Origin of the sequence: Pandoraea eparura (assembly GCF_902459725.1) — a bacterium.
GTDB classification, from domain to species: Bacteria; Pseudomonadota; Gammaproteobacteria; order Burkholderiales; family Burkholderiaceae; genus Pandoraea; species Pandoraea eparura.
The window spans coordinates 1-57406 of record NZ_CABPSH010000007.1 but is presented as its reverse complement, the minus strand read 5'-3'; the positions used below and the strand labels follow the sequence as shown (position 1 = coordinate 57406).

General features: G+C 64.1%; 55 protein-coding genes (1 of these 55 cut by a window edge). 7 read left to right on the top strand and 48 right to left on the bottom strand.

The annotated features are described in order from the left end of the window. The 3 genes in view from fliP to fliR are tightly spaced (at most 14 nt apart) and all read left to right on the top strand, a layout consistent with a single transcriptional unit that may run on beyond the window. A protein-coding gene (fliP, locus tag PEP31012_RS15055; protein ID WP_150590152.1) for a flagellar type III secretion system pore protein FliP crosses the window boundary here: on the top strand, nt 1-94 show its end. 701 nt of this gene lie to the left of the window's left edge; the window shows 94 of its 795 coding nt (coding positions 702-795); its start codon lies beyond the left edge, outside the window; the stop codon is at nt 92-94. Nucleotides 95-108: 14 nt separating this feature from the next. Then, nucleotides 109-378, top strand: coding sequence for a flagellar biosynthesis protein FliQ (fliQ, locus tag PEP31012_RS15050; RefSeq protein ID WP_150590151.1), 270 nt, complete (start codon nt 109-111; stop codon nt 376-378). A gap of 12 nt (nt 379-390) precedes the next feature. Next, nucleotides 391-1182, top strand: a complete 792-nt coding sequence (gene fliR, locus PEP31012_RS15045; protein ID WP_150590150.1) for a flagellar biosynthetic protein FliR — start codon at nt 391-393, stop codon at nt 1180-1182. A 172-nt stretch (nt 1183-1354) separates the two neighbouring features. On the opposite strand, the gene flgL is transcribed toward fliR, so the two are convergent. From flgL to flgB, 11 genes are all read right to left on the bottom strand, one after another. Beyond that, nucleotides 1355-2590, bottom strand: a complete 1236-nt coding sequence (gene flgL / locus PEP31012_RS15040) for a flagellar hook-associated protein FlgL (RefSeq protein WP_150590149.1) — start codon at nt 2588-2590, stop codon at nt 1355-1357. A gap of 16 nt (nt 2591-2606) precedes the next feature. Then, nucleotides 2607-4595 carry a flagellar hook-associated protein FlgK gene (gene flgK, locus PEP31012_RS15035; RefSeq protein WP_150590148.1) on the bottom strand — a complete coding sequence of 663 codons (1989 nt, stop codon included), beginning with the start codon at nt 4593-4595 and terminating at the stop codon, nt 2607-2609. 145 nt (nt 4596-4740) lie between these two features. Then, on the bottom strand, nt 4741-5607 hold the full coding sequence (gene flgJ / locus PEP31012_RS15030) for a flagellar assembly peptidoglycan hydrolase FlgJ (RefSeq protein WP_174978259.1): 867 nt from the start codon (nt 5605-5607) through the stop codon (nt 4741-4743). A gap of 19 nt (nt 5608-5626) precedes the next feature. Further along, nucleotides 5627-6805, bottom strand: a complete 1179-nt coding sequence (locus PEP31012_RS15025) for a flagellar basal body P-ring protein FlgI (protein WP_150590146.1) — start codon at nt 6803-6805, stop codon at nt 5627-5629. After that, the gene (locus PEP31012_RS15020) at nt 6805-7536 is read right to left on the bottom strand and encodes a flagellar basal body L-ring protein FlgH (RefSeq protein WP_246171312.1); all 732 of its coding nucleotides are present in this window, start codon (nt 7534-7536) and stop codon (nt 6805-6807) included. Before PEP31012_RS15020 ends, PEP31012_RS15025 begins: the two co-directional genes overlap by 1 nt. A gap of 42 nt (nt 7537-7578) precedes the next feature. Next, the gene (flgG, locus tag PEP31012_RS15015) at nt 7579-8361 is read right to left on the bottom strand and encodes a flagellar basal-body rod protein FlgG (RefSeq protein ID WP_150590145.1); all 783 of its coding nucleotides are present in this window, start codon (nt 8359-8361) and stop codon (nt 7579-7581) included. Nucleotides 8362-8428: 67 nt separating this feature from the next. Further along, nucleotides 8429-9172 carry a flagellar basal-body rod protein FlgF gene (gene flgF, locus PEP31012_RS15010; protein ID WP_150590144.1) on the bottom strand — a complete coding sequence of 248 codons (744 nt, stop codon included), beginning with the start codon at nt 9170-9172 and terminating at the stop codon, nt 8429-8431. Between the two features lie 41 nt (nt 9173-9213). Beyond that, entirely contained in the window at nt 9214-10470 is a 1257-nt protein-coding gene (gene flgE, locus PEP31012_RS15005) for a flagellar hook protein FlgE (protein WP_150590143.1), read from the bottom strand. 88 nt (nt 10471-10558) lie between these two features. Further along, the gene (gene flgD / locus PEP31012_RS15000; RefSeq protein WP_150590142.1) at nt 10559-11287 is read right to left on the bottom strand and encodes a flagellar hook assembly protein FlgD; all 729 of its coding nucleotides are present in this window, start codon (nt 11285-11287) and stop codon (nt 10559-10561) included. A gap of 22 nt (nt 11288-11309) precedes the next feature. After that, nucleotides 11310-11714, bottom strand: coding sequence for a flagellar basal body rod protein FlgC (gene flgC, locus PEP31012_RS14995; protein ID WP_150590141.1), 405 nt, complete (start codon nt 11712-11714; stop codon nt 11310-11312). Between the two features lie 5 nt (nt 11715-11719). Then, a complete protein-coding gene (flgB, locus tag PEP31012_RS14990; RefSeq protein WP_281355482.1) occupies nt 11720-12160 on the bottom strand; it encodes a flagellar basal body rod protein FlgB in 441 nt (146 codons plus the stop codon). 396 nt (nt 12161-12556) lie between these two features. Between flgB and flgA the strand changes: the two genes are divergently transcribed. The 4 genes from flgA to PEP31012_RS14970 all read left to right on the top strand — a co-directional run bounded on the left by flgA (nt 12557) and on the right by PEP31012_RS14970 (nt 15109). Next, the gene (flgA, locus tag PEP31012_RS14985; RefSeq protein ID WP_174978254.1) at nt 12557-13591 is read left to right on the top strand and encodes a flagellar basal body P-ring formation chaperone FlgA; all 1035 of its coding nucleotides are present in this window, start codon (nt 12557-12559) and stop codon (nt 13589-13591) included. 126 nt (nt 13592-13717) lie between these two features. Then, nucleotides 13718-14056 carry a flagellar biosynthesis anti-sigma factor FlgM gene (gene flgM / locus PEP31012_RS14980; protein WP_150590138.1) on the top strand — a complete coding sequence of 113 codons (339 nt, stop codon included), beginning with the start codon at nt 13718-13720 and terminating at the stop codon, nt 14054-14056. Further along, nucleotides 14053-14511 (top strand): flagella synthesis protein FlgN, encoded by a 459-nt coding sequence (locus tag PEP31012_RS14975; RefSeq protein WP_150590137.1) that lies wholly within the window; start codon nt 14053-14055, stop codon nt 14509-14511. Before flgM ends, PEP31012_RS14975 begins: the two co-directional genes overlap by 4 nt. A 319-nt stretch (nt 14512-14830) precedes the next feature. Continuing rightward, nucleotides 14831-15109 carry a CBU_0592 family membrane protein gene (locus PEP31012_RS14970; RefSeq protein ID WP_150590136.1) on the top strand — a complete coding sequence of 93 codons (279 nt, stop codon included), beginning with the start codon at nt 14831-14833 and terminating at the stop codon, nt 15107-15109. Nucleotides 15110-15175: 66 nt separating this feature from the next. Here PEP31012_RS14970 and PEP31012_RS14965 read toward each other — a convergent pair whose 3' ends face one another. From PEP31012_RS14965 to mnmG, 37 genes are all read right to left on the bottom strand, one after another. Beyond that, on the bottom strand, nt 15176-15904 hold the full coding sequence (locus tag PEP31012_RS14965; RefSeq protein WP_150590135.1) for an RNA polymerase sigma factor FliA: 729 nt from the start codon (nt 15902-15904) through the stop codon (nt 15176-15178). 37 nt (nt 15905-15941) lie between these two features. Further along, nucleotides 15942-16817, bottom strand: coding sequence for a MinD/ParA family ATP-binding protein (locus tag PEP31012_RS14960; protein ID WP_150590134.1), 876 nt, complete (start codon nt 16815-16817; stop codon nt 15942-15944). After that, nucleotides 16810-18060 (bottom strand): flagellar biosynthesis GTPase FlhF, encoded by a 1251-nt coding sequence (flhF, locus tag PEP31012_RS14955; protein ID WP_150590133.1) that lies wholly within the window; start codon nt 18058-18060, stop codon nt 16810-16812. Before flhF ends, PEP31012_RS14960 begins: the two co-directional genes overlap by 8 nt. Next, nucleotides 18057-20162, bottom strand: a complete 2106-nt coding sequence (gene flhA, locus PEP31012_RS14950) for a flagellar biosynthesis protein FlhA (protein ID WP_150590132.1) — start codon at nt 20160-20162, stop codon at nt 18057-18059. Before flhA ends, flhF begins: the two co-directional genes overlap by 4 nt. Nucleotides 20163-20165: 3 nt before the next feature. After that, nucleotides 20166-21317, bottom strand: a complete 1152-nt coding sequence (gene flhB / locus PEP31012_RS14945) for a flagellar biosynthesis protein FlhB (protein ID WP_150590131.1) — start codon at nt 21315-21317, stop codon at nt 20166-20168. 188 nt (nt 21318-21505) lie between these two features. Continuing rightward, nucleotides 21506-22186, bottom strand: a complete 681-nt coding sequence (gene cheZ / locus PEP31012_RS14940; protein ID WP_150590130.1) for a protein phosphatase CheZ — start codon at nt 22184-22186, stop codon at nt 21506-21508. Then, nucleotides 22183-22581, bottom strand: coding sequence for a chemotaxis response regulator CheY (gene cheY, locus PEP31012_RS14935; protein ID WP_150590129.1), 399 nt, complete (start codon nt 22579-22581; stop codon nt 22183-22185). The genes cheZ and cheY overlap by 4 nt, the downstream gene beginning before the upstream one ends. Nucleotides 22582-22717: 136 nt before the next feature. Continuing rightward, nucleotides 22718-23797, bottom strand: a complete 1080-nt coding sequence (locus PEP31012_RS14930; protein WP_150590128.1) for a protein-glutamate methylesterase/protein-glutamine glutaminase — start codon at nt 23795-23797, stop codon at nt 22718-22720. After that, nucleotides 23794-24468 (bottom strand): chemoreceptor glutamine deamidase CheD, encoded by a 675-nt coding sequence (gene cheD / locus PEP31012_RS14925; protein WP_150590127.1) that lies wholly within the window; start codon nt 24466-24468, stop codon nt 23794-23796. The genes PEP31012_RS14930 and cheD overlap by 4 nt, the downstream gene beginning before the upstream one ends. 1 nt (nt 24469) lies before the next feature. Beyond that, complete coding sequence (locus tag PEP31012_RS14920) at nt 24470-25396, bottom strand: CheR family methyltransferase (RefSeq protein ID WP_246171311.1); 927 nt, start codon at nt 25394-25396, stop codon at nt 24470-24472. Nucleotides 25397-25446: 50 nt separating this feature from the next. After that, nucleotides 25447-27069 (bottom strand): methyl-accepting chemotaxis protein, encoded by a 1623-nt coding sequence (locus PEP31012_RS14915; RefSeq protein WP_150590125.1) that lies wholly within the window; start codon nt 27067-27069, stop codon nt 25447-25449. Between the two features lie 182 nt (nt 27070-27251). Next, the gene (locus PEP31012_RS24165; protein ID WP_150590124.1) at nt 27252-29009 is read right to left on the bottom strand and encodes a methyl-accepting chemotaxis protein; all 1758 of its coding nucleotides are present in this window, start codon (nt 29007-29009) and stop codon (nt 27252-27254) included. Nucleotides 29010-29089: 80 nt separating this feature from the next. Beyond that, nucleotides 29090-31432 (bottom strand): methyl-accepting chemotaxis protein, encoded by a 2343-nt coding sequence (locus tag PEP31012_RS24160; RefSeq protein ID WP_150590123.1) that lies wholly within the window; start codon nt 31430-31432, stop codon nt 29090-29092. Between the two features lie 76 nt (nt 31433-31508). Further along, nucleotides 31509-32024, bottom strand: a complete 516-nt coding sequence (locus PEP31012_RS14900; RefSeq protein ID WP_150590122.1) for a chemotaxis protein CheW — start codon at nt 32022-32024, stop codon at nt 31509-31511. A gap of 17 nt (nt 32025-32041) precedes the next feature. Continuing rightward, on the bottom strand, nt 32042-34282 hold the full coding sequence (gene cheA, locus PEP31012_RS14895; protein ID WP_150590121.1) for a chemotaxis protein CheA: 2241 nt from the start codon (nt 34280-34282) through the stop codon (nt 32042-32044). A gap of 42 nt (nt 34283-34324) precedes the next feature. Further along, entirely contained in the window at nt 34325-34708 is a 384-nt protein-coding gene (locus tag PEP31012_RS14890) for a response regulator (protein ID WP_150590120.1), read from the bottom strand. A 13-nt stretch (nt 34709-34721) separates the two neighbouring features. After that, nucleotides 34722-35693, bottom strand: coding sequence for a flagellar motor protein MotB (gene motB / locus PEP31012_RS14885; protein WP_150590119.1), 972 nt, complete (start codon nt 35691-35693; stop codon nt 34722-34724). A 12-nt stretch (nt 35694-35705) separates the two neighbouring features. Then, nucleotides 35706-36566: a flagellar motor stator protein MotA gene (motA, locus tag PEP31012_RS14880; protein WP_150590118.1), complete on the bottom strand. Its 861-nt coding sequence runs from the start codon at nt 36564-36566 to the stop codon at nt 35706-35708. Between the two features lie 116 nt (nt 36567-36682). Then, complete coding sequence (flhC, locus tag PEP31012_RS14875; protein ID WP_150590117.1) at nt 36683-37258, bottom strand: flagellar transcriptional regulator FlhC; 576 nt, start codon at nt 37256-37258, stop codon at nt 36683-36685. 65 nt (nt 37259-37323) lie between these two features. After that, nucleotides 37324-37641, bottom strand: coding sequence for a flagellar transcriptional regulator FlhD (flhD, locus tag PEP31012_RS14870; protein ID WP_150590116.1), 318 nt, complete (start codon nt 37639-37641; stop codon nt 37324-37326). 556 nt (nt 37642-38197) lie between these two features. Further along, the gene (locus tag PEP31012_RS14865) at nt 38198-39409 is read right to left on the bottom strand and encodes a Bcr/CflA family multidrug efflux MFS transporter (RefSeq protein WP_150590115.1); all 1212 of its coding nucleotides are present in this window, start codon (nt 39407-39409) and stop codon (nt 38198-38200) included. 104 nt (nt 39410-39513) lie between these two features. Further along, complete coding sequence (locus PEP31012_RS14860) at nt 39514-41232, bottom strand: AMP-binding protein (RefSeq protein WP_150590114.1); 1719 nt, start codon at nt 41230-41232, stop codon at nt 39514-39516. A gap of 404 nt (nt 41233-41636) precedes the next feature. After that, on the bottom strand, nt 41637-42053 hold the full coding sequence (locus PEP31012_RS14855; protein ID WP_017233814.1) for a F0F1 ATP synthase subunit epsilon: 417 nt from the start codon (nt 42051-42053) through the stop codon (nt 41637-41639). Between the two features lie 147 nt (nt 42054-42200). Then, nucleotides 42201-43592: a F0F1 ATP synthase subunit beta gene (gene atpD / locus PEP31012_RS14850; protein WP_150590113.1), complete on the bottom strand. Its 1392-nt coding sequence runs from the start codon at nt 43590-43592 to the stop codon at nt 42201-42203. 61 nt (nt 43593-43653) lie between these two features. Beyond that, nucleotides 43654-44541 (bottom strand): F0F1 ATP synthase subunit gamma, encoded by an 888-nt coding sequence (gene atpG, locus PEP31012_RS14845; protein ID WP_150590112.1) that lies wholly within the window; start codon nt 44539-44541, stop codon nt 43654-43656. Between the two features lie 88 nt (nt 44542-44629). Further along, nucleotides 44630-46171 carry a F0F1 ATP synthase subunit alpha gene (gene atpA, locus PEP31012_RS14840; protein WP_150590111.1) on the bottom strand — a complete coding sequence of 514 codons (1542 nt, stop codon included), beginning with the start codon at nt 46169-46171 and terminating at the stop codon, nt 44630-44632. A 50-nt stretch (nt 46172-46221) separates the two neighbouring features. After that, nucleotides 46222-46752 (bottom strand): F0F1 ATP synthase subunit delta, encoded by a 531-nt coding sequence (locus PEP31012_RS14835; protein ID WP_150590110.1) that lies wholly within the window; start codon nt 46750-46752, stop codon nt 46222-46224. Nucleotides 46753-46754: 2 nt separating this feature from the next. Further along, the gene (locus PEP31012_RS14830) at nt 46755-47225 is read right to left on the bottom strand and encodes a F0F1 ATP synthase subunit B (RefSeq protein WP_150590109.1); all 471 of its coding nucleotides are present in this window, start codon (nt 47223-47225) and stop codon (nt 46755-46757) included. Nucleotides 47226-47350: 125 nt separating this feature from the next. Beyond that, on the bottom strand, nt 47351-47617 hold the full coding sequence (atpE, locus tag PEP31012_RS14825; protein ID WP_017233820.1) for a F0F1 ATP synthase subunit C: 267 nt from the start codon (nt 47615-47617) through the stop codon (nt 47351-47353). Nucleotides 47618-47701: 84 nt separating this feature from the next. After that, nucleotides 47702-48550 (bottom strand): F0F1 ATP synthase subunit A, encoded by an 849-nt coding sequence (gene atpB, locus PEP31012_RS14820; protein ID WP_150590108.1) that lies wholly within the window; start codon nt 48548-48550, stop codon nt 47702-47704. Between the two features lie 69 nt (nt 48551-48619). Next, on the bottom strand, nt 48620-49123 hold the full coding sequence (locus tag PEP31012_RS14815) for an ATP synthase subunit I (RefSeq protein ID WP_150590107.1): 504 nt from the start codon (nt 49121-49123) through the stop codon (nt 48620-48622). Between the two features lie 244 nt (nt 49124-49367). Further along, nucleotides 49368-50453, bottom strand: a complete 1086-nt coding sequence (locus PEP31012_RS14810) for an SLC13 family permease (RefSeq protein ID WP_246171310.1) — start codon at nt 50451-50453, stop codon at nt 49368-49370. A gap of 363 nt (nt 50454-50816) precedes the next feature. Further along, nucleotides 50817-51716, bottom strand: coding sequence for a ParB/RepB/Spo0J family partition protein (locus tag PEP31012_RS14800; RefSeq protein ID WP_150590106.1), 900 nt, complete (start codon nt 51714-51716; stop codon nt 50817-50819). Between the two features lie 27 nt (nt 51717-51743). Further along, nucleotides 51744-52514: a ParA family protein gene (locus PEP31012_RS14795; RefSeq protein WP_150590105.1), complete on the bottom strand. Its 771-nt coding sequence runs from the start codon at nt 52512-52514 to the stop codon at nt 51744-51746. Nucleotides 52515-52739: 225 nt separating this feature from the next. After that, nucleotides 52740-53324, bottom strand: a complete 585-nt coding sequence (locus PEP31012_RS14790; protein ID WP_150590104.1) for a lipocalin family protein — start codon at nt 53322-53324, stop codon at nt 52740-52742. After that, nucleotides 53321-54004, bottom strand: a complete 684-nt coding sequence (gene rsmG / locus PEP31012_RS14785) for a 16S rRNA (guanine(527)-N(7))-methyltransferase RsmG (RefSeq protein ID WP_150590103.1) — start codon at nt 54002-54004, stop codon at nt 53321-53323. The genes PEP31012_RS14790 and rsmG overlap by 4 nt, the downstream gene beginning before the upstream one ends. Nucleotides 54005-54016: 12 nt before the next feature. Next, a complete protein-coding gene (mnmG, locus tag PEP31012_RS14780; protein ID WP_150590102.1) occupies nt 54017-55981 on the bottom strand; it encodes a tRNA uridine-5-carboxymethylaminomethyl(34) synthesis enzyme MnmG in 1965 nt (654 codons plus the stop codon). Between the last annotated feature and the right edge of the window lie 1425 nt (nt 55982-57406).

The window sequence follows — 57406 nt, the reverse complement described above, 5'->3', positions numbered from 1 at the left end:
GACGGTGTCGCTGCCCTTCAAGCTGATGCTGTTCGTAGTGGTCGACGGCTGGCAACTGCTGCTGGGCTCGCTCGCCCAGAGCTTCACCATGTAGCGCAGGAACGCGAGATGACCCCGGAAACCGTCATGACGCTGGCCCATCAGGCAATGCAGGTCACGCTGCTGCTCGCCGCGCCGCTGCTGCTCGTCGCACTCGTCTCGGGTCTGCTCGTGAGCCTGTTCCAGGCCGCCACGCAGATCAACGAAATGACGCTGTCGTTCATCCCCAAGCTGCTGGCCGTGTTCGCCACTCTGGTGATCGCCGGGCCCTGGATGCTCAACCTGATGGTCGACTACATGCGCCAGTTGCTCACCGGCATTCCCGGCCTTGTCGGGTAAGCCGCGCCCGCATTGATCAGCTTCACTTACGAACAACTCTCTGGCGTCATTGCGGCGTTCCTGTTTCCGTTCGTGCGCCTGCTGGCGCTCTCGATGAGCGCTCCCCTGTTCGGCGACGCCGCCGTGCCCGGCACGGTCAAGATCGGCCTCGCGGGCATCGTCGCGCTGGCGCTGGCGCCGGTGCTCGGCCCCATGCCCGCCGCCTCGCCGTTCTCGTGGGAGGGTCTCTGGATTCTCGTGCAACAGGTGATGATCGGTGCGGCGCTCGGATGGTGCATGCAGATCGTGTTCTCGGCCATCAGCATGGCGGGCGACTTCGTCGGCTTGCAGATGGGGTTGTCGTTCGCCACGCTGCTCACCCCGAACAGCGACGGCAGCACTGCCGTGCTCGGCATGTTGCTCAACGTCGTGGCCATGCTCGTGTTCCTCGCCACCAACGGCCATCTGGTGATGTTCGCCACGCTGGTGCAAAGCTTCACGGTGTTGCCGGTCTCGGCCGCCCCGCTCTCCAGCGTGGGCTGGCACTACCTCGCCATGCTGGGCGGCCAGCTCTTCATGCTCGCGCTGATGCTCTCGCTGCCGCTCGTGGCCGCGCTGCTCATCTGCAACCTGGCGCTCGGCATTCTGAATCGCGCGGCGCCGCAGCTCAACATCTTCGCCGTGGGCTTTCCGCTCACGCTGGCCGTCGGGCTGGTGGTGATCGAGCTGATGATGCCGCGCATCGCGCCGGTGATGGACCACTTCATCGCGATCGGCATCGATATGATGATTCGCACGACCGCCGCCTTCGTCCCGAAACCCTGAACCCCCACGGCGCTCGCCACGATCGCACCAAGCCGTGCTTGAATGCCTCGTCGTACTTCGTCATGAAAAACCCCCAAGGGTTGGATTTATGTCCAACGCTTGGGGGTCAGTTCAAATCCCGGGCGGCCCATTGTCTTTTGTGCGGTCCTGCCTTGTCCCGCGCATCCGGTCGTCAGAGCAGACTGAACAGCGACAGCTTCTGCGTCTGCAGGAAGCTCTGCTGCGACGCCTGCAACGCGGCCTGCAACTGCGAGAACTTGGTCACCGACGAGTTCCAGTCCACGTCGAGCAGATCGCCCAACTGTGACTGGTAGTTCAGCGAATTGGTGTCGCCGACGTTGTTGAGCGCCGAGAGTTCGTTCATGCGAGAGCCCGTGGTCGTGCGGATCGTCGTGACGTTGTCGTAGGTGTTGCTGAACATCTGGCCGAACGTCGTCAGCGCGTTGTCCAGGTTCGCCTGGCCCGTGCCGTTCGTGCTGCTGATCGGCGTCTTGAGCGTGTTGATCAGCGACTGCAGATTGTCGAACATGTTCGTGCTGCCAGTGGCGGCCGGCTGCACGGTATAGGTGTCGCCCGTGGCCGGTGCACCCGAGAATGTGACCGCCTTGCCGCCGAACGAGATCGGCTGGCCGGCGGTGTAGACGCCCGTCACGTCCGGCACGGTCGTGTCCGTCTGATCCTTGACCGTGTAGTTGGTCGTGGGCGGCGTGGTCGTGTTGTCGATCGCGAAGCTGATCTGGTACTGATGGTCCGCGCCCGCCGCCGCCACGTTGGTCGTGGAGACGGTGGAGTACGTCGCGGTGCCCTGATTGGCGGCGTTGCCGCTGATGAGCGTGCCCGACGTACCGGTCTGCACGCCTTCGAAGACGCTCGAGCCGACATCGTTGATCGCAACTTGCCGATTCGGGCTCACCTGCACGTAACGCACGCCCGAGTCGCCGGTGTACGACGCTCCCGTGGCCGACGCCATGTACGCCGCCGTATTGCCCTTGTAGCCCGAGAACAGGTACTGGCCGTTGGCATCGGTCGTATTCGCCAGCGAGAGCAATTGCTGGAAGCTCGATTGCAGATCGGTCGCGATGGTCGCGCGGTCGTTGTCGTTGAGCGAGGCATCGCCCGCCGACACGACCTGCGACATCACGTGCTGCAATGCGTTGATGACGTTGCCGAAGGTCGAGTCCTCGAGCTGCAACTGGGTCGTCGCGGCCTGCCGGTTCGACGCGTACTGCGTGTTCATATCGTTGTCCTGCGACACGGCCACCGCCTGCGCCGAGGCAATCGGGTCGTCGCTCGGCGTGGTCACACGCTTGCCCGACGAGAGTTGCGCCTGAACGTTGAGCAGATCGGAGGTGTTCTGGCTCATCGAGCGCATCCCCTGATCGTAAATCATGCTGGTACTGATCCGCATCGCGATGCCCCTGCGCTTAATTGACGATCTGGAGAATGGTGCTGAACAACGTCGATGCGGTCTGAATGACCTTCGAATTGGCCTGATAGAGCTGCTGGTACTTGATCAGGTTCGCCGCTTCTTCGTCGAGGTTCACGCCAGAATTGGACTGCTGTGCCGTCTGCGTCTGTTGCAGCAGCGTTTGCTGCGCCGCGCTGGTCGACTTGTACGTATTCGTGGTCGAGCCGACAAACGAGACCAGGTTCGCGTAGGCGGTTGCATAGCTCTGCGTGCCGCCGACCTTGGTCGTGTCGTTCTGCAAGGCCGACAGCGCCAGACCGTTGCGGTTGTCGGTCACCGCGCCGGACGTGTTCGGCGAGATCGTGAACGTGTCGCCATTGGCCGGCGTGCCGCTCAGGTTGACGGTCATGCCGCTCATGGTGATCTTCGCCCCCGTGGCGGCGTTGTACGGCACGGTAGCCCCCGCGGCGTACGAGGTCGTCACACCGTTGACCGTGACAGTCATCGGCGACGGGGCCACGAGCGTCAGTGCGCCGGTCACGGCGTCCTTGCTGAAGGTGAAGTTGACCGGTGCGCTCAGCACGTTCGACAGATAGCTGGCGTCCACACTGCCCTGATCCACCTTGAGCGAGCCGCTATTGGTGGTGCCGGTCGAGGCGATGATCGGTGCCGCCAGCGCGATCTTGCCCGGATCGGTGATCGCCACGCCGATGTTCTGGGCGGCGTTGCGCGTGGGCTGGATCGCGAAGCTGTCGCCGGCGACCATGCCGCCGGGGGTGACCGAAAACCCGTCGCCGAATGCCGTGCCACCGGCATCCTGTAAGTTCAGCGGGGTGCCCGGCACAGCCGGCGCCCCCGCCGTCCACTTGGCGCCATCGGTCTGGCGCGTGAGCGTATAGGTGGTGCCGTCGAAACTCAACGCGTAGTCGCTTGCGGTCACCTTCGAGGCGTCGGTGATGCTGGCGTTGAGCGTGGCCGCGTTCGAATTGCCGGTGCTCGCGATGATCGTCGGATTGGGCACCGTGAAGAAGTTGCCGCCCATCTGACCGTAGAGATCCATCCCCAGCTGGTTCTGCGCGTTGAACGTGCCGGCCAGCGACAGGGCGATCTGGCCGAGCGAGTTCTGCGCCTGCGTGAGCGCGCCGCTGCGGAACGACAACAGGCCGGCGAGCGAGCCGCCAGTGATTGACGACTCCGGAATGGCAACCTTGGTGCCATTGCCAGCGACGTAGGCCACGGTCAATTGCGACGGGTCGCTCGTCGAGGGCACGGTCGTCATCTGATAGGCGGAATTGCCCATCACCAGCGACTGGCCGTTGCCGACGAAGACGTTGTACGACCCGTTGCTGTCCTTGACGACGTTCGTCTGCACGATGGCGTTCAGGCTTGCGACGGCCTGATCGCGCTGGTCGAGCAGGTCGTTCGGCATCGTGTTGGTGCCGTTGCCCTGCGCCTGCAGGATCGCGTCGTTGAGGCTGGCGATCTGCTTGGCGTACGTGTTGATCTGCGTGGTCGCCTGGGTGATGTTGCCGTTCACGCTGGTGCGCAGCGAGGACAGCGTGCCCGAGAGCGACTGGAACATGCTCGTGAGCGTCTGCGCCGACGAAATCACCGTCGCCCGGGTCGCCGAGTTGTTCGGCGCGGTCACGATCGTCTGCAGGTTCGTGAAGAACGTGGACATCGAGGCCGACAGGCCGGTCGTGGAGCTGCCCAGCGCGTTGTTGATCTGCGAGATCTGCTGGTAGTAGGTATTGAGCTGGCTGTACTGCGTCTGCGCCTGATTGACCTGATTCGACAGGAATTGGTCGTACACACGCGACACGTCGCTCACCAACACGCCCTGGCCAATGTAGCCCACGCCGGCGAACTGGCTGTCCGCCTGGGTGTAGTCGACAACCTGGCGGTTGTAACCGGCCGTCCCCGAATTGGAGATGTTGTTGCCAGTGGTGTTCAGGGCGAACTGGGAGGCGTTCAGCCCGCTCATGCCAATATTGATTAGGCTCATGATCTCGCGGCTTGAATATTGGGTGCGCCCCACGGCGGAAAGCCCGCTCGCGCACCGTTACCGATGTGTTTACGGCAGCCTGCCGGCAAAATTGAGGCCGAAGCGCCCGAAACGCCCGAAGCGGTCGTGTCGGCGCTCGCGCCGGTCAGGCAAAGTGCTTCATGATCTTCATCAGCTTGCTGGCGTACTGCGGATCGGTCGCATAGCCGGCGCGCTGGAGATTGGTGGCAAAGCTCGCGGCGTCGTTGGCGCTCGCCACGACCGACGCGTAACGCGGATTGTTCGAAATCAGGTTCGCGTAGTCGGCGAACGCCTCGTCGTAGGAGCGGTAGGCACGGAACTTGGCCATCACCTTGCGCGGCTGGCCGTGTACATACTCGGTCGTGGCGACCTCCACCGTCGGCCCGGTCCATTGCTTGCCCGCCTTGATGCCGAAGACGTTATAGCTCGTGCTGCCGTCGGCGCGACGGATTTCGCGCTTGCCCCAGCCGGATTCGAGCGCCGCCTGACTGAGCATGAAGCGCGCCGGAATGCCGCTGCTGGCACTGGCGTTCTGGGCGGCCGTGGCCATGCGCTCGACGAAATCGCCGGCGGCAGCCGGAGCCCCTTCGGCAACGCCGATGGCATCTGCGGCGTTGTACGCGCGGCCCTGCAACGGTTGCTGGCGCCCCATCGCCGCTGGCGGCAGCGTGGTGCCGGTCCGGGCGAGCTGCTTGAGCATCATGTCGGCCAGACCGATGCCCTTGTTCGACGTGAGCTGCTGCGCGAGCTGGTCGTCGAGCATGCCGTTGAACATCTTTTCCTGATCGCTGCCGAGCAGGCCGCCGGACATCGTGGCGTCGCGCATGCTCTTCATCATCATCTGCGTGAAGACAGCCTCGAACTGCTTGGCCGCCTGCTGCGTGGCCTGCGGTGTCTGCTGGTGAGCCGCCGCGCGCAAGGCCGAGAGGCCCTGCATGTCGTAGGTCGCGCGTTGCGTCAGGTCGGGCAGGGGCTTGCCCGCGCCGGTGATTCGTGAGCCGTCGGCCATATCAGATGATCTCCAGATCGGCGCGCAGCGCGCCCGCAGCCTTCATGGCCTGCAGAATCGACATCAGGTCGGCCGGGGTTGCGCCGAGCGAGTTGAGCGCCTTGACGACGTCGGCCAGGTTCGCGCCAGCCTTGAGCATCCTCAGCGCGTTGTTCTCCTGTTGGACGGAGATTTGCGAATTCGGCGCCACCACCGTCTGACCGCCCGAGAACGGTGCGGGCTGGCTCACATTGTTCTGCGTGTCGATGACGACCGACAGATTGCCATGGGCCACCGCGCATTGCTGGATCGTGACGTTCTGGTTCATCACGACCGACCCCGTGCGCGCGTTGATGATGACGCGTGCGGCCGAGTTGTCGGGGCGCACTTCCACACTTTCGAGCTGGGCGAGGAACTGCACACGGCCCGAGGGATCGCTCGGCGTACGCAGCACGATCACGCGGCCGTCCAGCGCCTGCGCGGTGCCGTAACCGAAACGGCGGTTCACGGCATCGACCACCCGCTGCGCGGTCGAGAAATCGGTCACGTTCAGCTCCATCTGCACCGTGCCCTGTTGACCGCCCATCGCGGTCGGCACGGCGCGCTCGACAATGGCGCCGCTCGGAATCCGCCCCGAGGCCAATTGATTGACCGTCACGCTCGAGCCGTTGGCCGACGCGCCCGCGCCGCCCACGAGCAGGTTGCCCTGCGCCAGCGCATAGACCTGGCCATCTGGCCCCTTGAGCGGGGTCATGAGCAAGGTGCCGCCACGCAGGCTCTTGGCATTGCCCATCGAGGAGACCACCACATCGATGGCCTGACCGGGTCGCGTAAAGGCCGGCAGCGTGGCCGTCACCATCACGGCGGCCACGTTCTTCAACTGCATGTTGGTGCCGGGCGCGACAGTAATGCCCAACTGCGAGAGCATGTTGGTCATGCTCTGCACGGTAAACGGCGTCTGCGTGGTCTGGTCGCCTGAATTGTCGAGGCCCGCGACCAGGCCGTAGCCGATCAACTGGTTGTCGCGCACGCCCTGAATCGACGCCAGTTCCTTGAGACGTTCGGCGCGAGCCACGCCCGGCGTCAGCAGCATCGCTGCGGCCGCGCCTGCCACGGCCAGCGTGGTGACGAAGCGGTGAAGGCCCTGGCGAAGGTGACGCAAGGACGGCGCGCGGCGCGACGGGGACGGCATGATCGACATCAGAATGGCGAAATATTAAGGAAGAAGCGCTGCAGCCAGCCCATGGTTTCGGCTTCGTTGATGTAGCCCTTGCCACGGTATTCGATGCGCGCATCGGCCACCTGCGTCGAAGGCACGGTATTCGCGCCCGAGATCGTCTGCGGGCTGACCACGCCCGAGAACTTGATGTATTCCGTGCCCTGGTTGATGGCGATCTGCTTCTCGCCGGCCACCGCGAGGTTGCCGTTCGAGAGCACTTCCATCACGGTCACGGTGATCTGGCCCGAGAACACGTTGTTCGCATTGGCCGCGCCCTTGGCGTCAAACTTGTTGCCGCCACTCATATCCAGACCCTGGTTGTTGAGCACACCGCCGATCACGCCCGGCGTCTGGTTCAGCGTCAGCGTGCCGCTGCCCGCCCGGGTGGTGTTGGCCGCCGAGTTCTTGCTGGCCGCGGTGTTTTCGTTGATGACGATCGTGAGGATGTCGCCAACGTTGCGTGGCCGTCGGTCTTCGAACAACGGACGGTTCGAGTAGAGCGGGCGGTAGATCGAGCCTTCCGGGTCGGCCGCCACCGGCGGGGGCGGCGGCCGCGTAGTCGTCGGCCCGTTCACGACCGGCTCCTGCGGGATGTAGGCGCAGCCCGCCAGACCGCTCAGCGCGGCCGCGGCCGCCAGCGTCAGGCACCGCGCGAGCCCTGCAGTACGAGGCCTCGCGGACTTCACGGTCGCGGCGGTCGTTTGAGCGGACATTTCAACGTTCATTTTCTGGAGCGAATCGCGGCGCAACGCCGCTTACATCTGCGTCAGGCGCTGCAGCATCTGGTCGGATGCCGTGACCGCCTTCGAATTGATTTCGTAGGCGCGCTGCGCCTGAATCATGTTCACCAGCTCTTCGACCACGTTCACGTTCGACGTTTCGACGTAGTTCTGATTGAGCACGCCCGCCCCGTTGGTGCCCGGCTGCGCCACGTTCGGCGCGCCCGAGGCAGCCGTCTCCGCGTACAGGTTCTCACCCAGGCTTTGCAGGCCGGCGTTGTTGATGAACGTGGCGAGCTGGAACGTGCCGATCTGCACGTTGGCCGTATTGCCCGGCTGCGTGACCGAGACCGTGCCGTCGCGGGCAATGGTCAGCGAGAGCGCGTTCGCCGGAATCGTGATCGCCGGCTGCACCGGATAGCCCGACGCCGTCACGAGCTGGCCATTGTTGTCGACCTGGAACGAGCCGTCGCGCGTGTAGGCGGTCGAGCCGTCCGGCATGAGCACCTGGAAGAAGCCGTCGCCGTTGATGGCCACGTCCTTGGCGTTGCTCGTCTGCGTCAGGTTGCCTTGCGTGAAGATGCGCTCGGTCGCCGCCGGGCGCACACCGGTGCCCAGTTGCAGGCCCGAGGGCAGCAACGTTTGCTGCGACGATTGCGCGCCGGGCTGGCGCAGTGTCTGGTACAGCAGATCCTCGAACACCGCGCGGCCCTTCTTGAAGCCGTTCGTGCTGGTGTTGGCGAGGTTGTTCGAAATCACGTCCATGTTCGTCTGCTGGGCGTTCATGCCGGTAGCAGCGATGTAGAGCGAACGGATCATGTGGTGGTTCTCCCCGTGTACGGTCGCGGCGCGCGGATCCCCTCGGGTCCGGCGGGCCACACGGCCGTTAGCTGAAGTTCAGCAACTGGTTGGCGGATTGTTCGTTGGTATCGGCCGTCTGCAGCATCTTCATCTGCATCTCGAAGGCCCGCGACTGCGAGATCATGTTCACCAGCCCGGTGACCGGATTGACGTTGCTGTTCTCGATGGCCCCAGCCACGACGACGACGTTCGGATCGACCTGCGCCGGCGCGTTGTTCGCCGTGCGGAACAGACCGTCGTCGCCGCGCACCAGGTTGTTCTCCGGCGGATTGACCAGCTTCAGTTGGCCCATCACGGCAATGGAGTTGGGCGGATCGCCCTGCCCCAGCGCCGAGATCGTGCCGTCGGTGCCGATGCTCACCGCAGCCCCCGGCGGCACGGCGGCCGGCCCGGCGTCGGTCATCACCGGCAGCCCATGCAGCGTGAGCTGGCCGTCGGCCGTCATCTCGAGATTGCCGCCGCGCGTGTAGGCTTCGCGGCCCTGCGCATCGCGCACGGCGAGCCAGCCCTGCCCCTGGATGGCCACGTCGAGGGGGCGGCCCGTCTGCTGCATCGCGCCGGGCGTGAAATCGGTGCCGGGCGTGGACGTGGCGACGAACGTGCGCGTGCCGGTCGTGCCGTCTGCCGCACGCACCGGCGCCTGGCGAAACGCCGCGAGCTGGGCGCGAAAGCCCGGCGTCGAGACGTTCGCGAGATTGTTCGCGGTGGTCGACTGCTGTTCCATCGCCTGCTTCGCGCCAGTCATGGCGATATAGATCATGCGATCCATCGACGGCCTCCGAGCAAGTTATGCATCTCAGCGGACCCGCCTTACAGGTTGACCATCGTCTGCATCAACTGGTCTTCCGTCTTGATCGTCTGCGCGTTGGCCTGGTAGTTGCGCTGCGCGGTGATCATGTGGACCAGTTCTGCCGTCAGATCGACGTTCGAGGCTTCGACAGCGCCCGCCTGCAGCTTGCCGAGGTTCGTTCCGCCCGGCACGCCAACGATCGGAATGCCCGAGGCGGCCGATTCTTGCCACAGGTTGTTGCCCTGCGGAATCAGGCCCTGCACGTTGTTGAAGTTCGCCAACGCCACCTGGCCCAGCGACATCGACTGAGTGTTCGAGTACGTGCCGACGATCGTGCCGTCGGCGCTGAACGTGAAGCCGGTCAGGCGGCCCGACGTGTAGCCGTTCTGCGTCAGGTTGTTCGGCGTGTAGGTGTTGCCGTACTGCGTGGTGCCCGTCATGTCGAGCGTCATGCTGGCCGTCGATGCGCCGTTGCCGTAATTGATCGTGGGCAGCGTGATCGGCCCCGTCACGGCGGCGCCGGTCGAGTCGGTCTGCGACACGAGGCTGCCGGCCGAGTTGAACGTCAGTGTGCCGATCGGGCCCGCGCCGACCTGGGTCGTGCCGTCGGTCGACGCGTACACCGTCCATGTGGCGTTGTTGGTCACGGCGTTCACGCTCGACTTCACGAAATACAGGTTCACGTCGTGCGAATTGCCCAGCGAGTCGTAGACCTTGAGCGACGTGGCATTCGTGTATGAGTTCGGGTCGGTGATCGAGAACGGCGTCGTGTTGACCGCGCTGCGCGAGTCGAGGTTGAACTGCCCCGTGATCTTGGACGTCGCCGTCGGCGCCAGGTCACCCGTCGGGATCTGCAGATCGACCGGCGAGACGCTGTTGATGATGCCGGTCGGGCCGGCCAGGTAGCCGGTCAGGCGATCGCCGTTGTTGTCGACGATATAGCCGTTCTTGTCGAGCGAGAACTGACCGTTGCGCGTGTAGGAAATGGCGCCGTTGTTCGACACGCGGAAGAAGCCGTTGCCCGACACCGCCAGATCGAGCTGACGATTCGTCACCGTAATGTCACCCTGGGTGAACTGCTGGGCGATGCCCGCCACGCGCGTGCCGATCCCCACCGTGTTGTTGCCGGCGCCATACAGCGAGTTGGCGTAGATGTCGGCGAATTGCGCCTCACCCTGTTTGAAGCCGACGGTGGCGGCGTTGGCAACGTTGTTGCCGATGACGTCCAGGTCCTTGGAGGCGGCGTTCAGGCCGCTCAGTCCGGTCGAAAAGGCCATGTGGATACTCCTGAAATTCGGTGGTCGACGACGTCTGTCGCGATGAAAACGGTTAAAGGCTTACGCCGTATGGGGGCGATACGATCGGTTACAGGATTTCCCGGACGTCCGAGAGCGCGATGTTCGAGCCCGTGCCGACATTGAGCAGCGGCGCGCCGGTCGTGCTGGCCACCACGCTTTGCACCTGCGCGTACGACAGCAGCGTCGGCGTCACGGCCTTGCCGTTGGCCGAAGCGCTCACCGCGACCGTGTACTTGCCATCGGCCACGGCGGTGCCCGCGTCGTCCTTGGCGTCCCACGTGAGCGCCTGCACCCCGGCGTCGAGCGCGCCCGCATTGACGGTGCGTATGACCTTGCCCGTGCTGTCCTTGATCTGGATCGTCACCGTGTCGGCGTCGCTCGGCAGTTCGAAGCCGAACGGGGTGGCGGTCTTCGTGACCGTGCCATCGGTGGCCGTGGTGCTGCCCACCCCGACGCTGCTGCCCGGAATCAGCACGCCCTTGCCCACGAGCGCCGAGGCTTGCAGGCTTTGCGTCGAATTGAGCTGCGAGGTCACCGACGAGAGCGTCGTGTTCAACTGAGTGATGCCCGAGACCGTGCTGATCTGCGCGAGCTGCGAGGTCACCTGCGAGTTGTCCATCGGATTGAGCGGATCCTGATTGTTCATCTGCGCGACGAGCAACTTCAGAAAGCTGTTCTGCAAATCGTTCGCGCCGCCCGCGGACGAACTGCTGGAGCTGCTGCTGGCCGTGCCGTTGATCGAATCGAGGAACGTCTGAGACAAGGTCCCGGCGTTCGACGTATTGATACTTGCCATCTTGTGGTCTCCGCGCGGCCCCTTACTGGCCGACCGTGAGGGTTTTGAGCATCAGCGTCTTGGCGGTGTTGAGCGCCTCGACGTTGGCCTGATAGGAGCGGGAAGCGGAGATCATGTTGACCATCTCCTCCACCGGATTCACGTTGGGCATCGTGACGTAGCCCTGGGCGTTGGCCGCCGGGTTCTTCGGGTCGTACACGGTCTTGAGCGGCGACGGATCCTCGACCACGCCGGCCACCTTCACCCCGCCGACGTCGGTGCCCGCGACCGGATTGACCTGGAACACGACCTGCTTGGCGCGGTACGGCTGGCCGTCCGGGCCGGTCACCGACTCGGCGTTGGCGAGATTGCTGGCCGTGACGTTCATGCGCTGCGACTGCGCAGTCATGGCCGAACCGGCGACATCGAAGATGCTCATCAGCGGCATGGCGCTTACCCTTGACTTGTGATGGCGGCCAGCATCGTCTTGATCTGGCTGGACAGGACCGTGAGGCCCGTTTGGTAATGCACGGCGTTGTCGGCGAAGTTCACTCGCTCGGCATCGAGTTCGACGGTGTTGCCGTCGATACTTTGTTGGTACGGCACCCGATACAGCAGCTCAGGCCCCCCCAACGGCGGGGCCATGCTCACCCCGCGCCCCGCGATGTGGCGCGACGACGTGCGCGCGAGCGACACGCTCGACTCGGAGGCGAGCTGTTGCTGCGCGCCGCGCTCGACCGCCTGGCTCAGCGCACTGTTGAAATCGACGTCGCGCGCCTTGTATCCCGGCGTGTCCGCGTTGGCGATGTTCGACGAGATCACCTCCTGGCGGTAGGCGCGCATGGCCAGCGCCTGCTGAGAAAATCGCAATGCCGCGTCCAGTTTGTCCATGATCTCGTCTCGCCCGATGCCTGCCGTGATGCCGGTGGTGCACAAGAAGCCTCGCCGTCCCGGCACCGGGCGTCCGCTCAGCGTGAGTGGCGGGTTTCGCAGCGGTGCGCAGACGACATGTCCTGCCGGGTCCGGAAACAGGACGGACCTTTTGGCATGCTTTGCATCGTATGCGTACCCCCCGGGATTCAATCGGGCGAATAGGCACGAGATTGGCCGCCATTTCGGGCCATGCCCGGCAGGGCGACATCTCTAGAATGGCTTCCTGACGGCATCGGGCGGGGTTCGCCCCCCAGGCATCGGAACGCTGCCCGGTGCCGTCGGCTTCACGGCGCGGCGACGGATGTGCGCCAGACATCCCACACACCGCTCGGGTGCCGGGTACGAAGGAGAGTGAGCATGGCAGGCAATTTCGGCGGCGGTCTCGCCAGTGCCCCCCGCGTGCGCAGCGCGCCGCGGCGTGGCGTTCGCACGTGTGTGCGCTCCAGCCTGCTTGCCGTCGTCCTGAGTCTGACGGGTCTCGCTGTGCCGGGTCTTGCGCAGGCTGCCTCGACGAGCGGCTATGCCGCAGGCATCGCCACCGATCCGGCCGCCGAGCATCTGGGCAACACGTTCGGCCCGGGCGCCGTCGTCATTCCCGGCAATCATGCCGTGGCTGGCGGCGTCGCCTCCAACACCGCAAACGCCTACAACGTCTCGAACACGGCCCGCAGGGTCGCAACGGCGAACGCCAATCCGAATGCCGGGATGGCGCCTGCGGTGCAGACACCTCAGGCCACTGGCGCCGCCGTCCAATCCCAGTTCCAGAACACCGACGTCATCCGTCAGACGGCCGAGCGCTTCCTGCGCGAGCAAACGATGGGGCTGCCGGGACGTGTGACGTTTACCGTGGGCGACGCCGTCTCCGACCGGATGCCGGCATGCGCGGCGCTCGAACCGTTTTTGCCGCCGGGGGCGCGCCTGTGGGGGTCGACGACCGTCGGCGTGCGCTGCGCGGGCGAGCGTCCCTGGACGCTCTACCTGCAGGCGCGCGTCAGCATCAACGCGACGTATTTCGTGGCCGCCCGCCAGATCAACCCGGGCGAGACCGTCGGTCCGAACGATCTGTCACCGCGTCAGGGCGATCTCACCTTGCTGCCGCGCACGGTAGCCACCGATGCCGGCCAGATCATCGGCACGGTGGCCGTGAACCGCATCACGTCCGGCCTGCCGATCCGTTCCGACCTGCTGCGCAGCGCGATCGCCGTTCAGCAGGGGCAAACCGTGCGCGTCGTCTCGCGCGGCTCGGGCTTCGAGGTGAGCACCGAAGGCCAGGTCCTGTCGCGTGCGAGTGCCGGCGATCCCGTCCAGGTGCGCACGCGCGCCGGACAGCTCGTCAGCGGAACCGTCAAGACCGGCAAGAACGGGAGCGTCGAAGTGGAAGTTGCCCTGTAAGCAAACACTCACTACGGGTTAAAATTCGCTGAAATCGGCCGAGTGCGGGATCGGGTAACAGGATGTAACTTACCTAAAGTTATGCCCGACAATGCCGTTACACAGGCAGGTTTCAGGGGAAAGCATATGAAAATCGAACCACCCGCCAATCCGTTGACTGGCGTCGGTGCGGGCAAGGCGCCGACCGACCGGACGACTGCCGCCACGACGAGCGCCGATGGCACGAGCGCGCCCGTTGCCAGCCCGGGCAGCGATGCGAACGTGAGCACGAGCGCGCTCTCGTCGGAGATGCGCGCCTTGCAGGCTGCGTTGGCGAAGACCGGGTCGGCGGATATCGACGTGGCCAAGGTGGCCGCGATCAAGCAGGCAATTTCCGAAGGGAAGCTCGCCATCGATCCCAACAAGATTGCGGACGGTCTCATTGCGACCGCGCGCGATCTGCTCTCCTCGCAATCGAAGTCATGACCACCGATGCCCTGCTGACGACCCTCGCCGCTGAAACGAACGCCATTCGCGCGTTTTCGGCGCTGCTTCTCGAGGAACAGCAGGCATTGGTCAACGGCACACTCGACGCGCTGCCGGAACTGACCGAGCGCAAGACGCAAGCCGTGACCGACCTCGCGGCCCTTGGGCGCGAACGCGACGCCCGGCTGGAAGCGCTGGGCTATCGCCCGGACGAGTCGGGTGCCACGGCGGCCGCCGCTGCCGACACCGGCATCGACGCCGCATGGAAGGCGCTGCTCGATGCAGCGATCGAAGCCAAGCGCGCCAACGAGACCAACGGCGTATTGATTCGCACGCGCCTGACTTACACGCAGCAGGCGCTGAACGTGCTGTACGGCCCGCAGCAGAATGCCCCGCTCTACGGCCCCGATGGCCGCACCGCCCCGCGATCGAGCGGCGGCAGCATTACGGCTTGAGGTAACACGCCTTCGCGCGATTCGGGTTCAACAACCGTTTCGCGTAGCCTATCTTCGCTCGACTTTCCGGCGCTCTGCAAGATTTCCTGGGCCGCATCCGAAAGCCGGCGCGTTATCCGATCGCCTCACACAGCGCGAACAGCCCCACGCCAAACGCTTTCGCACTCATCGGTGCAGAAAGCGGCATCGTCGCCGCCCCATACGTCGGGACGCATCGGGGCACACTTCCCCGTCTTGGCAATGCATGACGTCCGACGGGGAGTGTCAATGAACGTGGGCAACGAATTCAGCAGGAACAACATCGCGGTGCCGATCTGACATGACGACAGCAGCCATGGCGGATCTGGTCGGGGTCGCAGGCGCGCTCCTCGTCGTCGCGGCCTATTTCCTGAATCTTCGTGGAACGCTCCTCACCCGCGATTACCGCTATTCCGCCTTGAATCTGTTCGGATCGACGATGATCGTCTACTCGCTCGTCTACAACCCGAATCCGGCCTCGCTGCTGATCGAGGCGTTCTGGGTCTCGATCAGCCTCTACGGCTTGCTCAAGTCATTTAGGGAACGCAGGCAAGGATTTCAGTCCCGCCGCAATGGCTAAGCCAGAAGCCATTGCCGAGTCCGTAGGCCGCCCCCATTCCGCCAATCAGACACTCGCTCGGACACCTTAGCTCGCCGACGTCCAAGCCTTCTCACGCAACGTCGCGCGCAGGCGGGAGATCGCCTGACTATGCAACTGGCAAACGCGTGATTCGCTCACTTCCAGCACCGCGCCGATCTCGCGCAGGTTCAAGCCCTGGTCGTAATACAGGCTCATGAGCAACTTCTCGCGCTCGGGCAGCCGCTCGATCGCATCGATCACGCCACCACGCAGCCCCTCGTCGAGCAGCATCGTCAGCGGATCGGCCCCCGGGTCCGCACAGATCCGGTCGATAAACGGCTCGTCGTCCGCCGAGTCGAAATCTTCGTAATAAACAAGCTGGCAGCCATGCACGTCCTGCAGCATCTGCTGGTATTCGGCCAGCCCGATCGACATCTCGCCCGCGATCTCGCTCTCCGACGGCCCCCGGCCCAGCCGCTGCTCCAGACGCTGCACCGCCTTCTCGATCTGGCGCGCCGTCTTGCGAATGCCGCGCGACGCCCAATCCAGTTCGCGCAACTCGTCGAGCATCGCGCCACGAATGCGCTGGCTCGCGTACGTTTCGAACTGCGCGCCCTGCGTCTCCTGATAGCGGTTCGCCGCATCGAGCAGCCCCAGCATGCCCGCCTGAATCAGGTCTTCCAATTCCACGCTCGCCGGCAGCTTCGCCATCAGTTGCAGCGCCAGACGACGCACCAACGGCGCGTATTGGGTCAGCGTGTCGTTCGTGTCGACCTTCCCGCGCGCGGTATACATGTTTCCCTCCGCTTCCTCTCGGCGCGTGCCGTGTCGCTCAGGCCGTGTGCGCGCTCACCGCGCCCACGCCATGCGTTATGTCGCCCCCGCGCTCGCCGCCGATGTCACCGACCCCGGCGCCCAACGCGCCCAACCCCGTCTCTCGCACAGCCAGCGGCCAATGCATCACCTGCACCGCCAACTGCCGATACGCCACCGCCGCCGGCGCCATCGGAAACGCATCGACCACGGTGCGCGTCAATTGCCGCGCACGCGTGACCTGCCGGTCCGTCGGCACATGGCCAGCCAGCTCCAGCGACACCGCCAGGTAACGGCTCGCCGTCGTGGCCAGATTGCGGCACACCACGCGCGCCTCCACATCCTCCGCCCGATTCACCAACACCCGGAACTGCGCCAGCGCGTAGTCGAAATGCGCCTGCTTGATCCACGAATACGCCCCCGTGATCGACGCCGGCTCACACCCCAGCACCACCAGCACGTCGTGCGCGTGCGCCGCGAGCGGGCTGAGCACCGCCCCCGCATGCGTGCAGTCGATCACCACGACGTCGGGCTCACCGGTCGTCAACAGCGGCAATGCGCGCAACGGATCGATGCGCTCGGGGTGGCGATGCGCCACCGGCACCAGCACCACGTTGTCGCGCGTATGCACGCGAATCGCCTCGGGCAACACACGTCCGGCCAGCACGTCGTGGATGTCGCCACGCAACGGCAGGCCGAGCGCCGGCGCGGCATGGCCGCTCTCATCGGCCAGCACCACATCCTGACCGTGATGCGCCAGGGCGCTGGCCAGATTCAGCGCGGCACTCGTCTGACCCGCTTCAGGCGCACTCCCCACCACCGCGACGATACGCGTGGTGTGACGCGCCACGAGTCGGCGCAGACCTTCCGCTTGATCGAGTACGAGCTTAACCAAAGCAGGCCTCGCCTGACGGTTGGGCAGGCGCGAACAGCCCGCTGTATTGAGGATCGACACCGCGCACCACGGCCAGCAAGTCTTCCTCGGCCGGCACGAACGGCGACCCCGTGACCGGCGCGGACAACGCCGTATCGATCAGGAACGGCTTGTCGGCTACGTGCAGGTTCTCCGGCACACGCTGTCCCGTGGACACGTAATGCACCGGCAAACGATGACGAATCACCGTATCGAGCACCGACCCGAGATTGGTCGTTTCGTCCAGTTTCGTGAGAATGCACCCCGCCAGATCGCCGCCGCCTTGCGCGCTCGCGCTGCGATAGGCGTGCACCACCTCGTTGAGCGTGTCGCCGTGGCTCGTCGCGTTGAGCAGCAGCAAGCGCTGCACCGGCGTCTCGGCGCCGCACAGCATCGCCACCTGCTCCGGCACCGTGCGGTCGCGCTGGCTCATGCCCACCGTGTCGATCAGCACCATGTGCTTGTTGCGCAACTCGGTCAGCGCGAGACGCAAGTCCGTGGCGTCCTTCACCGCGTGCACCGTCACGCCGAGAATCTTGCCGTAGATGCGCAACTGCTCATGTCCGCCGATACGATAGCTGTCGGTCGTGAGCAACGCGAGCTTCTCCGCGCCGTGCCGCATCACGCAACGCGCCGCGAGCTTGGCCGTCGTGGTAGTTTTGCCCACGCCGGTCGGCCCCATCAGCGCGTACACGCCGCCGCGGTCCATCAGTTCGTCTTCGTTCGGCATGACGGGCAGATTGCGCGTGAGCGCACGCTTGACCCATGCCAGCCCGCTCTCCAGATCGCCACCCTCCGGCAGGTGCTCGAGCAGCGCCCGGCCCAGTTGCGCCGAGAACCCGGCGGCGAGCAGCGTACGCAGAATCTCGCCCTGCGCCGGAGACCGACGTTGCTTGTCGTTCCAGACCAGCCCCGCGACCTGCTCTTCGAGCAAGCCGCGCATGCTCTGAAGTTCGCCCATCATGGTCTGGGCAAGCGCGCTCGCGGCCCCCGCGTCATGGGCCGCCGTAACGGGAGCGACAGGCGCCGCCGGGCGCGGACGCGGCCGATGGGTCGGCATGTCGCCGCCCGCGAGCGCGTCAAGATCCTCTTCCGCCAACGCAACGATTTCCACGCCGTTGGCGACCGAGCGGTTGGACAACACGACCGCATCCGGTCCAATTTCCTCGCGAATCTGGCGCAGTGCATCGCGGCACGTGCCCGCAAAGAATTTCCGAATCTTCACCCTTGACCTCCGATGAGTGCCGTCATTTTCACGTTGCGTGTGTCAGGCACTTCCGCATACGACAAAACCTTGAGCTGCGGTACGCTGCGGCGCAGGAAGCGCGAGAGCAGCGAACGCAGCGGATGTTGGACCAGCAATACCGACGGCAGGCCCTGACGCTCCTGACGCGCCACGGCAGCCTGCGTCTCGCGCAACAACGTGTCCGCGAGGCCCGGCTCCAGACCGGTGCCGCCGCCGGCCGACAACGCCTGCGTGAGAATGCGTTCGAGATTGGCGTCGAGCCCCACCACCTCGAGATCGCCGTTGCCCGGAAACACGCTTTGCGTGATCGCGCGACCCAGCGCCAGGCGCACCAGCGCCGTGAGATCCTGCGCATCCTGCACGCGCGTACCGTGTTCGGCGAGCGTATCGATGATCGTACGCATGTCGCGAATCGGCACCTGCTCCTCGAGCAGGTTCTGCAACACTTTTTGCAGCGTGGTGAGCGCGACCGTCTTCGGCACCAGGTCTTCGATGAGCTTGGGTGCGTCCTTGCCGATGCGCTCGATGAGCTGCTGCACTTCGTGACGCCCCAGCAACTCGTGCGCGTGGGCGTTGATCAGGTGGTTCAGGTGCGTGGCGACCACTGTCCCGGCATCGACCACCGTGTAGCCATACGCCTGGGCCTGATCGCGCTGACCGACATCGATCCATGTGGCCGGCAGGCCGAAGGCCGGGTCGCGCGTGGGCGTGCCCTGCAGCGGCGCACTGACCTGCCCCGGGTCGATGGCGAGCAGTTGTCCCGGATACGCTTCACCCTCGCCGATGACCACGCCCTTGAGCGTGATGCGGTACTGGTTCGGGCGCAGCTCCAGGTTGTCGCGAATGTGCACGACCGGCGCAAGGAAGCCGATTTCCTGGGCGAACTTCTTGCGGATGCCCTTGATGCGCTTGAGCAATTCGCCGTCCTGATTGCGGTCGACGAGCGGAATCAGTCGATAGCCGACTTCCAGGCCCAGCGGGTCGACCAGCGCCACATCGTCCCACGACGCCTCGGCTACTTCGGCCGGTGCGCTGGCCGCCACGGGAGTCGGACGCGCGGCCTGTTGCTTCTCGGCCTCGGCGCGACGGAACTGATAACGCGCCAGCGCCCCCAGCCCCCCCGCCAGCAGCAGGAAGGCGAAGTGCGGCATGCCAGGGATCAAGCCCATCAGGCCGAGAATCGCCCCCGTGATGCCCAGCACGCGCGGATTGCTGAACAGTTGCGAGACGACTTGCTGACCGACGTCCTCATCGGTCGCCACGCGCGAGACGACCACACCGGCGGCCGTCGAGATCACCAGCGCGGGAATCTGCGCGACCAGACCGTCACCGATGGTCAGCAGCGTGTAGTTCTTCGCCGCCATGCCGATATCCAGGCCGTGCTGGGCCACGCCGACGATCAGCCCGCCGACGATGTTGATGATCATGATGAGCAGACCGGCGACCGCATCGCCGCGCACGAACTTCGATGCGCCGTCCATCGAGCCGTAGAAGTCGGCTTCCTGCGCGATCACCGAGCGGCGCTTGCGCGCTTCCTCTTCGCCGATCAGTCCGGCGTTCAGGTCGGCGTCGATCGCCATCTGCTTGCCGGGCATGGCGTCGAGGGTGAAGCGCGCGCCGACTTCGGCGATACGCCCCGCGCCCTTCGTGATCACCATGAAGTTGATGACCACGAGGATGATGAACACCACGATACCGACGGCATAGTTGCCGCCCACCAGGAAGTGGCCGAACGCCTCGATCACCTTGCCGGCGGCGTCCGGGCCGGTGTGGCCTTCAAGCAGCACCACGCGGGTCGACGCCACGTTCAGCGACAGGCGCAGCAGCGTGGAGAACAGCAGCACGCTCGGGAACGCCGCGAAGTCGAGCGGCTTTTGCGTGTACATGCTCACGAGCAGCACCATCACCGCCAGGGCGATGTTGAAGGTGAAGAGCAGATCCAGGATGAACGGCGGCAACGGCAGGATCATCATGCCCAGAATCATGATGATCAGCACCGGCGCGGCAAGCGACTTCAGATTGCCACCGAGGAGCAGTTGCGACGAGCGCAGGAGCTGGTTCGCGCGAGGGTTGAGGTTCATTCGTTACACTCGTTTCGCCCCGGCGCGCCGCGGCGCGTCGAGGTCGGCCGGCACCGGCAGGTCCGACGGGGTGACGGGCGCGACGCCCCCCTCGGTGCGCCAGCGGCGAAGCTGGAAGACCCACGCCAGCACTTCGGCCACGGCCGTGTATAGCGTGGCCGGGATTTCATGACCGATGTCCACGTGCGCGTGCAGTGCCCGTGCCAGCGGCGGGGCTTCGAGAATCGGGATGTGGTGCTCGGCGCCCATCTCGCGAATGCGCTTCGCCACCAGATCCGTGCCCTTGGCCAGCACGCGCGGCGCAGACATGTTCTCCTTGTATTCGAGGGCGACGGCGAAGTGTGTCGGATTGGTCACGATCACGTCGGCCTTGGGCACGTCCTGCATCATGCGACGGCGCGCCGTCTGGCGCTGCAACTGACGGATGTGCGCCTTGAGGTGTGGATCGCCCTCGTTTTCCTTGTTTTCCTGCCGCACTTCCTCTTTGGTCATGCGCAGCTTCTTGTAGTGCTGCCAGAGCTGGAAGGGCACGTCGATGGCTGCCACCAGCATCAGCGACGCCACAATGAACGCGCAGCACACGGCGATCAACTCGCCCACATACGGCAGTGCCGCGCGCGGCGACTGGGTCATCAGTCCCATGACCGCGTCGCGATCGCGCGCAATCGCCCAGTACGCTACGGCGCCGACGAGCACGGTCTTGGCCACCGCCTTGACGAGTTCGACCAGTCCCTGCACCGAGAACATGCGGCCCAGCCCCTTGATCGGATTCAGACGGCCGAAATTGGGGGCGAGCGACTGGGTGGTGAAGAGCCAGCCGCCCAGCGCCATCGGGGCCGCGATCGCCGCGAGCACCAGCACGCCGAGCAACGGCGCGATGGCGATGAGCGCGTCGGCGCCCGAGCGCGCGGCGTACGAGAGCATGCGGTGGGTGTCGAGGGCGGTGCCTGGCTCGAACTGCATCCCGTGGCGCATCAGTTGGGCAAACCCTTGCGAGATGCGGTCGGCCGTCATCCACAGGCCAGCCACGCCAGCGGCCAGCAAGGCAAACGTGGACAGCTCCCGCGAACGCGCAACCTGTCCTTCCTCGCGCGCCTTTTCAAGGCGCCGGGGAGACGCGGGTTCCGTCTTTTCGAGATCGCTATCCTCAGCCATGCCCTATCCACTGCGGGCGGACGAAGCCACCCTATCGCGACCGATTATGGCCGTAACGGTCAAGTCACAAAGGGGGGAATAGAGGCGGGATTGGGCGGTATTTCGCGCGGGCGCCCGGTCAAGGCCGGAACCGGCCCCAGACAGCGACGCCCCGGCAGCCCGTCGACGGGCTGCCGGGGCCCGACATCTCAGAAACCGAGACTGGCGAGCAGGTCATCGACCTGTCCCTGGTCGGCCACGATGTCGGTGCGGCCGTCCGTCTTGACCTGCGGCCCGTTGAGCAGGGAGTCTTCCGCCTCCTTGCGCTTCTCGGGCGGCATGTTTTCAAGCAGCGTCTGAAGCAGATGCTTCTCGATCTCCTGCACGACATCCATGATCTTCTTGATGACCTGCCCGGTCAGATCCTGGAAGTCCTGCGCCATCATGATTTCCATCAGATGGTTGTTGGTCGCGCGCGTATCGTCGGGCACGCGGCGCAGATACGTGCGCGTCTCAACGACCAGATGGCGGGCGTCGTCGAGTTCGAGCGGCTCGTCGAACCACTTGGCCCAGCGCGCGTCGAGCGCATTGGCGTCCGCTTCAAGGCGGTCCTGAATGGGCTTGGCCAGTTCAATGGCCGTGAGCGCCCGCACCGCCGCCTGCTCGGTCAGGGTAGCGACATAGTTCAGGCGATCGCGCGCATCCGGAATCGCTTCGGCCGCCTGTTCGAGTTGCTTGTCCAAACCAAGCTCGCGCAGGTTATCGCGCAGCATGCGCGTCAACTGTCCGATGCGCATGAGCATGCGCGCGGACGGATCCGCTTCGCCGGTCACGTAAGCGCCGTCGGGCTCACCCGGCCATTCAGTGCTCGCCTCGTGGGTCACGCTCAGGCCCCCGTCTTTTCCATTTTCTCGAAGATCTTGCCCAGCTTTTCATCGAGCGTCGCGGCCGTGAACGGCTTGACGACATACCCGCTGGCCCCGGCCTGGGCGGCCGCGATGATGTTTTCCTTCTTCGCTTCGGCCGTCACCATCAGCACCGGCAGCTTCGCCAGGTTCGGATCGGCGCGGATCTGCTGGAGCATCGTCAGGCCGTCCATGTTCGGCATGTTCCAGTCCGAGACCACGAATTCGAAGCTACCGCCGCGCAGCTTGGCCAGCGCCGCCGCACCATCTTCCGCTTCGTCGACGTTGGAGAAGCCCAGCTCCTTGAGCAGGTTTCTCACGATCCGGCGCATCGTCGGAAAATCGTCGACGACCAGGAATTTCAAGTTCTTGTCTACCATCATCACTCCAAATTCGGCCGGCGCCCCGCGGGGGCCGGCGATATTCATGGGCGGATTTCGCCACCACTCGGTGCCCCAAGTGTGTCCGCAAATCGACGCGACGCATACGGCGAAAAAACGCCAAAAAAGCGCCCTACTATACCCGCTGCGTGCGGTCGCCAAATTTCGCGACCTGATGCAGCACTTTGCGGGCCATTTCGTGCAGTGGCACCACTTCTTCCGCGCCGCCCATCGCAATGGCCTCGCGCGGCATGCCGAACACAATGCAGCTCGCCTCGTCCTGCGCGAACGTGTGCGCGCCGGCCCGGCGCATCTCCACGAGACCCGCCGCCCCGTCGCGGCCCATGCCCGTGAGAATCACACCAATCGCGTTGCGTCCCGCGTGGACGGCCGCGGAGCGAAACAATACATCGACCGACGGCCGATGTCGATTCACCGGCGGTGCCGCATCAAGCAAGGCCACGTAGTTCGCGCCGCTGCGCGAGAGTTGCAGGTGGGTGTCGCCGCCCGGCGCGATGTACGCGTGGCCCGGCAGCACCCGCTCGCCATGCTCGGCTTCCTTCACCGTGATGCGGCACAGCCCGTTCAGGCGCTGCGCGAACGACTTCGTGAAGCCCGCCGGCATGTGCTGGGTAATCAGGATCGCCGGCGCGTCCGGTGGCATCGGCACGAGTACCTCGCGAATCGCTTCCGTGCCGCCCGTCGACGCGCCGATGATGATCAGCTTTTCCGTCGACACCAGCGGGTTGCGCAACATCGGCGCTGCCTCGACCGGTGCGGGCGCCGCACTCTTGGGTGGAGCGCTGCGCACGCGCGCGCGTGCGGCGCCGCGAATCTTGTCGGCGATCATCTCCCCGTAGTCGAGCATGCCGTCGCGAATGCCCAGGCGCGGCTTCGTCACGAAGTCCACCGCGCCGAGTTCAAGCGCGCGCAGCGTGACCTCCGAGCCGCGCTCGGTCAGCGACGACACCATGAGCACCGGCATCGGGCGCAGACGCATGAGCTTCTCGAGGAAGTCGAGCCCGTCCATGCGCGGCATTTCGACGTCGAGCGTGAGCACGTCCGGGTTGTGCTGCTTGATCAGGTCGCGCGCCACGAGCGGGTCGGGGGCGGTCGCCACAACGGTCATGTCCGGTTGCGCGTTGATGATCTCGGTCATCAGGCTGCGCACGAGTGCGGAATCGTCCACGCACAGGACTTTGATTGGTTCGCTCAAGCCTCCTCCATTTGTCGGTTGTCATGCCCCGGCCGAGGCTTGGCGTTTCTGGCCGGTGGCGCAAAGAGTTCTACGGAACCCCGGACTTCGCGTGCACGCAGACGCTGCGCGTACGCCTGTTCGCGCTGGGCGATGGCCGGGTCGCCCCGGTCGCCCAGCTTCCTCACCATCACCCGCCCGGTGCGCGGCAAGAAGCACACCTTGCGCGGATGCGGTCCGAGCAGATCCTGCGCCGTGACGCGAATCTGCTCCATCTCCAGGTAGCGCAACACGAAGTTCGCGTTGCGATCGCCGATGTTCAGGGTGGTCATGCCCGCGAGCACCGCGCCACCGCCGAAGACCTTCGCTTCGAGCCGCTCGCGCCGTGCACCAAGCTTGATCAGTTCGTTGATGAGCATTTCCATGGCGTAAGCGCCATAGCGCATCGACGCCGAGAGTATACGGTCGCGCTCGCTCTCGCCATCGTCCGGCAACATGAAATGATTCATGCCGCCGATGCCGGTGATGGTGTCGCGCACGCAAGCGGCCACGCACGAGCCGAGCACGGTCACGAGCATGATGTCGTCGGTCGTCACGTAGTACTCCGACGGCAGCAGCTTGACCGCCTGCGTGTCGAACGCATTATCGAAGTAGTGGTTGGTCGCGAGGGCCTCGGCCAGTGGCTGCGTCATGTCAGGCTCCGGGTGGACGCTTGCCGGCCAGTTCGTACACCGTCTGCCCACGCAACCGGAACGCCTGGCTCACATAGGTGAAGTTCTCGGAATGTCCGGCGAAGAGCAAACCATCCGGCTTGAGCAAGGGCACGAAGCGCTCGAGAATGCGCGCTTGCGTGGCCTTGTCGAAATAGATCATCACGTTGCGGCAGAAGATGACGTCGAACGGCCCACCGATCTGCCACGACGGCGCGAGCAGGTTGAGCGGCGCGAACGTCACGAGTTGCTGCAGTTCCGGGCGCACCTTGATCTTGCCCTCGTTCGCGCCCGTGCCCCGCAGGAAATGGCGGCGCAACTGCTCCTGCGAGAGCTTGCCGGTCTGCTCGCCGCTGTAGACGGCACTCGCGGCCCGCGCGAGCACCTGCGTGTCGAGATCGGTGGCGAGCACGCTCGCGCTGGGACGCGTGCCGAGCGTGTCGACGAGCGTCATCGCAATCGAATATGGCTCTTCGCCGGTCGACGCGGCACAGCACCAGATCGAAATCGGCTTGGCCCGCTGACGCACGAAGTCGGCGAGCAGCGGGAAGTGATGCGACTCGCGGAAGAACGACGTCAGGTTGGTCGTCAACGCGTTGGTGAACGACTCCCATTCGGCCTCGCCGGTGTCGGCCTCGAGCCTGTCGAGGTATTCGGTGAAACTGGTGAGGCCCAGCGCGCGCAAACGCCGTGCGATGCGGCTGTATACCATCTCGCGCTTGTGTTCCGCCAGGGCGATGCCGGCGCGTTGATAGATCAGATTGCGGATGCGGCCGAAATCGGTCAGCGAGAATGCGAAGTCGCGTTCGCCCGAGAGGGCGGCGCCGCTGGCGCGCGCGAAATCCGCGCCGCGCGAGCTGGCGTCGCCGTCGGTGCCGGCGGCACCTCGGCGCGTCGTAGGCGAGGTCATGCGCGAATCAGTCATGTCGTCTCACTTTGCCACCGTGGCAGTCGTTCGCGCTATGCCGCGCGAGCCAGCGTCTGCGGCGCCGGCCTACGACGCGGCGCGCTCATTGCGTGACCGGCCATCCCCGCACCGCTCGTCTGGAACACCGCCACCGCTGAGCGCAGATCGTGCGCCTGCGATTCGAGCGACCCGGCCGCGGCCGCCGCTTCCTCCACGAGCGCCGCGTTCTGCTGCGTCACTTCGTCCATCTGCGTCACGGCGCGGTTCACCTGCTCGATACCGCTCGACTGCTCGTTCGATGCCGCCGAGATCTCACCCATGATGTCCGTCACGCGCTTGACCGCCTGTACGATCTCGCCCATCGTCTGGCGCTGCTGGGCGACGAGCGCCGTGCCGTCCTGCACGCGGCGCGCCGACTCTTCGATCAGCGCCTTGATTTCCTTCGCGGCGGCCGCACTGCGCTGCGCCAGCGTGCGCACTTCGCCCGCCACCACGGCAAAGCCGCGCCCCTGCTCGCCCGCACGGGCGGCTTCCACGGCGGCGTTCAGCGCCAGGATGTTGGTCTGGAAGGCGATCCCGTCGATGACGCCGATGATGTCGACGATCTTGTTCGAACTGGTCGAGATACCGTCCATCGTCTCGCCGACCTGTCCGGAAACCTGACCGCCCCGCGTGGCGATCTCCGAGGCATTCACGGCGAGTTGGCTCGCCTGACGCGCGTTGTCGGCGTTTTGCTTGACCGTGGCGGTGAGCTGCTCCATCGACGACGCAGTCTCTTCGAGCGACGCGGCCTGCTGCTCGGTGCGCGCCGACAGGTCGGTGTTGCCTGCCGCGATCTGCTGTGCGGCCGTCGTGATCGACTCGGTGCCCTCGCGAATCTGCCCGATAGTCTCGGCCAGCGTGCGCTGCATGCGCTGCATCGCGTGGAGCAGGCTGCTGTCATCGCCCGGCGCCAGACTCACCTGGCTTTGCAGATCGCCGCTTGCGATGCGATGCGCGATCTCGGCGGCATACTCAGGCTCGCCGCCCAGGCTGCGCTGCACGTTGCGAATGATCGCGATCATGGCGGCCGTCACGATGGCGCCGATGACCAGCAGAGCGATGCCGTATCGGATCAGCGCACTGTAGAACGCCTCGTCGACGTCCTGCATGTAGATACCGCTCATCACGCCCCAGTCCCACGGCGCGAAGTACTTCACGAACGAAAGCTTCTCCAGGCGCTTGTCGCTGCCCGCGACACGACCGTGGTATTCGACGAAGCCCGAGCCTTTCTCCTTGGCAACGCGGGCCATCTCGACGAACAGCAACTTGCCGTTCGAATCCTTGTAGTTCGAGACGTCCTTGTTCACCAGATCGGCCAGCGTCGGATGCATGAGCACGACCGGCTTCGAGTTGAACACGACCAGGTAGCCGCTGTCGCCGTATCGCATCGCCTTCAGGCGAGCCATCGCCTGCTGTTTGGCGTCGTCGACGCTGATCTTGCCTGCCGCGGCCTGTGCCGCGTAGTCGCGCACGATGCCGTCGGCACTCGTGACGATGTTCTCGACCGCCGCCCGGCGCTCCGACACCATCGTGCTGCGTTCGTGCCAGGCTGCCCAGCCGCCGAAAATCAGAAGACCCAGCCACATCAGCGCAAGCGCGGACCAGAGTTTTGCCTTGAGACTCAATTGCTTCATGATGTGACCCCCACTACCTGTACGCCGCGGCGCGATGCTCGCGACGGCTTTCGTCTTGCCGATTGTTGCCACTTGCCGACACGCGCCGCCCGAGACTTCCGGTTCGTCCCTCGATGGGACGTGGCGCGTGCACCGTTCCGATAATGCTTACCGTGTTGCCAGCGTGAGCGCGCAGCGCGCGATCAGAACGTCTCCCAGTCGCCGCTGGCGTCGTCCGTGCCGGTGCGAGCGCTGACTGCCGGGGCAGCCGACGGGGCCGGCCGGCGCAACGCGGCGGGCGCTGCTTTCGGGGCTGCGGTCGGGGCCGGCGCGGACGCCGCAGGGGCCGCTGCCCTCGTCGGCTTCGCGACCGGACGCGCGAGCGGAGCGGCCGCAAGTGCCGGGGCCGCGTGGCTGGCATCCAGACGGAACACCGACACGACCGTCTTCAGACGATTGGCCTGCTCTTCGAGTGAGCCGGCGGCCGCTGCCGCTTCTTCCACGAGCGCCGCGTTCTGCTGCGTGACCTCGTCCATCTGGGTCACGGCGCGATTGACCTGTTCGATGCCGCCCGACTGCTCGCTCGATGCCGCCGAGATCTCGCCCATGATGTCCGTCACACGCTTGACCGCCTGCACGATCTCTTCCATCGTCTGACCGGCTTGCTCGACCAGCGCCGAGCCGTCGTGCACCTTGTGCGAGGAGTCTTCGATCAGTTCCTTGATTTCCTTCGCGGCCGCCGCACTGCGCTGCGCGAGCGTGCGCACTTCGCCGGCCACCACAGCGAAGCCGCGGCCCTGTTCACCGGCGCGCGCCGCTTCCACCGCGGCGTTCAACGCGAGGATGTTGGTCTGGAACGCAATCCCGTCGATCACGCTGATGATGTCGACGATCTTGTTCGAGCTGGTCGAGATGCCCTGCATCGTGCCAACCACGCGCCCCACCACTTCGCCGCCGCGGGCGGCGATGTCCGAGGCGGTCACGGCAAGTTGGCTCGCCTGACGCGCGTTGTCGGCGTTTTGCTTGACCGTGGCGGTGAGCTGCTCCATCGACGACGCGGTCTCTTCGAGCGACGCGGCCTGCTGCTCGGTGCGCGCCGACAGATCGGTGTTGCCCGCCGCGATCTGCTGCGCGGCCGAGGTAATCGACTCGGTGCCCGCGCGAACTTCCGACACGGTGCGCACGAGGCTTTCCTGCATATGTTTCACGCCCTTGAACAGACGTCCGGTTTCGGTGTCGTTCCACACTTCGATGCGCTGCGTAAGGTCGCCACCCGCGATCTTCTCGAAATGCTTGATGGCGTCGTCGATCGGACCGACGACCGCACGCGTGAGCGTGATTTGCGTGATGATGCCCGCGAGCAGGCCGATGACGAGGCCAATGCCGACCATCCACATCACCAACGTGTAGCGCGCCTGCGCGGCCAGATAACGGTTCTCCGCATTTTTGACCTGCATGTCGGCCAATGCCACCATCGCCTTGGTGTAATCGGAGAACAAGCGCGGCACATCCATCACCGTCTTGGCGTGGAAGTCCGGAATGTCGCCCGACTCAATGGCCTTGAGCGCGGGCAGGATGCCCTCGTTGACCACCTTGCCGCGGGCGGAAATCACAGCGTCGGCCAACGGCTTTTCGCCGTCCGACATCGGTTTCGCCGCATAGGCAGCCCAGGCGTCGTCGGCTGCCTTGAGATTCTGGCGAACGCTCTCGATCGCCGTCTTGATCTCGGTCGGATCGGCGATGAACTCGATGCGAGAAAGAGTCACGCGAGCCGACAGTGTCGAAATCGTTGTCTGCGCGAGCGATCGCGCCGACGACATGTCGGTCTTGTAGATCTCCTGCAGCGACGCATTGCTTTGTTGCAGCGAGAGCAGACCCGCCGCGGCGCCGACGACCAGCAGCACCATGAAGAGTCCCAGCGCCAGCGTCAACCGTGCCCGGATGGTGACATTCTTAAACATAACGACCTCTACCTCGTGAAGACCGGCCTGCGGCCGGCGGACCCATCTCTACCATCTCAACCGTCTCAATCATCGACACGTCAAAACTCTTCCCAATCGCCCGTGTCACCCGGCGTTGCGCCCGAGGTCGACCCCGCCGCCGCCACCGCTCCAGCGGCCGGCGCCTTGCCTCGACGCGCAGCCAGTTGCAGCACCTGGGCATCCTCCGGTGTGTTCGCGGTAGCGGCCGGTGCAGCGGCCTGCGGGCGCCGCGTGGCGGTACGCGTGGCGCCGCCGCCTGCGCTGGCCCGTGCCGGGGCCGCGCGGGCCACCGATGCGGCTGCCGTGACCCCCACCGTGGCGGTCGCCGCCTCCGGCGCACGCACGGTGGACGCGCTGTCGGTCTGCACCGCGTCCGCCTTGAAGGCATCGCCGACACGGAAAACCGCCACGGCGTCGCGCAAGCGATGCGCCTGGTCTTCGAGCGAACCGGCAGCGGCTGCCGCCTCTTCGACGAGTGCGGCGTTTTGCTGCGTGACTTCATCCATCTGCGTGACAGCGCGATTGACCTGTTCGATACCGCTCGACTGCTCGCTCGACGCCGCCGAGATCTCGCCCATGATGTCCGTCACGCGCTGCACCGCCTGCACGATTTCTTCCATCGTCCGGCCGGCCTGCGCCACCAGCGTCGAGCCGCTTTCCACGCGCCCGACCGAGTCTTCGATGAGAACCTTGATTTCCTTGGCCGCCGCCGCGCTGCGCTGCGCCAGCGTGCGCACTTCGCCGGCCACCACGGCAAAGCCACGGCCCTGTTCGCCCGCGCGCGCGGCTTCCACCGCCGCGTTCAACGCGAGAATGTTGGTCTGGAACGCAATGCCTTCGATCACGCTGATGATGTCGACGACCTTGTGCGAACTCGACGAAATCCCTTGCATGGTGTCGACCACGTCGCCGACCACGCGACCGCCGCGCGCGGCGATCTCCGAGGCATTCACCGCCAGCACGCTCGCCTGCTTGGCGTTGTCCGCGTTCTGTTTGACGGTGGCCGTCAATTGCTCCATCGACGACGCCGTTTGTTCCAGCGAGGCGGCCTGCTGCTCCGTGCGCGCCGACAGATCGGTATTGCCCGCGGCGATTTCGCGTGACGCCACGTTGATCGATTCGATGCCTTCGCGCACATCGGAGACGATGGACAACAGGCTGTTCTTCATGACGGTCAGGCCGAAGAGCAACTGGCCGATTTCGTCGCGCCCCGTGCCTTGCGCCTTGCCGGTCAGGTCACCCGCCGCGATTTGCTTCGACATCGAGAGCGCCACGCGCAACGGATGATTGATCGCGCGACGCAGCACGCTGCCGAGGAAAAACAGCACCACAATGCCGCCGATCACCGCCACCGCTGTCGCCGCCCGCACGAACGCGTGCTCCTTCTGCGACTGCTGATACAGATCGGTCGCCTGGGTGAGTTCGAGGCGAGTGAGCACGTTCAGCTCATCGCGCATCGGGCCATAGGCGGGCTTCACCTTTTCGAGATAGGTCTGCTGCGCGCCTTCCGCTGAGCCGGCCTTGAGCATCTCGACCGTCTGTTGCAGGCCGTCGGTCGTAAAGCGTTGGCGAATGGTGTTGAAGCGCTCGGCCTGCGCCCGTGTCTCCGGGTCGACCGACGCCATGTACTCGGCCCACTGACGATTGATATCGTCGAGGTTGCTCGTGATTTCATCGCCCGCGCGCTTCATGGCGTCGAGGTTCGGGCTGCCCACGGCTTCGGCCACGAGCAATACGTCGCGGTCGAGCTTCTGGCCGATGACGGCCAACGTGCTGACCGGCACCATGCCGTGCTGATACACCCGCAGCAGTTTCCCGTTGCTGCTCGACAGCCCCCAAAGGCCCAGACCGCCGACCAGGGCAAGCAGCATCGCGCCGAGCACGATGATGCCGGTCAGGCGCGCACGCAGCGTGTCGAGGCGGATCTTGCGCGCCACGGCCGCGAGTCCGCCACGCTCGACCTGACCGCCGCGAATGCGCAAGTTGCCGGCCTGCCCGCTGCGAAAGCGCGCGTAGATCGCGTCGGCCTGCGGGGTCGTGCCTGCCGTCGGGCGCACACGCACGGACGTATAGCCCACCACGGCACCGTTTTCCAGTGTCGGCGTCACCGTGGCCAGCACCCAGTAGAAATCGCCGTCCTTGCGGCGGTTCTTCACCAGGCCGGTCCACGTATCGCCGCGCTTGACCGTCTCCCACAGGTCGCCGAACGCCTCCGGCGGCATATCCGGATGACGAACGATGTTGTGCGGCGCGCCAAGCAGTTCATCACGCGAATAGCCGCTCACCTCCACGAAAGCGGGATTGGCATACGTGATCCGGCCCTTCAGATCCGTGCGTGAGATCAGGTACTGATGCTCGCCGATCACGAATTCGTTCTGGGTAACGGGCTGGTTATTACGCACGTGCTCGGTCTCCGTGGAATGCAGGTCGTGGGTCAGGTCTGTCGGGCGACGCGATGGGCGTCCGGGTCGCCGTGCCTCAGCTCGTCAGGCGCTCGATGAGCGCCATGTCGCTGCTGGTCATGAGCTTCTCGATGTCCATCAGAATCAGCATGCGGCCCTCGACGGTGCCCAGCCCCGTGATGTACTCGGTCGCCAGTTGCGCGCCGAACTCGGGCGCCGGCTTGATTTCGCCGCGCGCGAGCGTGAGCACGTCGGACACCCCGTCGACCACCATGCCGACCACGCGGCCCGCCACGTTCAGAATGATCACCACCGTCTGCGTGTCGTACTCGACGCGGCCCAGGCGGAACTTGATGCGCATGTCCACGATCGGCACGATGATGCCGCGCAGATTGATCACGCCCTTGATGAAGTCCGGCGCATTGGCAATGCGCGTGACCGCGTCGTAGCCGCGAATCTCCTGCACCTTCAGGATGTCGATACCGTATTCCTCTTCACCCAGCGTGAAGACCAGAAACTCCTGACCGTCGCCATCGGTCTGCATGGCGCCGCCCTGGCGCGACACGGCATGCTCTTGCGAAAGGTTGTCCATCTAACGCGTCTCCGACTTCAGTTGAAGATGGTGGCGGCCGCCGAGCGCTGGCCGCGCTGGAGCGCCGCCACGTCGACGATCAATGCCACACTGCCGTCACCCATGATGGTGGCGGCGGAAATACCGTGAATACGGCGGTAATTCGTTTCGAGATTCTTCACCACGACCTGCTGCTGACCGACCAGTTCGTCGACAAGCAGTGCAAAGCGGCGGCCTTCGGCCTGAAGGATCACGATGATGCCCTGCGTGGGATCGGCGCGCGCCTCCGGCACGTCGAACGCACGATACAGCTCGACGAGCGGCAGGTACTCGCCGCGCACCAGCACGACCTGACCTTCGCCGGTCACGGCGCGAATGTCGTCGCGACGCGGTTGCAGCGACTCCATCACGAAGTTCAGCGGCAGGATGAAAATCTCCGGGCCGACCTTGACGGACATGCCGTCGAGAATCGCGAGCGTGAGCGGCAGCACGATGCGGATCGTGGTGCCCTTGCCGCGCGTGGACAGAATCTCCACGTGCCCGCCCATCTGCTGGATGTTGCGCTTGACGACGTCCATGCCCACGCCGCGGCCCGACACGTCGGTGATCGCTTCGGCCGTGGAGAAGCCCGGCATGAAGATCAGTTGCCACACTTCCTCGTCAGACATCGACTCCGAGACCGACAACCCCTGCTGCTGGGCCTTGGCAATAATCTTCTCGCGTCGCAGGCCCGCGCCGTCGTCGCTCACTTCGATCACGATGTTGCCGCCCTGATGCGCGGCCGACAGCACGAGTTGGCCGACCGGGTCCTTGCCCGAGGCCAGGCGCAGCTCCGTCGTCTCGATGCCGTGATCGAGGCTGTTGCGCACAAGGTGCGTGAGCGGATCGATGATGCGCTCGATCAGGCTCTTGTCGAGTTCGGTCGCCTGACCGAACGTGACGAGTTCGATTTGCTTGCCCAGCTTGGTCGCGAGGTCGCGCACCAGACGCGGGAAACGCGAGAACACGTAATCCATCGGCATCATGCGGATGGACATCACGGCCTCTTGCAGGTCGCGCGCATTGCGCTCGAGCTGCCCCATGCCGTTGAACAGGCGGTCGTGAAGCATGGGGTCGAGGCTGCTCGCCGTTTGCGCGAGCATCGCCTGCGTGATCACCAGCTCACCCACCAGGTTGATCAGCTGATCGACCTTTTCCACGCCTACGCGAATCGAGCTGTTCTCGTGTCCGGCCGCGCCGCCGGCCGGGGCGGCCACGCGCTTCTCCGCCGGCGGATGCGTGCCATTGCCACCACTGGCACTGCCAGCGCCGGCCTGTGCCACGGGTGCCACGGGTGCCTCGTGCGGCACGACGATCGGTTCGTCCGCCGACGGCGGCATCGGCGCGACCGGCGCCGCCACCATCACCGGGGCATCCGGCACTTCGATCGGCGCCGAGACGGCTGGAGCCTGAGTAAAGATTTCGGAGGTCTGGACCGGGGCGGCCACCGGGGTTTCGGCGGGCGCGGCGGCCATCGCTGCAGCGGCGGCCGCCGCGTCCTGCACGTCGATCTGCGACGGTTCGATCACGAAGCAGCACACCGCGAGGATGTCGTCGGCGCCGCACGTGGTATCGAGCCACAGGTGCAGCGTGTCGCCGCTCGACTGGCGGCCGGCCACGTCGCCCAGGTTGCCCAGTTCTTCCGCGAGCAACGTCTGGTCTTTCTCGCCCACGCCGGTAAGCGTGACCTTCAGACGCGTCTGGCCCGGCGGAACGGCGCTTGCGGGGGCGCCGCTCGCGTCGGTCGCGGCCATGGCAGTCGCCTCGGGAGCAACTGGCGCGGCAGGCGCTGTGGCGCCCGCCGGTGCAGCGGGCGCGGCAGCGGCGGCTGTGGCCGCAGGGGCTGGCGCACCGTTTTCCTCGGCAGCGAGTTGCTGGAGTACTGCGCAGATGCGCTTCATCGCCTCGACATCGGGCTCACTGGAGGCGCGGTAGGCATTCAACTGTTGATGCAACACGTCTTTGGTTTCCAGGAAGGTGTCGACCATCTCGGTGCGCAACTGCAATTCGCCGCGACGCGCGCGGTCCAGCAGGTTTTCCAGCAGGTGAGTGGTCTCGGTGAGCGCGGTGAAGCCGAACGTCGCGGCGCCACCCTTGATCGAGTGCGCCGCACGGAAGATCGCGTTGAGCTGCTCGTTATCGGGTGCATTGATATCGAGCGCGAGCAGGAGATGCTCCATCTCGGCGAGCAACTCTTCCGCTTCATCGAAAAAGGTCTGGTAGAACTGGGTGATATCCACCGGTTTCCTCGTCCTAACTTGGTTGTGCCATCGACGTCATCGTCATGCGCCTTCGCCGACGAGCGAGCCCACTATGTCGACCAATGCTTCGGGGTCGACCGGTTTGATCAGCCAGCCGCTGGCGCCCGCCTCGCGGGCCGCGGTTTTGTACGCGCCGTCGACTTCGGTGGTGAGCACCAGGATCGGCGTCTGGGCAAACGTGTCGAGTTCGCGCAGCGCGCGAATGAGCGACAGGCCGTCCATGCCGGGCATGTGCTGGTCGGTAAGCACCAGATCGAACGTCGCGTTCGATGCCAGCGCCAGTGCTTCCTGCCCGTCGCGGGCAGTCGTCACGGCATAGCCGGCTTCGTCGAGCGTGGCCGCCAGAATCTGGCGCATCGACGCAGAATCGTCGACGGCGAGAATCGTGTTGCGAAGGGCCTGCATGCGTCTCCTCTTGTCAGTTGGCGCCGGGGGCCGCCGGGGGGGCAGGCGGCGCCGGAAGCTCACCGTTGATGACGGCGTTCACGACGTCGCTTCCCGCGCCGCGCGCGTTCGCGGCGTCGATCGCCGGCTGGTCGGCCTCACGCTTGACCGACTGTTCCGCGCGACGGTTGAGCACGATGATGCTGATGCGACGATTGATCGGGTTGTAGGCGTTATCGCGATCGAGCGGTACGGTAGACGCCAGGCCCACCACGCGCAGCACCTTTTCGCCATCGAGGCCGCCGGCAATCAGTTCGCGACGCGACGCGTTCGCGCGATCGGCCGACAGCTCCCAGTTGCTGTAGCTCTTGTCGCCCTGTGCGTAGGCCGTGGCGTCGGTATGGCCCGACAGGCTGATGCGGTTCGGCACGTCGTTGAGCGACTTGCCGATCTCGCGCAGGATGTCGCGCATATACGGCTGCACCTGCGCGCTCGCATTGGCGAACATCGGCCGGTTCTGATCGTCGACGATCTGGATGCGCAAGCCCTCGGTGGTCACATCGATGAGCAACTGCTTGCGGAACTGCTTGAGCGTCGGGTTGTTCTCGATCGCCTTCTCGATGCGCGACTTGAGTTCGCGCAAGCGTTGCGCTTCGGCACGCTCGGCCAACTCGGCCGACATCGCCTGACGCGACCTGGCCTGATCGCCGCGCGACTGCTGACCATCGGTGCGCGTCGTGTCGGTGCCGCCGCCGGGAATGACACCGCTGTTGTCTGCGGCGTTATGTCCGCCGGTCAGCGCGACCATGAGCGGCGTGCGGAAGTATTCGGCAATTCCCGTCAGCTCCTTGCTGGTCGCGGAACTGAGCAGCCACATCAGCAGGAAGAACGCCATCATGGCCGTCATGAAGTCGGCATAGGCAATCTTCCACGCGCCGCCATGATGGCCGTGCGCGCTGCGCGCGCGGCGCTTGACGACGATGGGCCGCTCTTCTTTCTCGCTCATTGCGGTGACCCGTCAGCGCGCCTTGACCTGTCGTACGTGCTCTTCAAGCTCGGCGAACGACGGACGGACAGTGGAATAGAGTACCTTGCGGCCGAACTCGACCGAGAGTGCCGGCGCGTAGCCGTTCAGGCTGGCGAGCAGCGTGACCTTGATGCACTCGTAAAGCTTGACGGATTCGTTGATGCGGTGTTCGATGAGTTGCGCCAGCGGCGAAATGAAGCCGTAGGCCAGCAAAATGCCGAGGAACGTGCCCACGAGCGCCTGGGCGATCAGCGCCCCGAGCACGGCCGGCGGCTGGTCGGCCGAGGCCATCGTGTGCACCACGCCCATCACGGCCGCCACGATACCGAATGCCGGCATCGCATCGCCCGTCTTCTGCAGGCAGTGCGCGGGCACTTCCCCCTCGTGACGGTACGTTTCGATTTCGTGATCCATCAGGTTCTCGATCTCGAACGCGTTCATGTTGCCGCTGACCATCAGGCGCAGATAGTCGGTGAGAAATTCCATGATGCGAGGCTCGCCGAGAATGCGCGGGTACTGCGAGAACACCGGGCTCGAAGCCGGGTCTTCCACGTCGCCTTCGATGGCGAGCATGCCGTCCTTGCGCGCTTTCGCGAGCAGCACGTACAGGAGCGCCATCAGCTCCATGTACAGCTCCTTGGTGTATTTCGAGCCCTTGAACAGCATCGGCAGCGCCTTCATCGTCGCCTTGATCGCCTTGCTGTTGTTGCCCACCACGAACGAGCCGACGCCCGCGCCACCGATGATCAGCAGCTCGGTCGGCTGAAACAGCGCGCCCAAGTGGCCTCCGCCCATGACGAAACCGCCAAAGACCGATGCCAGAACGATGATGTAACCAATGACGACAAGCACTGCCGGATACCTCTCGCAAAAATACGTCTACGGAAAATTGTCCGTCCTGTTCAGAGGGCTTAACGGCAGACACGCAGGGAAACTGTAGGGGGTGCGACCTCGTGACGTCGGCTTGCCTAGGCGGCCAGCGGAGAAATATCGGTGACCGGCGCCAGATCGGCGGCGTGCGCATGCTTCGCCTTGCGCGTCTTGCCGGCGCGCGATGGCGGCTGGCAAAGTCCGCAAACGTACTGGGCATGCGGCTCGTGGGCGTGCGTGACGAAATGTCCGCCGCAGCGCGTGCACGGCGTCATCTGCAACATCTTGCTGTCGAAGAAGCGAACGAGCGTCCACGCACGTGTAAACCCGAGCACCGCTTCCCAGCCATGCAATTCCACGTGTTCGAGGTACAGCCGATACGCCTTGACGATGGCTTCGATGCCCTGGCACCCGCCGTGCTGCACAAGGTGGCGATAGATATTGTGGAAAAGCGACGAATGGATGTTCGGCAGCCACGTCACGAACCAATCGGTCGAGAACGGCAGCATGCCCTTGGGCGGCGAAGCGCCCTTGAGTTCTTTGTAGAGTTTGATGAGCCGGTCGCGGCTCAGACTCGTTTCGGCCTCCAGCAATTGGAGACGGGCGCCGAGTTCGATCAGCTCGATGGCCAACTGAATTTCACGGGCCTCGAGAACGACGCTTTTAGTACGCATAGACAAACTTCCTGGCAAGACACGCGAAGCGCCGCCTTCAGGGCGGCGTAGCGTGCGTGGCGTACTTAGCCGATTTGCTCGACGGGTTGCCCCGCCAACAGAATCGAAGCGTGCGATTGCTGCATACCGGCGTCTTTCGCACCATGCGTGAGGCTCGAGAGCATCACGTGGTCGTCGAAGCGAAATCGGCACAGCAATTGGTTCGACCCCGCGAACTTGACGAGTTGAGCCAGTGTGAGACTGCCGAGCACGTCGGCCAGTTGGTCGCTGATCCCCAAACGGAACATTGCCGCGGCACGATCCTCACGGATCAGGCGCTGAGCCAGGACGAGATAGGAGAGATTCAGTTCACGAATCTCGTTGAGTGTTTCGCTGTTTCGCATGCGGCCCCCCGGCGCAATGGATGAATCTGGCGTACGACTGCTTATTCCCCCGCATTGTGGACAAGGGCGAAAGAGAAAGAAATCGGAGAAAAACTACGCGACGTAGTGAGAAAACCGGAAGATTTGTGTAGGAGTTTTTCCTACAGGCGGGGGACGAGCGTCCCCTTCGATGCGCTCGGGAGGGCGATCGGTGGCGGTGTGATGACAGCGTCATGACAATGTCACGAAGCTGCGCTTTACTACCTGACTGTATTTCGGCACAAGGGTGTCGAACTTTAGCCATCCTTGCAAAAACTTTTGGGGGGCTTTGCAGGCGGGCTATGCATCGCACTTTGCCTATCGTGCCGGCGCCCTGACAGTCCAATTACAAACTGTTACAGGTGGCGCGACGCGCGGCGAAGGTCTGGGTTGGAAGCGTGCGTCGCCTATCGGTTCCCCGAAAGTCGTCGGTGCCGGCGCCCGAGCGCCTTTCGTGCCCTTGCCTGCGCGGCGTCGTGCCGGCGGCCGATGGCGCCGGGGCTGCCGTGTCGGCGCTGTATGGCGAGGCGAGAAAAGATCAAGCCGGTCCGGCAGCGGGGGGCGCCGCCTGGGCCGCGCGACGAATCAGCACCGTGTGGAAACACCACGACAGCACGCCGCACACGGCCATGACGGCCGCCATCGGCACCGCCGATCGCGCGTGCATCAGGCCGACCGCGGCCCCCGCGCTGGCGGCCGCGAGGAATTGCAGCGCGCCCAGCAGCGCCGACGCCGCGCCAGCGCGTTGATGCTGCCGGTTCAGCGCTTCGGCCACCGCATTCGGCTGCGAAAAGCCCAGGCTCGTGACATAGGCGAAGAGCGGCGCCATCAACCCGATCAGGCCACCGAGCTTGAGCGACGCCACCGCCAGCATCAGCAATCCCAGCACAGCGACCAGGTTGTTGGTCCGGCGCAGTACATCGGCCGGACGCCGCTTGCGCAGCAGGTGAGCGTTGACCTGCGAGCCGGCGATGATGCCGCATGCATTCAGCCCGAACAGCCAGCCGTAGTGTGCCGGGTCGACCCCATAGAGATTGATGAACACGAACGGCGAGCCGGTGATGTAGGCGAACATCCCCGCCTGGGAGACGCCCCCGGCGAGCGCATTGCCCATGAATTCCCGGTCGCGAACGAGGGCGCCGTAGTTGTGCCACGCCGTGGCGAGCCAATGACGGGCCTGCCTGGCGGCCGCGCGCGTCTCCGGCAGCCAACGCACGGACATCGCGAAACACATCGCGCCGAACGCCGTCAGGCCCCAGAAGATCCAGCGCCAGCCAACGAATTGCAACACCTGGCCGCCGATCAGCGGCGCGAGGATTGGCGCGGCCCCCATGATGAGCGTCATGCGCGACAACACCCGCGCCACGGTGCTCGTGTCGAACAGATCGCGCGCCATTGCCCGGGCGATCACGAAGCACGCGCATCCCCCCACGGCCTGAATGAAGCGGCAAACGATCAGTGTCTCGATGTTCGGCGCGAGCGCGCAACCGGCCGACGCGAGCGTATACAGGGCCAGGCCGGCGTACAGCGGACGCTTGCGTCCGTAGCGGTCGGCCAGCGGTCCGTGCAGCAATTGCCCCAGGCCCAGGCCGATGAAGAACGACGCCAGCGAGAATTGCGCTGCCGCGTCGGTCGTATTCAGTTCGCGCGCGATGCTTGGCAGCGCAGGCAGATACATGTCGATCGACAGCGAGCCGATGGCCGACAGAATGCCGAGGACGAAAACAGTGCGGAACGTATGAGCAGGCATGGCGCGAGACCTGGGGTAATCCCGAATGATACGGCATTGCCCTCAGGCGCGCTCAAAAAATAAGCAGAGGCCCGCCGTTGTAGCGGGCCCCGGCCTGACGGCGCTCAGGCCGTCTTCGCTTCGGACAGCCCCAGCGCTTCGACCATCTGCTCGCGCATGACGAACTTCTGGACCTTGCCCGTGATCGTCATCGGCATTTCGGTGACGAAGCGGATGTAGCGCGGAATCTTGTAGTGCGCGATCTGATCCTGGCAGAACGCGCGAATCTCGTCTTCCGTCGCGCTCTGACCCGGCTTGAGAATGATCCAGGCGCACACTTCCTCGCCGTACTTCGCATCGGGCACGCCGAACACCTGTACGGCCTGTACCTTCGGATGACGGAACAGGAACTCCTCGATCTCGCGCGGATAGATGTTCTCGCCGCCGCGAATGAGCATGTCCTTCACCCGGCCGACGATATTGCAGTAGCCCTCCTCGTCAAGCGTGGCGAGGTCGCCCGTGTGCATCCAGCCGTCGCGGATCGCCTCGCGCGTGCGCGGCTCGTCGTCCCAATACCCCTGCATGACCGAATAACCCTTGGTGCAAAGCTCGCCCTTCTCGCCCACCGGCACGATCTCCCCGGCGGCATCGACGAGCTTCACTTCCAGGTGCGGCTGCACGCGCCCGACGGTCGTCACGCGCTTCTCGAGCGGATCAGTCGTCGTGGTCTGGAACGACACCGGGCTCGTCTCCGTCATGCCGTACGCGATCGTGACTTCTCGCATGTGCATTTGGCTGATCACGCGCTTCATCGTCTCGATCGGGCACGGCGACCCCGCCATGATACCGGTGCGCAGAGAGTCGAACTGGTAGAGGTCGAAATCCGGATGATCGAGCTGGGCGATGAACATCGTCGGCACGCCGTGCAACGCCGTGCAGCGCTCTTGCGACACGGCGGCCATGGTCGCCTTCGGGTCGAACGCCTCGCCCGGGAACACCATCGTCGCGCCGGTCGACACGCAGGCGAGCACGGCCAGCACCATGCCGAAGCAGTGATAGAACGGCACCGGAATACACAGGCTGTCGTGCTCCGAGAAGCGCATCGCCATGGCGATGTAACGGCCGTTGTTGACGATGTTGTGATGCGTGAGCGTGGCGCCCTTCGGGTTGCCGGTGGTACCGCTCGTGAACTGGATATTGATGGCGTCGAAGCAATCCAGCCCGTCGGAAATCTCGCGCAGGGTGTCGAGATTGGCATCGGCGCCAAGCGTGACCACATCGCTGTAATTCATCATGCCCGGCGTGACGCCCGAGCCCATGCGAATGATGGTGCGCAACGTCGGCAGCTTCGCCGAGTGCAGTTGCCCGGGAGAGCTCTCCGCCAGTTCGGGGGCGAGCGTGTTGAGCATGTCGAGATAGCGCGACGTCTTGAAGGACTCCGCGGCAATGAGCGCCTTGCAGCCGACCTTGTTGATCGCGTATTCGAGTTCGGCCAGCCGATACGCCGGATTGATGTTCACCAGAATCAGACCGATACGCGCCGTGGCAAACTGCGTGACCAGCCATTCGACGCGGTTGGGCGACCAGATACCCACGCGATCGCCCCGCTTCAGGCCCAGCGTCATGAGTCCGGCGGCAAAGGTGTCCACATGCGCCATGAATTCGCGCCACGTCCAATCCACGCCCTGCTCGCGAAACACGACGGCCTGCCGTTCCGGATACTTCGCCGCCGTCTCGGCGAGCAAGCCGAACACCGTCAACGTCGATAGCGGAATGGTGGTGTCACCCTTCACATACGACAGTCCATTACGAGGTACAACGCCCGAAACTTCCCGGCTTTCCATGCGCTTGTCTCCTGATGCAATGCTGAAGGGGTGAATTACCTTTGCCCGGCGCTCGCCCATGTGAATGGCCCGCCTGTCGTCACGTCGAACGACGGGGGCGCTCTTCATAACAATAGCGCGCCATGCTGACTTGACGTTTACGTTAACGGAATTCCGGTGACGGCACGAGTGGGGATGGCCCTGAGTCGGGAGACGAATACGCGGGGGTGACAGAGGGGCGGCGGAGATGCGGCGCCCGCGGGTGCTGCGGATGCGTCGAGCAAAACAAAAGCCCCACGCACTGGCATGCATGGGGCTTTCGGCAGCAGCGTGGCGATGGACGTCGCGAAGACGCTCACCGTTGCGCTACGGCAGGCATGGCGTGTGGCGTCGACCGTGAGGTCGTCGCCACGGCGATGCCGGAATTACTTCACCTTGCGGAACTTCTGGATCGCCGCGAGTTGGGCGATGGCTTCGGCCAGTTCGGCCTGGGCAGTCGCGTACTCGATGTTCGAATCCTTGTTCGACAGCGCTTCTTCAGCACGACGCTTGGCTTCGGCAGCCTTGGCCTCGTCCAGATCCTTGCCGCGAATCGCGGTATCGGCGAGCACGGTCACCGTACCCGGTTGCACTTCGAGAATGCCGCCGGCCACGAAGACGAAGTCTTCGTTACCCGCTTCGTCCTCGATACGCACCGCGCCCGGCTTGATACGCGTGATCAGCGGCGTGTGGCCGGGCAAGATGCCCAGTTCGCCGGCTTCGCCAGGCAGCGCCACAAAGCGCGCCGGACCGGAGAAGATCTGCGCTTCGGCGCTGACGACGTCTACTTGAATGGTTGCCATAATCGCTCCCGTTGAGTGTGATGAAGCGGCAGGCGCGCCAGTCCGAACGTTGCCGTCCTCGCTTCGCTACCCCGCCCCGCAACAGTCACCTGCCGGCGTGCGGTGGCGTCTCTCGCGAGACCCCGCCGTCGCGCGGCACTCAACCGTTTACTGCATCTTCTTGGCTTTTTCGAACGCTTCGTCGATCGTGCCAACCATGTAGAACGCCTGTTCCGGCAGGTGGTCGCACTCGCCATCGACGATCATCTTGAAGCCGCGGATCGTTTCCTTGAGCGGAACGTACTTGCCCGGCGAACCCGTGAACACTTCGGCCACGTGGAACGGCTGCGACAGGAAACGCTGGATCTTACGCGCGCGAGCCACGGCGAGCTTGTCGTCCGGCGACAGTTCGTCCATGCCCAGAATCGCGATAATGTCGCGCAGTTCCTTGTAACGCTGCAGCGTCGATTGCACGCGACGGGTCACCGTGTAGTGCTCTTCGCCAATCACGTTCGGGTCGATCTGGCGCGAGGTCGAGTCGAGCGGATCGACGGCCGGGTAGATACCCAGCGAAGCGATGTCACGCGACAGCACGACGGTGGCGTCCAAGTGGCCGAAGGTGGTGGCCGGCGACGGGTCGGTCAAGTCATCGGCAGGCACGTACACGGCTTGCACCGACGTGATCGAGCCGGTCTTGGTCGACGTAATGCGCTCTTGCAGCTTACCCATTTCTTCCGCGAGCGTCGGCTGATAGCCCACGGCCGACGGCATACGGCCGAGCAGTGCCGAGACTTCGGTACCGGCCAGCGTGAAACGGTAGATGTTGTCCACGAAGAACAGCACGTCGCGACCTTCGTCACGGAAGTGCTCGGCCATCGTCAGGCCGGTCAGCGCCACGCGCAGACGGTTGCCCGGCGGCTCGTTCATCTGGCCGTACACCAGCGCGACCTTGTCCAGAACGTTCGAGTCCTTCATTTCGTGGTAGAAGTCGTTCCCTTCACGGGTACGCTCGCCCACACCGGCAAACACCGAATAACCGCCGTGTTCCTTGGCGATGTTATTGATGAGTTCCATCATGTTCACGGTCTTGCCCACACCGGCGCCACCGAACAGACCCACCTTGCCGCCCTTGGCGAACGGGCAGATCAAATCGATCACCTTGATGCCGGTTTCGAGCAGTTCGGTCGACGGCGACAGTTCGTCGAACGCCGGCGCCTTCTGGTGAATCGAACGGGTGTGATCCTGTGCGATCGGACCGGCTTCGTCGATCGGACGGCCCAGCACGTCCATGATGCGACCCAGCGTCGGCTTGCCGACCGGCACCGTGATCGGCAGACCGGTGTTTTGCACCGTCATACCGCGGCGCAGGCCTTCGGAGGAACCCAGACAGATGGTACGAACCACGCCGTCACCCAGCTGTTGCTGGACTTCGAGCGTCAGTTCCGACCCTTCCATGGTGAGCGCGTCGTAGATCTTCGGCATGCTGTCGCGCGGGAATTCCACGTCGATAACGGCGCCGATGCACTGTACGATCTTGCCTTCAATCAAAGCAGTACTCATCGCTTTTCCTTTAGATACTCAAATTCATTTCGCCTTGCGGCGCATCGGCCCGTGCCACCGCTTAGACTGCGGCGGCGCCACCCACGATTTCGGACAGTTCCTTCGTAATCGCTGCCTGACGACCCTTGTTGTAGATCATCTGCAATTCACCGATCACGGTCTTCGCGTTGTCCGACGCGGCCTTCATGGCCACCATACGGGCGGACTGTTCCGACGCCATGTTCTCTGCGACAGCCTGATACACGACAGCTTCGACGTAACGCACCAGCAGGGCATCGACGACCGTCTTCGCATCCGGTTCGTAGATGTAGTCCCACGAATGCTGCGCCGGCACTGCGCTCGCGTCATCCGACGCGCCCTCGAACTTCTCGGGCAGCGGCAGCAGTTGTTCGACCACGGCCTCCTGCTTCATCGTGTTGACGAAGCGGTTGTAGGCCAGGTACACGGCATCGAGCTTGCCTTCGGCGTACGCGTCGAGCTGCAGCTTGACCGCACCGATCAACTTGTCCAGATGCGGGGTGTCGCCCAGTTGCACGACATGCGACACCACCTTCGCGCCGATACGGTTCAGGAAACCGAAACCCTTGCCGCCGATGGCGGTGGCCTCGATCTTCAGGCCTTGCGCTTCGATGTCCTTCATCTTGGCCACCACGGCACGCAGCACGTTGGTGTTCAAGCCGCCGCACAGGCCCTTGTCCGTCGTCACCACGATGAGGCCGGCCGCTTTCGCGTCGGCGTGCTTCACCATGAACGGGTGGTGGTATTCCGGATTCGCCTGGCTCATGTGCGCAGCGATCTGACGCACCTTGTCAGCGTACGGCCGGGCATGACGCATGCGTTCCTGCGCCTTGCGCATCTTCGACGCGGCCACCATTTCCATGGCCTTGGTGATCTTGCGCGTGTTCTGCACGCTCTTGATCTTGCCGCGAATTTCCTTCATTCCAGCCATTGCTTACTCCTTGTCTCGGCGCGACGCTCGGTGTTGCCTGAACATCGCGCCTTCCCGGGTCCGTTGAATAGTTACCGATTCAACCGGATTAGTAAGCGCCGGTCTTCTTGAAGTCCTTGATCGCAGCGTGCAGGGCGGCTTCGTCGTCCTTCGAGAGATCTTTGGTCTCTTCGATACGGCCGATGAGCGCGCCGTGGCTGGTCTTCAGAACTTCGCGCAGACCCTTTTCAAACGGCAGGACCTGGGCGACTTCGAGGTCATCCAGATAGCCGTTGTTGGCGGCGAACAGCGACACGGCCAGTTCCCAGACTTGCAGCGGCTGGTACTGCGGCTGCTTGAGCAGTTCCGTCACGCGGCGGCCGCGCTCGAGCTGCTTGCGGGTGGCTTCGTCCAGGTCCGAGGCGAACTGCGCGAACGCAGCCAGCTCACGATACTGTGCGAGGTCGGTACGGATACCGCCCGACAGCTTCTTGATGACCTTCGTCTGCGCCGCACCACCCACACGCGACACCGAGATACCGGCGTTGATTGCCGGACGGATACCCGCGTTGAAGAGGTCGGTTTCCAGGAAGATCTGGCCGTCGGTAATCGAGATCACGTTCGTCGGCACGAAAGCGGTCACGTCACCGGCTTGCGTTTCAATCACCGGCAGTGCGGTCAGCGAACCGCTCTGGCCCTTGATCTGGCCGTTGGTGAACTTCTCGACGTACTCTTCCGAGACGCGCGCGGCACGCTCGAGCAGACGCGAGTGGAGATAGAACACGTCGCCCGGGTAGGCTTCACGGCCCGGCGGACGGCGCAGCAGCAGCGAGATCTGACGATAGGCCCAGGCTTGCTTGGTCAAGTCGTCATAAATGATCAGCGCGTCTTCGCCGCGATCGCGGAAGTACTCGCCCATCGTGCAGCCGGCATACGGTGCGATGAACTGCATGGCTGCCGAGTCCGACGCCGTCGCGGTCACGATGATCGTGTATTCCATGGCGCCGTGCTCTTCGAGCTTGCGCACCACGTTCATGATCGACGAGGCCTTTTGACCGATTGCGACGTACACGCAGGTCATGCCCTTGCCCTTCTGCGAGATGATCGCGTCGATGGCCACGGCGGTCTTGCCCGTCTGACGGTCACCAATGATCAGCTCACGCTGGCCGCGGCCGATCGGCACCATGGCATCGATTGCCTTGATACCGGTCTGCACCGGTTGCGACACCGACTTACGCCAGATCACGCCCGGGGCGATTTTTTCGATGGCATCGGTCAGCTTCGCGTTGATCGGACCCTTGCCGTCGATCGGCACGCCCAGTGCGTCAACGACGCGGCCCTTCAGTTCAGGGCCGACCGGCACTTCCAGAATGCGGCCCGTGCACTTGACGGTGTCGCCTTCCGAGATGTGCTCGTACTCGCCCAAAATCACGGCGCCGACGGAGTCGCGCTCGAGGTTCAGTGCCAGACCGAACGTATTGCCCGGGAATTCCAGCATTTCGCCCTGCATCACGTCCGACAGGCCATGGATGCGGCAGATACCGTCAGTCACCGAGATCACGGTGCCTTCGTTACGGACTTCGGCGCCGCTCTCGAGACCTTGAATCCGGCTCTTGATCAGTTCGCTGATTTCAGAGGGATTGAGTTGCATATGTGCTCCTGATATTCAATTCTTGCCGTCGCAGTCGTATCGCGCCGGCCTCAGGCCGTCAGCGACGTCCGCATAGCTGCCAGGCGGGCGCGCACCGAAGTGTCCAGCACCTCGTCGCCAACCACCACACGCACGCCACCGATGAGCGACGGGTCTACCGTCACGCTCGCGTTGAGCTTGCAGCCGAACTTGTGCTCGAGGCCCTTGACCAGCGAGGTCAGTTGCTCGCCATCGAGCGGGAAGGCGCTTTCGATCGTGGCATCCGCCGAACCGGCGGCAGCGTTCTTCAACGCTTCGAACTGGTCGGCGATCTCCGGCATGGCGGCCAAACGGCCGTTCTCGACCACAGCGGCGACGAAGTTGCGCACTTCGGCGTCGGTCGATTTCACTGCCGCGGCCAGCACATCGACGACTTGCGCCGGCGTGACCTTCGGATCGTCGGCCAGCTTGGCCACTTCAGGCAGCGCTGCCACTTGCGCCAGTTCGCGCACCAGCCCCGACCAGCGATTCAGGTCGCCAGTCTTGGCCACGCGGAACAACGCTTCGGCGTACGGACGAGCGATGGTTGCGAGTTCGGCCATGATCAGAGCTCTGCCTTGAGTTGGTTCAGCAGGTCGGCATGGGCCTTGGCGTCAACTTCACGCTTCAGAATCTGCTCGGCGCCCTTGACAGCCAGACCGGCCACTTCTTCGCGCAGCGATTCACGGACCTTGACGGCCTGGTTCTCGGCTTCGGCTTTGGCGTTGGCGATGATGCGAGCGGCTTCGGCTTGCGCCTGGGCCTTGATTTCGTCGGCCACGGCCTGAGCACGCTTCTCGGCGTCGGCAATACGCTTCGCGCCTTCGTCGCGGGCTTCTGCGAGGGCTTGCGTGGAGCGCTTGTTGGCGGCGTCGAGTTCAGCCTTGCCCTTGTCGGCGGCAGCCAGACCGTCAGCGATTTTCTTCGCGCGTTCGTCGATAGCCTTGATCAGCGGCGGCCACACGAACTTCATCGTGAACCATGCCAGGATCAGAAACACGACGGTTTGCGCGAACAGAGTTGCGTTTATGTTCACGGTGTTTCCTTTCGGTGATGCGAGTCGATTGGCAAAACAGCGCGCCCCATTGTGCCAGCTGGCTTGGGCGCGCCGTTCATGTCCAGTTGGCCGCGCGGATCATTGCGCGACCGGCCGAAAGAAACTTAAGCGAGCTTCGACAGCAGCGGGTTCGCGAACGCGAACAGCATGGCAACGCCCACGCCGATCAGGAATGCCGCATCGATCAGGCCGGCCAGCAGGAACATCTTCGTTTGCAGCGGGTTCATCAGCTCGGGCTGACGGGCGCACGCTTCGATGTACTTACCGCCCATCAGCGCGATACCCAGGCAGGCGCCGATAGCACCCAGACCGATGATGATGCCGATAGCGATGGCGGTCAGACCCTGGATGTTGGCGATGAAAGCTTGCATGATTACTCCTTTTGGTTAGAGACTTGAAACTTTAAATTTGAAAAACTGAAAAACCGGGAAACGCGTGACTACCGCAACAACCGATCAGTGATGGTCGTGCGCCTGGCCGATATACACCAGCGTGAGCATCATCATGATGAACGCCTGGAGCAACACGATCAGGATGTGGAAAATCGCCCATGCGGTGCCGGCAATGATGTGACCGACAAAACCCAGCACCGACGCATCTGCGCCAAAGCTCCAGATACCGCCCAGCAGAGCGATCAGCAGGAACAGCAGTTCGCCGGCGTACATATTGCCGAACAGTCGCATACCGAGCGACACGGTCTTGGCACAGAATTCGATGAGGTTGAGCAGCAGGTTCGGGATCCACAGCAGGAAGTGGTTACCGAACGGTGCCGTGAACAGCTCGTGCATGAAACCGCCCGCGCCCTTGATCTTGAAGCTGTAGTACAGCATCAGGATCAGCACGCCGACGGAAATACCGAGCGTGCCGTTCAGATCGGCCGTCGGCACGATGCGGTGATGGGTAATGATGCCGCTCAGGCCAACCCACTCGATCACGCGCGAGGGCAGGTCGACAGGCAGCAAGTCCAGCGAGTTCATGAGGGCGACCCAAACGAACACGGTCAGCGCCAGCGGGGCGATGAAGGCACGGTTGCCGTGCACGATGCTCTTCGACTGGTCTTCCACCATCTCGACGAGCATTTCGACCGCGCCCTGGAAACGGCCCGGCACACCCGAGGATGCCTTACGAGCCGCCAACCAAAGCAGGAAGCAGCCCAAAACGCCCATCGCGATCGACCAGAACATCGTGTCCCAGTTGATGATCGAGAAATCGACGATCTTGGTTTGCGTCGAGCTCGCAAGGTTTTGCAGGTGGTGCGAAATGTACTCCGACGGGCTCGGAGCGTGGCCGGCTTCTACTGACATAGCGATCAAACACCCAATTATGAAAATCCGCACACGGTAGCATGTCGACGCGAGAGCGGATTCTCACCGCTACTTCAGTGCCATCGCAAGCCAATAGACTTTGAGCGTCAGCACGAAGGTGACCAGCAACGCTATCCAGTGAACCCCTGGGTAACCGAACGCTATGGCCACAAACAACGCAATCGTCGTTGCTACCTTGACCGCTTCCCCCACCAACAGCGAACCGACGGAGAGGCGATCACCTGACATTCTTAACCGCAGCGCAAACAGTGCGCCCGGCAACCAACCGATCATTCCGCCCAGCGCAGCGGACACCGCCGCGTCTCGTGGCGATGCCGAGAGTAACCACCAGGCCAGTGCCGCAACCAGCGACAACAGTACCTGGGCTCCCACCACCCTGAATGGCGTCACACGCGATGCGCGCCCCACATCGGGACCGAACAGGCGCTCAGCCTGCGCACGTGTGAGCGGAACGATTGTTTCTTGCGCCTGCTCGTCGTCCCAGACCTCTGATGTTGCGCGTGCCGGCGCTTGCGGTTTCGGTTCCAAGTTCGACCGTTTTTCGTCGGTCATCTCGTAGCCTCCCCGCCCGACTCGTGCAAAACGAATGGGCTCTTCAAGCAGATAAATCCGCGAGATTTTACGGGAAATTACGAACCCCAGTCAATCGAAACACACAACAAATTCGCCGAAATTGTGCAGTGCGTGCCCCGATTTGGCGCCAACTCTCAAGGAGCCCGATTTTTCTCATGGTGCAACGCGGCAATCCCGGCAAACGCCGCGGAATCGCTGCAACTTGACGGCGTTCGATGCGCGATTATCCCCATTTGAGAGCGATATACCCGAGGCACAGTGCCACCAGGTAAAACGGGAGCGAGAGCCAATGAAAGCGCCACCAGATCTTGTCCGATTTCGCCATGCGCAATGCAATCAGGTTGGCCAACGAACCGATCGCGAGGCCGAAGCCGCCGACCGCCGCGCCATGTGCCAGCGCCGGCCAGTTGTGGCTGTATTCCGCGAGCAGGATGGCAGCGGGCACGTTGCTGATGAATTGCGACAACACGGCGGCCCCCGCATAGGCCATGCCGGAACCCGTGAAATCCACTTGCCCGAGTGTCGCGCGCACGTCGGGCAACCCGGCCACACCGCGCAGCACCACGAACATCAGCACGAAGATCGCGAGCAGCAGCCAGTCGATCCCGAACACCGCGTTGCGCTTCGCCACCAGCAGTACCGCCGCCACACCCGCGCACGCCCACGTGGCAGCGCCGTGATCCGCCAGCACAACGAACGCCGCGAAGAGTGCCAGGGCGATCCACAGCAGCGGCCAGCGCACATCGTGGGCGGGACCGCGTCGCTGAAAATGCAGTTCGCGGGAATCGAACGCGAACGCGCACGTCACGAGCAACACGGCCATGAGCGCCAGCGTCAGGGGCGTCATCATGACGACGTAGGCGCCAAAGCCCATGCCGCTGTGTTGCCAGAGGAAGAGATTCTGCGGATTGCCAAGCGGCGTGAGACTCGAGCCGGCATTCACCGCCAGTGCGAGAAAGATGATCAGCCGCTCGATTCTCACCGGCGCAATGCGTGCGAGCGACTGCGCGAGCGGCACGACGGCGAAGAGCGCGACGTCGTTGGTCAGCAGCGTGGACAGGGCGGCAGCGAACGCCACCATCAACAGCGCGAGACGTCGCTCGGTGCGAAACGCCCGCAGCAATCGCTGCGCCAGCCAATCGAGAAACCCGCTCTGATCGATCGCCCGCGTGAGCATCAGCAAACCCGCGAGCGTGAGGATCGTGTGCTGATCGATGCGCGCAAACAGTTCGCCAAGGCTCACGGGCCGGGCAATCTGCAACGCAACGAATCCGACGATCAGGATGAGCAGCACCCGATCGCGGCGCACACGCTCGTAAGTTGCATGCAGCGCACGCCATACCCGCGTCGTGGCGGTGCCGTGCGATGACGACGACGCAGGCGTTGCCGGCGTCCCCGACGGGTTCGCTTGGGTAGCCGCTTGGGTAGCCGCTTGGGTAGCCGCTTGGGTAGCCGCTTGGGTAGCCGCTTGGGTAGCCGCTTGGTCAGTTGCTTGGTCAGTCGCCTGGGTAGTCGCCTGAGTCGCCTGAGTCGCCTGAGTCGCCTGAGTCGCCTGAGTCGCTTGAGTCGCTGCCTGAGTGGTCGACTGAGTAGGCGCTTGCTCACGCACCTGCGTCGGCCCCATGGGTTTGCCCGCAGGATCGCTCACGGTAGAACGCTCAGGAGACCGACATTATTCGGCACGAATGCGCGCGAGAATGCCATCGAGCGAATCAAGGCTGCCGAATTCGATCGTGAGTTGTCCGGCGCCCTTGCGGCCGACCTTGATCTTGACGTTCGACGCGAGCAGATCCGACAGCTCTTCTTCAAGGCGCGTCACGTCGCGCCCCCCCTCCTCCGCCGAGCGGCGACGAATGCCGTCGCCCTGCGGCTTGAGCGACGCGTTGACGATGCGCTCCGTGTCGCGCACCGACAGGCGCTTGTTCACCACTTGATTGGCCAGGGTGATCTGCGTGGCCGCGTCGACGGAGAGCAGCGCGCGCGCGTGCCCCATGTCGAGATCGCCCGCGAGCAGCATCGTTTGCACCGGATGCGCCAGATTGAGCAGGCGCAACAGGTTCGACACCGCACTGCGCGAGCGGCCGAGCGATTCGGCGGCTTGCTCGTGCGTGTAATTGAATTCGCCGAGCAGCCGTTGAATGCCTTGCGCCTCTTCGAGCGGATTCAGATCTTCGCGCTGGATATTCTCGATGAGCGCCATCGCAGCGGCGGCCTCGTCGGAAACATCGCGCACGAGCACCGGCACTTCGGCCAGTCCGGCGATGCGGGCAGCACGAAACCGCCGCTCGCCCGCAATAATTTCGTACTTCTCACCATCGACACGACGCACCAGGATCGGTTGCATCAGCCCCTGCGCGCGAATGCTCGACGCGAGTTCCTGCAGTGCCCCCTCATCCATGCGCGTGCGCGGCTGGTACTTGCCGGCCTGAAGGCGTTCGAGCGCCATGACCGACGGTGCGCCCTCGGCGCTCGCTTCGGTCGCACCGTTGTGATTATCGGCGTGTGCGCCGAGCAGCGCTTCGAGGCCTCGGCCCAGGCCCTTTTTCTTCAGTGCGGTGGTCTTGGTCGCCATGACAATACGTTCCTGCGCGAATGCGCCTTACATAGTTTGAATGCGCGCGATCATTTCCGCGCCGAATTGCAGATACGCTTTCGCGCCGCGTGACGCGGGATCGAAAACGACGCCCGGCATGCCGTAGCTCGGCGCTTCGGCAAGTCGCACGTTGCGCGGAATGATCGCGTTGAATACCTTGTCGCCGAAGTGCGCCTTGAGCTGGTCCGAGACTTGTTGCTGCAGCGTGATGCGCGGATCGAACATCACGCGCAGCAGGCCGATCACCTGCAGGTCGCGGTTCAGATTCGCGTGCACCTGCTTGATCGTGTTGACGAGATCCGACAGCCCTTCGAGCGCGAAATATTCGCACTGCATCGGAATGATCACGCCGTGCGCCGCACACAGCCCGTTGAGCGTAAGCAGCGAGAGCGTGGGCGGACAATCGATGAGGACGAAGTCGTACACGTCGTCGACTTTGGCGAGTGCCAGCTTCAATCGCGTGTCGCGGTTCTCGAGCGAGACGAGTTCCACGTCCGCACCGGCGAGTTCGCGGTTTGCGGGCAGCACATCGTAACTCCCGGACTCCGAGCGCTGGCAGCTCGTGGCCACATCGGCACCGTCGACGAGCACTTCGTACACGCTCGATTCGAGCGCGGCCTTGTCGATGCCGCTGCCCATCGTCGCATTGCCCTGCGGATCGAGGTCGACCAACAAGACTCGCTGCCCGTGCGACGCCAGTCCGGCAGCGAGGTTCACCGTGGTGGTCGTCTTGCCGACGCCGCCCTTCTGATTGGCCACGCAGAAAATTTTCGCCATGCCGATGTAGTCCTCCGAATGCTGCCGTGTTGATGCGATTGATGCTGATAGTGCCGATGATGCCGAGAATGAAACCGCTGTGAACGCGCCTCGCTGCCGACGACCGCCGACTTGCCGGGGCCGTGGCGCGCGCGTTTCGGTCCATCCCGCAAATTCGATTACCTGAGTAAAGCTCAGTTATTGCTTGCGCCCCCCCCCGGCGTCAGACACGCCGGGGGGCGGTGCTCAGGGGGCGCTCGCCTTTTGGGGCGTCAACACCAGTTTGTCGGTGTCGTAACCTTGCTTGCGCAACTGGGCCCGCATTTGATTCAGTGCGTTGTCGTCGATCGTCGGCGTCCGCGAGAGGACCCAGAGGTACTCGCGACTGGGTTCTCCGACAGCGGCAAACTGATAGTCGTCGTCGAGCACGATAACCCAGGAGTTCGTCCAAAGCCAGGGAATCCAGCGCAACCAGTCAGGCGCGAACGTCACCTTGAAGCGTGCCGTGCCGGTGCCCTGTCCGTCGGTGCGCGCCAGGCCGGTGTTGCTGACCCAGCTTCCGTCTTCCTTGCGACATCGGTTGGTGACTTCGATTCGACCGTCCGGTCGCGCCACGTACTGCGCAGTCACGTCAGACACACATTTTCGCTCGAAGAAATTCGGGTAGCGTGCTATTTCGTACCAAGTGCCGACGTAGCGCGCTTTGTCGATCTTCGGTACCGGACGCACGCGCGTCGTCAGCGATTCTTGTCCGGATTGCCCCCAGGCGACTGCGGCAACCACCGAAAAACCGACCATGACGGCCCCCGCCCAGCGGGTCATCTTATTCATGCCGTTACCTTCGTCACGCGAAGCAAATGACGCTCAGCGTCAAGAAAGGGGACGTTCAGTGCCAGACGCTCTACCAGTGCGTAGCCCGCGGGCAGCGCAAGCTCGCTCTCGGCTGCCACCCCCTTCATGGCCCAGAAACTGCCGCCGGAAGCGAGCAGGTTTCCCGCGAGGGTGACGAAATCGGTCAGCTCGGCAAAGGCGCGCGACACGATGGCATCGAATGGTGCGCTCACTTCGTTGCCGACGACGAGCGACTCGACGCGGCCGGTCACGACGCTCAGATTGGTCAACTTGAATGTGGCGCGGGCCTGTGTGAGGAATGCCGTCTTCTTGTGCACGATGTCGTTGACCGTCACCTGCCAGTCGGGACGCACGATCGCGAGCACCACACCGGGCAGCCCACCGCCTGAGCCGACGTCAAGCACACGTGAAATCGGCTCACGATCGAGGCGCGGCAGAATGGAGAGCGAATCGAGCAGATGCTTGATGACCATTTGCCGCGGATCGCGGATGGAGGTCATTTGCAGCGCGGCATTCCATTTCGCCAGCAACGCCTGGTAGTCGAGCAGCCGTCGTTGTTGTTCATCGCTGATGGATAGGCCAAGTTGCCGAATACCGTCGGCCAGAAGCACGGCCAGCTCGTTGCCGCCGTTGGCGGCAGTGCGTCGCGAATCGGTCATGAGGTCTCCGCGTCAGGCTGCGTGCGCGTCGCCGTCGGCGGCGGCGGGCGTCGCTTCCTCTGACGCGCGACGGCGTCCGAGCCCCTTTTTGAGGTGGATCATCAGCAGCGAGATTGCGGCGGGCGTCACCCCGGAGATACGCGACGCCTGGCCCAGGGTCTCGGGCCGCTGGGCCCCGAGCTTCTGGCGTACTTCGATGGACAGCCCCCGCACCTCGTTGTAGTCGATGTTGGCAGGCAGCACGGTGTTCTCATTGGCTTCCTTGCGCACGATCTCGTCGGCCTGGCGGTCGATATAGCCTTGGTACTTGGCCGCGATCTCGATCTGTTCGCGAATCTGGTTCGCTTGCAGCGGATCGTCGGACAGCGGCGCTGCCGCGGCAAGTCGACCGCCCTGCACGGCCATGAGGGCGTCGTAGCCAACTTCCGGGCGCCGCAGCAGATCGGCCAGCGAGTATTCGTGGTCGATGGCTTTACCCAGCAACGGCACGGCATCTTCGGCCGGGAAGGTTTTCGGCGTTACCCACGTCGATTTGAGACGTTCTGTTTCACGTGAAACAGCGTCACGCTTGCGGCAGAACGCGTCCCAACGAATATCGTCGACGACACCGAGTTCGCGGCCGATTTCGGTCAGACGCATATCGGCGTTGTCTTCGCGCAGCGACAGGCGATATTCGGCGCGGCTGGTGAACATTCGGTAAGGCTCGGAGACGCCACGGGTGATGAGGTCGTCGACGAGCACGCCGAGGTAGGCCTGATCTCGGCGCGGGCACCAGGCATCGCGCCCTTGCACTTGCAGTGCGGCGTTGATGCCGGCGAGCAGCCCTTGCGCGGCGGCTTCTTCGTAGCCAGTGGTGCCGTTGATCTGTCCCGCGAAGAAGAGCCCGGAGATGACACGGGTTTCGAGCGAGCTGCGCAGCCCACGGGGATCGAAGTAGTCGTATTCGATGGCGTAGCCGGGGCGCAGGATGTAGGCATTCTCCATGCCTTTCATGGAGCGGACGAGTTCGAGCTGTACGTCGAACGGCAGGCTGGTGGAAATGCCGTTGGGGTAGAACTCGTTGGTCGTCAGGCCTTCGGGTTCGAGGTAGATTTGGTGCGATGTCTTGTCGGCGAAGCGGTGAATCTTGTCTTCGATGGACGGACAATAGCGCGGGCCAACGCCTTCGATGACGCCGGTGTACATGGGTGACCGGTCGAGCCCGCCACGGATGATGTCGTGGGTGCGCTCGTTGGTATGGGTGACCCAGCACGGGACTTGGCGCGGGTGCTGTTCGGGGCGGCCGAGGAACGAGAAAACGGGGACGGGATCGAGGTCGCCGGGCTGTTCTTCGAGGACGGAGAAATCGATGGAGCGTCCGTCGATGCGCGGCGGGGTACCAGTTTTCAACCGGCCTTGCGGCAATTTCAACGCTTTGAGTCGGGCGGACAGGCTGATGGCGGCCGGGTCTCCGGCGCGCCCGCCGACGTAGTTGTTGAGCCCGACGTGGATCTTGCCGTCGAGGAAGGTACCGGCGGTGAGCACCACGGCACGGGCACGGAAGCGCAGTCCGACTTGGGTGATGGCACCGACAACGCGCTCGCCTTCGACGATGAGGTCTTCGACGGCTTGCTGGAAGAGCCAGAGATTGGGTTGGTTCTCGAGGCGATGGCGGATTGCCTGTTTGTATAGAATCCGGTCGGCTTGGGCCCGGGTGGCGCGCACTGCCGGCCCTTTGGAGGAGTTGAGGATACGAAACTGGATACCGCTTTCGTCGGTTGCGGCGGCCATGGCCCCGCCCAGCGCATCGACCTCTTTGACGAGATGGCCTTTGCCGATCCCGCCGATGGAGGGATTGCAGCTCATCTGACCGAGCGTCTCGATATTATGGGTGAGCAGGAGTGTCTTACAGCCCATGCGGGCCGAGGCGAGCGCAGCCTCGGTACCGGCGTGGCCGCCACCCACTACGATCACGTCGAACTCGGTCGGATAAAGCATTGTTATTTTGCCGCGTGCGGCAAACTCTCTGGATTCGGTAATGGCGGAATTATAGCGGTATTGCGCCGCATCATTTGTAACTGCCCCGGTGTTTCACGTGGAACATTGGCAAAACGACGGTATTGGGGATGGTTTCACGTGAGACGTTGTTGGGTTGGATGGGTTATCGCTTCGATTTGACGCTGTGAACATGGCTTGACTTCAAAACCCCGTCCTCGGATTCCGCCCTTACCCTCCCTCACCTCCAGGCAGCGGAGATTACCGGCACCCTGCCTGCGCTCCACTTGAAAGTCGCTTAGTCAGGGCACCGGCAATCTCCGCCAGTCCATTGCCCGAATATAACCATCGCCAGAGCATCTCGTCATGTTTCACGTGAAACGTTGTTGGGACGGATCAGCCTTCGCTTTGATTCAGTACCGTGGAGCAGGCCTGCCCTCAAACCCCATCCTCAGATTCTGTCCTCACCCTCCCTCATCTCCGGGCAGCGAAGATCACCGGCACCCCGCCTGCGCTCCACTTGAAAGTCGCTTAGTCAGGGCACCGGCAATCTCCGCCAATCCATTGCCCGAATACAACCATCGCCAGAGCATCTCGTCATGTTTCACGTGGAACGTTATTGGGACGGATCAGCCACCGCTTTGATTCAGTACCGTGGAGCAGGCCTGCCCCTCGAACCCCATCCTCCGATTCCGCCCTCACCCTCCCTCATCTCCGGGCAGCGGAGATCACCGGCACCCCGCCTGCGCTCCACTTGAAAGTCGCCCAGCCAGGGCACCGGCAATCTCCGCCAGTCCATTGCCCGAATACAACCGTCGAAAGAGCTTCACGCCATGTTTCACGTGAAACGTTGTTGGGACGGATCAGCCACCGCTTTGATTCGGTACCGTGGCGCAGGTCTGCCCCTCGAACCCCATTCTCAGATTCCACCCTCACCCTCCCCCGCCTCCGGGCAGCGGAGATTACCGGCACCCCGCCTGCGCTCCACTTGAAAGTCGCTTAGTCGGGGCACCGGCAATCTCCGCCAATCCATTGCCCGCCTACAACCATCGCCAGAGCATCTCGTCATGTTTCACGTGAAACGTTGTTGGGACGGATCAGCCACCGCTTTGATTCGGTACCGTGGCGCAGGTCTGCCCCTCGAACCCCATCCTCAGATTCCACCCTCACCCTCCCCCGCCTCCGGGCAGCGGAGATTACCGGCACCCCGCCTGCGCTCCACTTGAAAGTCGCTTAGTCGGGGCACCGGCAATCTCCGCCAATCCATTGCCCGACTACAACCATCGCCAGAGCATCTCATCATGTTTCACGTGAAACGTTGTTGGGACGGATCAGCCACCGCTTTGATTCAGTACCGTGGCGCAGGTCTGCCCCTCGAACCCCATCCTCAGATTCCACCCTCACCCTCCCCCGCCTCCGGGCAGCGGA

Bases quoted from the DNA above. Each gene is read 5' to 3' on its own strand.
- PEP31012_RS14865 (WP_150590115.1), bottom strand. From the start codon at position 39,409: ATGCCTGCTCATACGTTCCGCACTGTTTTCGTCCTCGGCATTCTGTCG.
- PEP31012_RS14790 (WP_150590104.1), bottom strand. From the start codon at position 53,324: ATGAATAAGATGACCCGCTGGGCGGGGGCCGTCATGGTCGGTTTTTCG.
- PEP31012_RS14965 (WP_150590135.1), bottom strand. From the start codon at position 15,904: ATGTATACCGCGCGCGGGAAGGTCGACACGAACGACACGCTGACCCAA.
- PEP31012_RS14920 (WP_246171311.1), bottom strand. From the start codon at position 25,396: ATGACCTCGCCTACGACGCGCCGAGGTGCCGCCGGCACCGACGGCGAC.
- flhB (WP_150590131.1), bottom strand. From the start codon at position 21,317: ATGGCTGAGGATAGCGATCTCGAAAAGACGGAACCCGCGTCTCCCCGG.
- rsmG (WP_150590103.1), bottom strand. From the start codon at position 54,004: ATGACCGATTCGCGACGCACTGCCGCCAACGGCGGCAACGAGCTGGCC.
- PEP31012_RS24165 (WP_150590124.1), bottom strand. From the start codon at position 29,009: ATGTTTAAGAATGTCACCATCCGGGCACGGTTGACGCTGGCGCTGGGA.
- PEP31012_RS14915 (WP_150590125.1), bottom strand. From the start codon at position 27,069: ATGAAGCAATTGAGTCTCAAGGCAAAACTCTGGTCCGCGCTTGCGCTG.
- atpE (WP_017233820.1), bottom strand. From the start codon at position 47,617: ATGCAAGCTTTCATCGCCAACATCCAGGGTCTGACCGCCATCGCTATC.
- PEP31012_RS15025 (WP_150590146.1), bottom strand. From the start codon at position 6,805: ATGTCGATCATGCCGTCCCCGTCGCGCCGCGCGCCGTCCTTGCGTCAC.
- PEP31012_RS14815 (WP_150590107.1), bottom strand. From the start codon at position 49,123: ATGACCGACGAAAAACGGTCGAACTTGGAACCGAAACCGCAAGCGCCG.
- PEP31012_RS14855 (WP_017233814.1), bottom strand. From the start codon at position 42,053: ATGGCAACCATTCAAGTAGACGTCGTCAGCGCCGAAGCGCAGATCTTC.
- atpA (WP_150590111.1), bottom strand. From the start codon at position 46,171: ATGCAACTCAATCCCTCTGAAATCAGCGAACTGATCAAGAGCCGGATT.
- PEP31012_RS14970 (WP_150590136.1), top strand. From the start codon at position 14,831: ATGACGACAGCAGCCATGGCGGATCTGGTCGGGGTCGCAGGCGCGCTC.
- cheD (WP_150590127.1), bottom strand. From the start codon at position 24,468: ATGACGCAGCCACTGGCCGAGGCCCTCGCGACCAACCACTACTTCGAT.
- flgF (WP_150590144.1), bottom strand. From the start codon at position 9,172: ATGGATCGCATGATCTATATCGCCATGACTGGCGCGAAGCAGGCGATG.
- PEP31012_RS14860 (WP_150590114.1), bottom strand. From the start codon at position 41,232: ATGGAAAGCCGGGAAGTTTCGGGCGTTGTACCTCGTAATGGACTGTCG.
- flgK (WP_150590148.1), bottom strand. From the start codon at position 4,595: ATGAGCCTAATCAATATTGGCATGAGCGGGCTGAACGCCTCCCAGTTC.
- PEP31012_RS14795 (WP_150590105.1), bottom strand. From the start codon at position 52,514: ATGGCGAAAATTTTCTGCGTGGCCAATCAGAAGGGCGGCGTCGGCAAG.
- PEP31012_RS14975 (WP_150590137.1), top strand. From the start codon at position 14,053: ATGACCACCGATGCCCTGCTGACGACCCTCGCCGCTGAAACGAACGCC.
- flhA (WP_150590132.1), bottom strand. From the start codon at position 20,162: ATGAACCTCAACCCTCGCGCGAACCAGCTCCTGCGCTCGTCGCAACTG.
- PEP31012_RS14890 (WP_150590120.1), bottom strand. From the start codon at position 34,708: ATGCAGGCCCTTCGCAACACGATTCTCGCCGTCGACGATTCTGCGTCG.
- atpG (WP_150590112.1), bottom strand. From the start codon at position 44,541: ATGGCTGGAATGAAGGAAATTCGCGGCAAGATCAAGAGCGTGCAGAAC.
- atpD (WP_150590113.1), bottom strand. From the start codon at position 43,592: ATGAGTACTGCTTTGATTGAAGGCAAGATCGTACAGTGCATCGGCGCC.
- flgG (WP_150590145.1), bottom strand. From the start codon at position 8,361: ATGATCCGTTCGCTCTACATCGCTGCTACCGGCATGAACGCCCAGCAG.
- flgD (WP_150590142.1), bottom strand. From the start codon at position 11,287: ATGGCAAGTATCAATACGTCGAACGCCGGGACCTTGTCTCAGACGTTC.
- PEP31012_RS14800 (WP_150590106.1), bottom strand. From the start codon at position 51,716: ATGGCGACCAAGACCACCGCACTGAAGAAAAAGGGCCTGGGCCGAGGC.
- flhD (WP_150590116.1), bottom strand. From the start codon at position 37,641: ATGCGAAACAGCGAAACACTCAACGAGATTCGTGAACTGAATCTCTCC.
- flhC (WP_150590117.1), bottom strand. From the start codon at position 37,258: ATGCGTACTAAAAGCGTCGTTCTCGAGGCCCGTGAAATTCAGTTGGCC.
- flgC (WP_150590141.1), bottom strand. From the start codon at position 11,714: ATGCCGCTGATGAGCATCTTCGATGTCGCCGGTTCGGCCATGACTGCG.
- flgE (WP_150590143.1), bottom strand. From the start codon at position 10,470: ATGGCCTTTTCGACCGGACTGAGCGGCCTGAACGCCGCCTCCAAGGAC.
- PEP31012_RS14900 (WP_150590122.1), bottom strand. From the start codon at position 32,024: ATGGACAACCTTTCGCAAGAGCATGCCGTGTCGCGCCAGGGCGGCGCC.
- motB (WP_150590119.1), bottom strand. From the start codon at position 35,693: ATGAGCGAGAAAGAAGAGCGGCCCATCGTCGTCAAGCGCCGCGCGCGC.
- mnmG (WP_150590102.1), bottom strand. From the start codon at position 55,981: ATGCTTTATCCGACCGAGTTCGACGTGATCGTAGTGGGTGGCGGCCAC.
- flgA (WP_174978254.1), top strand. From the start codon at position 12,557: ATGGCAGGCAATTTCGGCGGCGGTCTCGCCAGTGCCCCCCGCGTGCGC.
- fliQ (WP_150590151.1), top strand. From the start codon at position 109: ATGACCCCGGAAACCGTCATGACGCTGGCCCATCAGGCAATGCAGGTC.
- PEP31012_RS14835 (WP_150590110.1), bottom strand. From the start codon at position 46,752: ATGGCCGAACTCGCAACCATCGCTCGTCCGTACGCCGAAGCGTTGTTC.
- atpB (WP_150590108.1), bottom strand. From the start codon at position 48,550: ATGTCAGTAGAAGCCGGCCACGCTCCGAGCCCGTCGGAGTACATTTCG.
- flgM (WP_150590138.1), top strand. From the start codon at position 13,718: ATGAAAATCGAACCACCCGCCAATCCGTTGACTGGCGTCGGTGCGGGC.
- cheY (WP_150590129.1), bottom strand. From the start codon at position 22,581: ATGGTAGACAAGAACTTGAAATTCCTGGTCGTCGACGATTTTCCGACG.
- PEP31012_RS15020 (WP_246171312.1), bottom strand. From the start codon at position 7,536: ATGTCCGCTCAAACGACCGCCGCGACCGTGAAGTCCGCGAGGCCTCGT.
- flgL (WP_150590149.1), bottom strand. From the start codon at position 2,590: ATGCGGATCAGTACCAGCATGATTTACGATCAGGGGATGCGCTCGATG.